The organism is Aeromonas sp. R2-4, assembly GCF_040908365.1.
In the GTDB taxonomy this organism is placed as follows: Bacteria; Pseudomonadota; Gammaproteobacteria; order Enterobacterales; family Aeromonadaceae; genus Aeromonas; species Aeromonas veronii.
The window spans coordinates 1-54,074 of record NZ_JBFODO010000032.1; the positions used below are offsets into that span (position 1 = coordinate 1).

A 54,074-nucleotide genomic window follows, 5' to 3' on the forward strand; every position below is an offset into this window, starting at 1 on the left:
ATTGGCCGGGCTGCTTGCTATGTGAGGTGCTGACGAGCGGAGGCTGCGAGCGGGTGTGAGTTAGCGGGGCTCGCGCAGCAGATTGGTGAGGGCGCTCGACAGCTCGGGATAGCTGAAGTGAAAACCGGCCTGTTGCAGCCGTGCTGGTATCACCTTTTGTCCGGTCAGCAGCAGATCGGCCGCTTCACCCATCACCAGTTGCAGCAGGGGGGCTGGCACGAAAAAGAGGTGCGGGCGGTGCAGCGTGGTGGCAAGGGTCTGGCTGAACTCCCGGTTGCTGACCGGATGGGGCGCAGTGCCGTTGAAGATGCCGCTGCACTCTTCGTGATCCAGCAAGAACAGCATGGCGCGCACCAGATCCTGCACATGGATCCAGCTCATCATCTGGCTGCCTGACCCCATGGGGCCGCCGAGTCCGAGTCGGTAGGGAGGGAGCATTTTGGGCAGGGCGCCGCCATCCATGCCAAGCACCAGCCCGATCCGCACGATACAGACCCGGGTTTGGCGGCTCTGGGCTTCCTGCGCCAGGGTCTCCCACTGCTGGCAGAGCTGGTGGGTAAACTCGTCGTTGGGAGAGCGGCACTGCTCGTCGAGGGTTTCGGTGCCCTGTCTGCCATACCAGCCGATGGCGGAGGCGTTGATCAGCACCTTGGGCGGCGTGCTGGATAGCTTGATGAGATCTACCAGCTGCTCGGTCAGTAGCCAGCGGCTATCGCAGAGCAGCTGTTTGCGCGACTCGCTCCAGCGTCCGGCGGCGATAGGTTCACCGGCCAGATTGATCACCGCATCCACGTCATTGAGGTCATCAAGCCGGTCGAGGTTATCCAATACCTTGATATCGTGGCCGAGCAGGGAGTAAGCGCGGCTCCCCTGCCTGCTCAATACCACGACCTCGTGATTGACCTTGAGATGGGCAACCAGCTTGCGGCCGATAAAGCCGGTCCCTCCGGTAATAAGAATCTTCATCGCTGCACGCTCCTGCTGCCGTTTGCTCTACTCTAATGGCGTCGTCCTCCTGCAACAAGTGGACGAGTTTGGCATGTTTTATTCACTCGACTGGTTTTAACTCTATCCTCTTCTTACGACATATTGTTGAACAATAGTTTGAATTGATTGATTTTTGTTGGGTGGAGATTTGTTGATCAATCGCTATTATGGCGACCCTTTTCGCCTGTCCACCGAGGCTGTCACCCATCATCCGAGCATCAAAGAGGCCGCCATGCCATTTCGTCGTTTGAAACTTCGCCAGCTTTACTCGAGGATTCTGTTGGCGCTGCTGATGGGGGGCGGGATCCTGCTGCTGGGGGTTGTTGCCGTTATCTGGCAGACGGTGACGGAGATAGAGCGTGATGCCGATTCACGGTTGCAGCATGCCCGTATGATGTTTGATCGCTCCATCGGCCATGCCCGGCAGGCGGCCATCAATGTGGAGGGGATGCTTGGTCACTCCTGCAAGGAGGCGGCACAACTGCTGCGCGAACAGGTGGCCACTGTGCCCGATGTCCGTTCCGCCAATCTGGCTGTCGGCAGCCACATCTACTGCACCTCGCTCTATGGTGACTACGATGGCCCCTTCAATCCTGACAGTTATGTGGATGGCAGGCTGCAACTGTTGCCAGGCAATGAGGTCACACCGGATCGCCCCTTGATCGTGCTGCGTCATGAAACGGACAAGGGGAGTGTGCTGATCGGTGTAGATGGCTACTACCTGCGCAATACCCTGGAGATCTCCAGCAAGAACTCCCCGATGGCTCTGGTGGTGGGGCAGAGGGCTCTGTTTGGAGCAGGTCAGGTCGGGGCGGCGCCCTCTCCGACAGAAGAGGGTTATATTGCCCTCGCTTCGGCCGATTTCCCCTATCAGGTCGTCACCCGGGTCACGGTGCATGACTACTGGAGTCACGCATGGCGCTACTCCAGATATACCTTGTTCCTCTCTCCGCTGCTGGCGCTGCTGATTGGATTCGGCACCTTCAGGCTGATGGGGCGTAGCAGCTCACCAGCGGAGGAGCTCAAGCGGGCGTTGATCGAAGAGGAGTTTATCCCCTACCTGCAGCCGGTGGTCTCCGGTGAGGATGAGCAGTGGCGTGGCTGTGAGGTGCTGATGCGCTGGCAGCATCCCAAGCAGGGGATGATCTCGCCGGATCGCTTTATTCCGCTGGCGGAAGATAGCGGGCTGATCGTGCCTATGACCAGCCTGTTGATGGCGCAGGTGCGCGACCACTTCTCCCCTTATGCCCGCAAGTTGCCGGCCAAGTTCCATTTTTGCTTCAATATCAGCGCCAAACACTTTCAAGATCTCGACCTGTTGACTGACTGCAAGGCGTTTCTCGACGCGTTTAAGGACAATCCCGTTGATTTGGGGCTGGAGCTGACCGAGCGGGAGCTGCTGGTGGCCGATGAGACAACCGCTCAGATGTTTGCCGAATTGCGCAAACTGGGCGTGTTGATCTCTATCGATGATTTTGGCACCGGTCACTCCAGTCTCACCTATCTGCAACAGTTTCAGGTCGATGCACTCAAGATTGACCGGAGCTTTGTGGAGATGATCGGCACGGATGCACTCTCCAGCCATATCGTTGAAAACGTGATTGATCTGGCGAAGCGACTTGAATTGATCCTGATCGCGGAGGGGGTCGAGAAGCAGTCGCAGGCGGACTACCTGCGGGCTCGCCACGTTGACTATCTGCAAGGTTATCGTTACAGCCGCCCCATCCCGATGAAGCAGTTTTGCAAGACCCTGTTTGGCTGAACGGTTGAATGGAGAGCATAAAAAAACCAGCGATCGCCGCTGGTTTTTTGTTGGTACCGTTTGTCTGACGATCAGAGCATGCGCTGGAGGGCGCGAGCCAGCCGCTTGACCCCCTCCTCAATGGTCGCTTCATCGACGCAGGAGAAGCTCAGGCGCAGGGTGTTCTGAATTTCGGGTCGCACATAGAAGGGGGCGCCCGGCACGAAGGCCACCTTCTCCTTGATCGCCTCGTCAAACAGCGCCATGGCACTGATGTGGGCTGGCAGAGTCAGCCAGAGGAACATGCCCCCTTCCGGTCGGGTGTAGCTGACGCCGGGCGGGCAGTGACGAGTCAGGGCGGCTTCCATGGCGGCGCGCTGACGGCCATAGACCTCCTTGATCTTCTCCAGATGGGTATCGAGGGAGTTATCCATCAGGAAGCGGTGCAGCACCTGCTGGCTGAAGGCGTTGCTGTGCAGGTCGGTCGCCTGTTTGGCGATGGTCACCTTCTTGCGCAGCCAGTCCGGCATCACCATCCAGCCCAGACGGAAGGCAGGCACCACGGTTTTCGAGAAAGAGCCGAGCAGCACGGTATTGTTTGGCGCCAGCTTGGCAATCGGGGGCAGATGCTCCCCTTCGAAACGCAGCTCGCCGTAGGGGTCGTCTTCCACCATCAGGAGCTCGTGGCGCACCAGCCGCTCCGCCAGCGCCTCGCGGTTGGCTCGGTTGTAGGAGACGCCGCTCGGGTTCTGGAAGTTGGGCACGCCGTAGAGCAGCTTGGCATTGGATCCGCTTGCCAACAGCGCATCCAGCGCCGCCAGATCCAGCCCGGCTTCGCCGAGAGTAATTGGCTTGAAGGTGGGCTGGTAGACAGAGAAAGCCTGAATGGCGCCAAGGTAACCCGGCTCTTCAATGATGAGATCCTGCCCCTCGTCGATCAGCACCTTGCCCAGCAGATCCAGCGCCTGCTGGGAGCCGCTGGTGATCAGGATGTTGTCCGGATTGACCTGCATGCCGTGGCGGACCAGATAGCGGTCGGCAATATATTGGCGCAGCGGGGCATACCCTTCGGTCGCCGCATATTGCAGGGCGGCAGCCCCTTGCTCGCGCAGTACATCCTGACAGGCCTGATCGATCGCCTTGACCGGGAACAGGTGGGGATTGGGCAGGCCACCGGCGAAGGAGATGATCTCCGGATTGGCGGCAACTTTGAGGATTTCACGGATAAAGGAAGGCTCGACCTTCTCGAAGCGCTGGGCAAAAAACGGCTGCATAGGCAATTCTCTCGGCATGTGGGCGGTCGCTCCATTCGACCGCCAGGTTATCCGTTTGTATCAGATTTCAGAAATGAGGCAATGATTGTCACAAAAATCGCTAAAAAAGGGCTGGATTGGCTCTACTGCGGATTATATTGGGCGGTTAGTCGGAGTAGTGATGCCAGTGAGGGGGCAGGGGAGCTGCTGGCTGGAATATTTGTTGCTCGAAACACTTGCGCCTTGGGCCCATCTTGGGATAATTCGCTCCCCTGTTTTTGCGGTGCGATGAAATAGCGGGCCGCAAGCGATCCCCCGGCGGGATCGGACACCAGATGTATTACCCGGATTGATGAAATAACGAGACCATTATGCCTGTGACCCAAGATGTATTTAACGAAGACGGCAAGTTCATGCGCAAGATCCGCAGCTTTGTCCGTCGCGAAGGCCGCCTGACCAAAGGGCAGGAGAAGGCCCTGGAAGAGCTCTGGCCGGTCATGGGCATCGATTTCGAGCCAAAGCAACTCGATCTGGTCGCACTGTTTGGCCGTGAAGCACCTGTGGTGCTGGAGATCGGCTTTGGCATGGGCGCCTCTCTGGTCGAGATGGCCAAGAATGCCCCCGAGAAGAACTTCATCGGCATCGAAGTACACTCCCCGGGCGTGGGCGCCTGTCTGGGTACCGCTCAGGAAGCGGGGGTCACCAATCTGAAGGTGATTTGCCACGATGCGGTCGAGGTGCTGGAGCACATGATCCCGAACGGTTCACTCTCCTGCCTGCAGCTTTTCTTCCCGGATCCCTGGCACAAGAGCCGTCACCACAAGCGCCGCATCGTGCAGCCGGCCTTTGCTCAGGACATTCGCCAGAAGCTGGCCATCGGTGGCGTGTTCCACATGGCCACCGACTGGGAAAACTATGCCGAGCACATGCTGGAAGTGATGAGCGCCGCCGAGGGTTACGAGAACACCTCAGCCACCGGCAACTGGGTGCCGCGCCCTGACTGGCGTCCGCTGACCAAATTCGAACAACGTGGCCATCGTCTGGGGCACGGGGTTTGGGATCTGATTTTCAAGCGTGTCAGCTAAGCTGGCACGTCAACACACCTAGCGTATCAACTAACTTGAGGAGCTATCATGGCCAATCGTAGCCGCCGCCTGCGCAAGAAACTGCGCGTCGATGAATTCCAGGAAATGGGTTTCGACATCAGTTTCAACTTCCCGGTCGGCACTGCCGAAGAGACCATCGATGCCGTAGTCGATGCGATGATCGATGAAGTGATCGAGCCCCGCAAACTGGCTTTCGCCGGTTCCGGCCACCTGGCCTGGGAAGGGATGATCTGCACCCAGCAGCTGGGCAAGTGCAGCGAAGAAGACCGTGCCGCCGTCAAATCCTGGCTGGAAGGCAAGGGGATGGAAGCTGTCGTGGTCACCGAACTGTTCGACCTCTGGTACGGCGAACCCGCCTGATACCAGACTCGCTGTGGCAGGCGAGCCGGTGTCGACTGCCTGCCGCAGTCAGATAGACAAATCCCGCCACTGGCGGGATTTTTGTCAGTGGGGATGGGATCTCCACCGCTGTTTTAGTCATGGAATCGCTTATTGCTTATGGTGTTGTCATCCGAATTACTGGCCAGCATTCTGGAAGAGGTGCGCCCGCTGCTGGGGCACGGCAAGGTGGCCGACTATATTCCTGCGCTGGCGCAGGTGCCGGCCGACCGGCTTGGTATCGCAGTCTGTACCGTCGAGGGGGAGCTGTTCACCGCCGGTGACGCTTTTGAACCCTTCTCCATCCAGAGTATCTCCAAGGCCCTGAGCCTGACCCTGGCACTCACTCTCTATCAGGAGGAGGAGATCTGGGCCCGGGTTGGCAAGGAGCCCTCCGGCCAGCCCTTCAACTCGCTGGTTCAGCTCGAGTTCGAGCAGGGGATCCCCCGCAACCCCTTTATCAATGCCGGGGCGCTGGTGGTGAGCGATCTGCTGGAGACCCGCCTCACTGCGCCGCGTCAACGTACCCTTGAGCTTGTGCGCCGCCTTTCCGGCAATCCGGCCATCATGGCGGATCAGGTGGTCGCCCGCTCCGAATATCAGCACTCTGCCCGCAACGCCGCCATCGCCTATCTGATGAAGGCCTATGGCAACTTCGAAAACGAAGTGGACAAGGTGCTGCAAAGCTACTTCAATGCCTGTGCCATCCGCATGAGCTGCGTCGATCTGGCGCGGGCATTCATCTATCTGGCCAACCGTGGTGTGCCACTGGGCGAGAGCGTGCCGCTGCTGCCTGCTCGCACTACCAAACAGGTCAACGCCCTGCTCGCCACCTGCGGCCTCTATGACGAGGCGGGCGATTTTGCCTATCGGGTCGGCATGCCGGGCAAATCGGGTGTCGGCGGCGGTATCATTGCCCTGATCCCGGGCGAGCTCTGCGTCTGTGTCTGGTCGCCCGAGCTCAACAAAGCTGGCAACTCGCTGGCGGGCACGGCGGCGCTGGAGCTGCTGGCCGAGCGGCTGGGTCGCTCCATTTTTTAACCTTGTTCACTATGAATCGAGAAATCACCATGAAACGACATCTTCGCTTCCTGCAGGCCGTGCTGGCGACCTTACTGCTCTGGTGTGCCCTGCCCGCCGTGGCAGGGGAGTTGCCACCGCTCTCGCTGGCCGATGCCAAGGCCAAACAGGCTGTCATCCTGGATACCCGCGCCAGCTACTTCTATCAGGGGTGGCCGATGGAAGGGGAGAAGCAGGGCGGCCATGTGGCGGGCGCCGAGAACCTCTCTGCCGAGTGGAAATACAGCGATGAAGAGTGGCCAAAGGCGCTCGAGATCAAGGGGCTGAAGGCCGATCGTCCGGTTGCCCTCTACGGCGCGTCCCGCGAAGTGGCCGAGGTGGCACGTCTGCTGCGCAAGCAGGGGATCAAGCAGCTGTTCGAGCTGCAAGGGTGGCAAGCCGCACCGCGCGAGTCGCTGGCACGCTGGCAGCAGCTGGTCTATCCGCGCTGGTTGGCGGATCTGCAAGAGGGCAAGTCGGTTGCCGCGGCGCCCAAGGGTGACTGGAAGCTGTTTGAAGTGGATTGGGGTTCACCCAAGGCCTACCTCATCAGCCACATCCCGGGGGCCGGTTATATCGATACCAACAGCCTCGAAGAGGAGCCGCTGTGGAACAAGGTCTCTGACGAAGCGCTCAAGAAGCTGTTGCTGGATAATGGCATCCGTCACGACACCACCGTTATCCTCTATGGTCGCAACACCATGGCGGCTGCCCGTGCCGCGCACCTGATGATGTATGCGGGGGTGGAAGATGTGCGCCTGCTGGACGGTGGTCTGGATGCCTGGTTTATCCAGCACCTGCGCACCGAAACCGGTCTGCCCAACAAATATGAGCCGGTGAAGGAGTTTGGCGTGGCCATTCCCGCTCACCCCGAGTACTACACCACGCTAAGTCAGGCGAAAGAGCTGCTCAAGCAGCCCGATAGCGCGCTGGTCAGTGTGCGTACCTGGGACGAGTTTGTCGGCAACACCTCAGGTTACAGCTACATCAAGCCGAAGGGCGATATCCCGGGGGCCAAATGGGGTCATGGTGGCGTCGATGCCAACAGCATGAGCGACTTCCACAACCCGGACGGCACCATGAAGCCGGCCCGAGAGATCCTCGCCATGTGGGACCAGTGGAACATCGAGCCAACCCAGCAGGCTGCGTTCTACTGCGGTACCGGCTGGCGCGCCTCCGAGGCCTTTTTCTACGCCTGGCTGATGGACTGGAAACAGATCAGCGTCTACGACGGCGGTTGGTACGAGTGGAGCATGGATCCCAAGAACCCGACCGTGACCGGTGAGCGTCAGCCAGCCAAGTCATGATTGCGCGCTGGCGCTGAAAAGAAGAGGCCGGACAGAGATGTCCGGCCTTTTTCATTGCGCTCGCCACCCGGCCAGATAGCGAGGCTAAGTCGCTGATTATTGACGGCGATCCCGCTTTGCTCATCGCGTCATCCCGTGCCGTGCGATTGAACTAGGCTTCAAGAAACATCCTCGTGGTGAGGATGATCGCAGAAGAGGCCGCAATGAAAAAACTGATGATGATCCTGGTGTGCGCCCTGGGGCTGGTGGCATGCAGCTCCCAATACATCATGAGCACCAAGGATGGCAAGATGATCACCACAGAGAGCAAGCCCAAGCTGGACGAGAGTACCGGCATGTATCGCTATTACGATCATGAAGGGCGCGAGGTGATGATCAAGAAAGATGACGTGACCCAAATCATGGAGCGCTAAGCGCTCTCTTGCCGCAAGGGCCGCTATCTGCGGCTCTTCTCATTTTTACCGAAAATTCGCGCTTTTTTCTCGGATTTTCCAAGCACATTTGCAGCAAATTCAGCCGTGATACAGCTTCCGTTATGGTTTAACCCTTATCATCACACTCCATTTTTTATTGGAGGTGTTATGTCCTTGATGTCTATCTGGAATTCCCGTTTTTCTGCACGCAGCTTGCTGGGTGGAGTCTTGCTGGTGGTGGCGTCAGCCAGCCATGCCGGTGACGATCAGTTCACGCTGGGGCGGACTATTTTACTGGGAGCCGGTGATCATGGTGCGACAATTCCTTTGGTGATTTGCCGTCAGACCAAATATATCAAGGTGAAGGCGGAGCGTGATTTGACCCTGGATCGGGTGGTGGTGACCTATGGTGGTGATCGTACCAAGACCATTCGTTTCGATCGGGAAATGAGCAGTGATAAAGAGACCGAGTGGAAATCACTGGGCTCGCGCCGTTGTGTGAAAAAAATCGAAGTGTACGGTAATTCAGAGCGCAGCAAAGCGGGCGTAAAAGTATTCGGCCGCAAATAATCGATGCATTTTGTCTGCACGAACAGATGAGCTAAAAATAATGGCGAGCCGTGGCTCGCCATTATTTTTTATGGTCGGCTTTGCTATTTTTTCGGCCGAAATGGCTTGATGACAGTTTCATCGCACTCAAGATACGGCCCTTCCATCAAATCGATACAGTAGGGGATGGCGGGGAAGACTGCATCCAGACACTCGCGGATCGATTTGGGCTTGCCCGGCAGATTGACGATCAGGGTGTCGTCGCGCAGTCCGGCTGTCTGGCGCGACAGAATGGCGGTCGGCACAAACTTGAGGGATTCGGCCCGCATCAGCTCGCCAAAGCCCGGCATCATGCGATCACATACCGCCTCGGTCGCTTCCGGCGTGACATCCCGCTTGGCCGGGCCGGTGCCGCCTGTGGTGACGATGAGACAACACTGCTCTTCATCCGCCAGCCGGATCAGGGTCGCTTCAATCTGATCCTGTTCATCGGGGATCACCTGATAGACAGGTTCCCACTCCGAGGTCAGATAGGCGTTCAGGGTGTCGATGATGGCCTTGCCGGAGAGGTCTTCATAGATACCCGCGCTGGCGCGATCGCTGACGGTGACGATACCGATTTTTGCCTTGCTCATGGTCTGCTCTTGAATGTCCGATAAAAGTGGCAATTAAAATAACATAATCAGTGAGATATGTTAAACCGTCAGGAGATGACGCGGGTCGGTGAGGGAAGAACAAAGTGTCGAATGAAGCAAAATAAGGCCCCCCGGATTTTTATTTGCAATAAAAAACAGAAAATCACAACCTAAAATGTATAAGTGTTTTATCTCGCCTGACTTAAAAACAATCGCTTGTTTCCAAACACAATTAAAATAGATAGACACCCTCGTAGTGACCATTGTCCGGTTTAGTCGCCAGTGGATGGATTGAACCCTTTTTAGCCGCGTCGTATATACAGATTTATATGGCTGGGACGTGATGGTGTGGTACCGCAGTGTGTTGCCAGCAATAGTCGCCAAGGAGGGCATATGGAGTTGCCTGATTTTGACACCCTGAAGGAGTTGGCCGCGAGTGAGCCCTCCCGGCTGGATGCGATTCTGGAGCAGCAGATCGACCAGTTGATGGCCCGAGCGAGCCCCGATCAGCGGCGCCGTCTGCGCGGGTTGCAGTTCAAGATTGATGGTCAGCGCCGTCTGGCGAAAAACAATCTTGATAGCTGTATCCGGATTACCAACATGATGCGGGAATCTTTTTATTTGATGCGCAGCGAAATGAGCCAGTTCAGGGAAGAGGGGGACCCTCCGCCTGAAAGCGATGGCAGTGGTAAAATAATCCATCTGGCGGACTATCGACGTCGTAAATAATCTGCAATAACCCCCTTGGTTGATATTTCAGCCAAATCGGTGAGGCCATAATAAAGGGGATTCCTGGCGACCTGATTGTTATGGTTTTTAATGTTAGTCGTAATGTATTTGTGATGTAACCTCTTTTCTCTTTCTTGTAATAACTAATTAGTCAGGTTGTGATAGGGGTGGATGAATAACAGTAAAAGTTAGGCTAATATGGCCGAAATTTTTATTGCTACGACTCGAAGGGATTATGAGAAGTATCACACCAAGACGGGTGTTGTCGCGGGAGCAACAGACAGAGATCACCCGCATTATCGTCAAGGTGGGTCAGATGTTGGCCCAGTTCGGGGCGGAGAGCCGGATCATCGAGCAGACCACGGTGCGGTTGGGGATGGCGCTGGGGCTGGAGAGTGTCGAGATGGCCATCTCTTCCAGTGCCATCGTGCTCACCAGCCTCTATCAGGGGGGTTGCGTCACTACTACCCGGCGGGTGCGCGAACATGGCATCAATATGCAGGTGGTGTGCGAGATCCAGCGGATCTGCATCATGGCGGAAAAAGAGCTGATCGGTGCCCGTGAAGTGCGCCAGCGGCTCGAGGCCATCGTCCCCTTTCACTATCACCCCTGGCTGGTGGTCCCCATGGTGGGGCTCTCCTGTGGTGCCTTTAGCCTGCTGTTCGGCGGTGACTGGCCCATCTTCCTGGTGACCTGTTTCTCGTCTGCCGTGGCGATGCGGGGGCGCCAGCTGATGGCCCGCCATCACCATAGCCCGCTCATCAACTTTGCCGCCACCGGCTTTATTGCCACCTTGCTCTCCTCCAGCGCCACCTTTTTTAACTGGGGTGACCAGCCCTATCTCGCCATGGCGGCTAGCGTGCTGCTGCTGGTGCCGGGCTTTCCGCTGATCAATGCGGTCTCCGACATGGTGAAGGGCTACTTCAACATGGGGCTGGCCCGCTGGGGGACCGCGACCCTGCTGACCATCAGCGCCGCCATAGGTATCATTTTGGCCATGTCGGTCACCGGTATCTGGGGGTGGAAAGTATGATGGACTTACTCTGGCTACTGGCCAAGGATGCCTTCTGGTCCTCCATTCCGGCGGTGGGGTTTGCCATGCTGTTCAACGTGCCACCACGGATGCTGAAGTATTGCGCCATGGGCGGCGCGCTGGCCCACAGCCTGCGTACCTTGCTGATCCACTATGGTATGCCCATCGAGTGGGCGACGCTGGCGGCGGCGACCACGGTCGGCTTTGTCTGCGTCTACTGGTCTCGCCGTCTGCTGGCGCCGCGTCCGGTGTTCAGCGTTGCTTCCATCATTCCGATGATCCCGGGCAGTTATGCCTTCAAGACCATGATTGCGGTGGTGGAGCTCAACATCAACGGCGTGACCATGGAGTTGATCCAGAGTGCGGTGGAGAACGGCCTCAAGGCGCTCTTTATCGTCGGTGCCCTCAGTTTCGGTTTGGCGATCCCCTCTCTGGTCGTGTACCGTAACCGCCCCATAATCTGACAGACGGTGAGAGGCCCCATGAAGATTTCCATGATTGCCGCCATGGCCCACGACAGGGTGATCGGCAAGGACAACCAGATGCCCTGGCATCTGCCTGCCGATCTGGCTCACTTCAAGCGTGTCACCCTCGGTAAACCGGTATTGATGGGGCGCAAGACCTTCGAATCCATCGGTCGACCGCTGCCCGGACGGCGCAATCTGGTGATCAGCCGCAATCCCGGTTATCAGGCCGAGGGCATTGAGGTGGTGGGCTCCGTCGAGGCGGCGCTGGCTCTGTTGGCAGGCAGCTTGGTGGAGGAGTTGATGGTGATCGGTGGTGGTCATCTCTATGCCGAGATGTTGCCGAGTGCGGATTGCCTCTATCTGACGCAAATCGATCTGGCGGCGGAGGGAGATACCCGTTTCCCTGCTTTTGATGATGGCCAGTGGCAACGGATTGAGTGCGAGAGCCACCCTGCCGATGAGAAGAACCCGCACCCCTATAGCTTCGAGACCTGGCAGCGCCGCTGACGGACAAATGCTAATGGGCAAATAACAACAAGGGCATCTTCGGATGCCCTTGTTGTTCTGTTGGGTTTTCAAGACGGGATTAGATGCCTGAGCCGTCGTTCTCGCCATTTTCCTCGTGCAAACCGCACTCGCGCTTGAGGCCGAAGAAGCGGGTCTGCTCCTCGCTCATGCCCGGCTCCCACTTGGCGGTGGTGTGGATATCGCCCACCGAGAGATAACCCTGCTCCCACAGCGGGTGGTAGGGGAGGTCGAACTCCTTGAAGTAGTAGAAGACATCCTTGTTGCTCCAGTCGATCACCGGCAGGAACTTGAAGCGGCCGCGCTGGATGCCCAACACCGGCAGCTTGCCACGGCTGCCGGACTGCTCCCGGCGCAGGCCGGAGAACCAGGTCTGGGCCCCCAGCTCACGCAGGGCGCGGTCCATCGGCTCCACCTTGTTGAGCTGGTTGTAGCGGGTGATCCCCTCCACCCCCTGCTCCCACAGGAGACCGAAGCGAGCCTCCTGCCAGGCAGGGCTGAGCTCGGCCCGGTAGATCTTCAAGTTGAGCGCGAGGTGCTCGGTCAGCTCGTCGATGAAACGGTAGGTCTCGGGGAAGAGATAACCGGTATCGGTCAGCACTACCGGCACGTCGGCCCGCTCGCGGCTTACCAGATGGAGCATCAGTGCCGCCTGAATGCCGAAGCTGGATGAGAGCACATGCTCCCCCGGCAGATTGGCCAGGGCCCAGCGCACCCGCTCGGGGGCACTCATGGTATCCAGCTCCCGGTTGAGGGGCACCAGTGCCTCGACTTGCTCCTCACGGCCGAGGGCCAGCAATACCTGCAGGTCAAGGCGGCCATCTTCAGTGACATTAAGCGGCAGATTAAGCGGCATAGAAGTCCCTCGCAGAATCGATAACGGGGGCAATTACCCCAACCCGGATCACGAAGTCGCCGAAGCACTCACCCTGATTGCGCTCGGTGGCCCAGCGGCCGATCAGCGCGTCCAGTTCGGCCAGGATCTGCGGCTCGGTGATGTTCTCCTGATAGAGGCGCGGAATGCGGGTCCCCTCCAGATTGCCCCCCAGATGGAGGTTGTAGCGGCCGGGCGCCTTGCCCACCAGACCTACTTCCGCCAGCATGGCGCGGCCGCAGCCGTTGGGGCAACCGGTGACCCGGAAGATGATGGCGTCATCCGCCAGCCCATGTTTGGTGAGCAAGCCCTCGATGTCGGTGACAAACGCTGGCAGCATGCGCTCGGCCTCGGCCATCGCCAGCGGGCAGGTGGGCAGGGCCACACAAGCCATGGACTGCTTGCGCTGCTCGCTCACGCCATCATCCAGCAAGCCGTATTGGCGCGCCAGCCCTTCGATTCGGGCTTTCTCGCTGGCAGGCACCCCTGCGATGATCAGGTTCTGGTTGGCGGTCAGGCGAAAATCCCCCTGATGCACCTTGGCGATCTCCAGCATGCCGGTTTTGAGCGGCTTGCCCGGGAAGTCAAGCAGGCGGCCATTCTCGATAAACAGGGTGAGGTGGTGCTTGCCGTCGATCCCCTCGACCCAACCGAAGCGATCGCCACGGCTGGTGAACTCATAGGGACGAACCGGCCCGAACTGGATGCCGGCGCGGCTCTCCACCTCGGCCTTGAAGGCTTCGACGCCGACGCGCTCGAGGGTGTACTTGGTCTTGGCGTTCTTGCGGTTTACCCGGTTACCCCAGTCGCGCTGGGTGCTGACCACGGCGGCCGCCACCTCCAGCACGTGAGAGAGCGGAATAAAGCCAAAATCGCTCGCCTTGCGCGGATAGGTGCTGGTATCGCCGTGGGTCATGGCGAGGCCCCCGCCCACCAGCACGTTGAAGCCAACCAGTTTGCCACCTTCGGCAATGGCCACGAAGTTGAGATCGTTGGCGTGGATGTCCACGTCGTTGTGAGGCGGGATCACCACAGTGGTCTTGAATTTGCGCGGTAGGTAGTTGGAGCCCAGGATCGGCTCCTCGTCCTGCCCCAGTTTTTCACCGTCCAGCCAGATCTCCACGTAGGCGCGGGTCTTGGGCAGCAGGTGTTCGGAGATCTTCTTGGCCCACTCGTAGGCCTCTTGATGCAGCTCGGACTCCACCGGGTTGCTGGTGCAGAGCACGTTGCGGTTTACATCGCCAGCGGTGGCGATGGAATCGATGCCGGTGCTGTTGAGGGTCTGGTGCATCAGCTTGATGTCGCGCTTCAATACCCCGTGGAACTGGAAGGTCTGACGGGTGGTCAGGCGGATGCTGCCGTAGAGGCTGTGCTCTTCGGCGAACTTGTCGATGATCTGCCACTGGGCCGGGGTGATGATCCCACCCGGCAGGCGGGCACGCAGCATGACGTTGTGCAGCGGCTCCAGCTTCTGGGCAGCGCGCTCCGGGCGGATGTCGCGGTCATCCTGCTGGTACATGCCGTGAAAGCGGATCAGCTGGAAGTTGTCGCCGTTAAAGCCGCCGGTGAGCGGGTCCTGCAGATCCTGCTCAATGGTGCCGCGCAGGAAGTTGCTTTCGCGCTTGAGGCGCTCGTTGTCGGCCAGCGGCCCTTCGACTGGACCGGCTTTTTGTTGCAAGACAGGTTGTTTGCTCATCAATAGACATCCCTTTGATAACGTTTGGCACGACGCAATTCGCTCAAATACTCTTCTGCTTCCTCACGGCTCTTGTGGCCATGTTCGGCAATCACATCCAGCAGGGCCTCCTGCACATCCTTGGCCATCTTGTTGGCGTCGCCACACACATAGAAGTGAGCGCCTGCTTCCAGCCACTGGTAGAGCTCAAGCCCTGCCTCGCGCAGGCGGTCCTGCACATAAATCTTGTTGGCCTGATCCCGGCTGAAGGCCAAGGAGATCTTCGACAGCAGCCCCGATTTCACATAACGCTGCCACTCCACCTGATAGAGGAAATCCTGGGTAAAGTGGGGGTTGCCGAAGAAGAGCCAGTTCTTGCCTTCTGCGCCCTGAGCTTCCCGCTCCTGCATAAAGGCACGAAACGGGGCGATGCCGGTGCCCGGACCCACCATGATGACGGGGGTATCTGGGTTGGCAGGCAGGCGGAAGTTGTCGTTGTGCTCGACGAATACCCGCACCTCGCCATCCTCAATCAGCCGATCCGCCAGATAGGAGGAGGCGGCGCCAAAGCGCACTGTGCCGTCTGCCTGTGGATAGCGCACCACGCCGACGGTCAGGTGTACCTCCTCTTCCACTTCGCTCTGGGCGGAGGCGATGGAGTAGAGGCGCGGGGTGAGGGGACGTAGCAACCCGATCAGCTGCTCGGCCGTGAGGGCGGTCGGGAAGCGTTTCAGCACATCCACCACCTGAGCGGAGGCCACCAGTGCATTGACCTGGGCCTTGTCGCCAGCCAGATCTTTCAGCGCCGCATTATTCGATATGTCAGCGAGCCCTATGATAAAGCCGCCGTGCAGCCGGGTCAGTTCGAAGTGACTGGACAGGGCGGTGCGCAAGGTGCCGTGAGCCGTGGCTGCATCGCCGGAGAGGCCGGTCAGGGCCAGCACTTCATTAACCAGTTCTGCATCGTTGTCGAACCAGACTCCGAGGGCATCACCCGGTTGATAGGTGAGGCCGGAGTCGGCCAGATTGATCTCGATATGGCGGATATCCTTGGTGGAATCCCGGCCAGTGATCTTCTGATTGACCGACAGGCGGGCAGGGAAGGGGTTCTCCTTGCTGTACTGGCTGTGACCAACTGCCTGCTGCACCGCGCTGGCCACGCTGCTGCTGGTCGCTCCGGTGGAGAGCGTCGCGGCAATGGCATTGATGGCCTGCTCGCCCCAGCTCCTGGCGGCATCCTGATAATCCACATCGAGGCTGGCGAGTTCGTGAATGCGCTCGGCCCCCGCTTTGGTGAGGAAGTCGTCAAAATCTTTGCCGGTCTGGCAGAAAAATTCGTAGGAGCTGTCACCCAGCCCCAGCACGGCGAACTTGAGGCCCTCGAGTTTGCCGACTTTGCCTTTCTTCAGCTGGTCGTAGAGGTCGACGGCGCTCTCCGGCGGTTCACCCTCCCCGTAAGTGCTCACTACCACCAGCAGGAGGCTCTCTTTCTTGAGCTGCTTGGGTTTGTAGTCTGCCATCGACGCGAGGGTAACGGGTAGGCCACGGGCCTCGGCCTGCGCCTTGATGGTGCTGGCGACACCTTTGGCATTGCCGGTCTGCGAGCCGTAGAGAATGGTCAGGCTGCCGCTGGGCGCAGCCACGGCGGCGCTGGCAGCAACGTTCTGGTGACCGCTCTGGGAGAGGCCGTAGAGATAACCGCTCACCCAGGCCAGTTGTTGGGTATTGAGGGTCGAGATTACCTGACCCAGCTGACGTTGCTGCTCGTCAGAGAGGGGGGAGAGGTTGAATGGGGAATCCTTCAATTGCATCACACGCGTCTTCCATGGTCTGATTTTTGGCCAGATTAAAGGGCGTGTTGGATAACAACAAAGAATAAAAATATCTTCTTTATTCCATTATTGAATTTATAAAGTGATTTAGCGGTAAAGAAGATAGAAAAACGCCCCGCTGTTGCGGGGCGTTTTCAAGCTATCGCGCTCGGGATGGATCCCGGCGGGCATGAACCTTACTTCTGCGGACGCAGTGCCGGGAACAGAATGACGTCACGGATGGTGTGGCTGTTGGTGAACAGCATTACCAGACGGTCGATACCGATACCCTGACCGGCAGTCGGCGGCAGGCCGTGTTCCAGCGCGGTGACGAAGTCGGCGTCGTAGAACATGGCTTCGTCGTCGCCTGCTTCTTTCTGATCAACCTGATCCTGGAAGCGCTTGGCCTGGTCTTCTGCATCGTTCAGCTCGGAGAAGCCGTTGGCCAGCTCGCGGCCACCGATGAAGAATTCGAAGCGGTCGGTTACGTCCGGGTTCACGTCGTTGCGGCGGGCCAGCGGAGAAACGGCGGCCGGGTACTCGGTGATGAAGGTCGGTTGCAGCAGCATGTGCTCCACGGTCTCTTCGAAGATCGCGGTGATCACGTGGCCCAGCTCCCAGCCCTTCATCAGCTCGATGTGCAGACGCTTGGCAACGGCCTTGGCGCTCTCGAGGGTAGCCAGATCGTCCAGAGTTACATCCGGGTTGAACTTCAGGATGGACTCGACCATGGTGAGGCGCTGGAACGGCTGACCGAAATCGATGGTCAGGCCCTCTTCGCCCTCTTTGGCGTAACGGATCTTGGTGTCACCCAGAATGTCCTGCGCCAGGGTGCGCAGCAGCTCTTCGGTCAGGTCCATCAGATCGATGTAGTCGGCGTAGGCCATGTAGAACTCGATCATGGTGAACTCGGGGTTGTGACGCACCGAGATGCCTTCGTTACGGAAGTTGCGGTTGATCTCGTAGACACGCTCGAAACCACCGACCACCAGACGCTTCAGATAGAGCTCCGGAGCGATACGCAGGTACATGTCGATGTCCAGCGCATTGTGGTGAGTGACGAACGGACGCGCGGAGGCACCACCCGGGATGACTTGCATCATCGGGGTTTCCACTTCCATGAAGCGCTTTTCGTTGAAGAACTTGCGGATACCGGCAACCACCTGGGTGCGGATCATGAAGGTCTTGCGGGACTCTTCGTTGGCGATCAGATCCAGGTAGCGCTGGCGGCAGCGAGCTTCCTGGTCGGTCAGGCCTTTGTGCTTCTCGGGCAGCGGACGCAGCGCCTTGGTCAGCAGGCGGATATCGGAAACGTGAACGGAGAGCTCACCGGTCTGGGTCTTGAACAGGGTACCTTCGACACCCACGATGTCGCCCAGATCCCACTTCTTGAACTGCTCGTTGTAGAAACCTTCCGGCAGGTCGTCACGGGTGACGTAGACCTGGATCTTGCCGGCCATGTCCTGCAGGGTGGCGAAAGAAGCCTTGCCCATGATCCGGCGGGTCATGATGCGACCGGCAATCTTCACCCGTTTACCCAGGCTCGTCAGCTCCTCGGCGCTTTTGTCGTCGAACTCTGCGTGCAGATCGCCAGAGAGGCTGTCGCGACGGAAGTCGTTGGGGAAAGGATTACCCTGGGCGCGCAGGGCGGCCAGCTTGGAACGACGCTCGGTCATCTCGTTGTTGAGTTCGAGAGTTTGGTCGACTTCCGGAGTGATGGTTTGTTCAGACATGGTGATTCCTGCTTGTTTACAGACCTGATTTCAGGCTGGCTTCGATAAACTTGTCCAAGTCACCGTCGAGCACCGATTGGGTATTACGGGTTTCGACGCCGGTGCGCAGATCCTTGATACGGGAGTCATCCAGCACATAGGAACGGATCTGGCTGCCCCAACCGATATCAGACTTGGTCTCTTCCAGGGCTTGTTTCTCAGCGTTCTGCTTCTGAATTTCCAGCTCGTAGAGCTTGGCTTTCAACTGCTTCATACACTGGTCTTTGTTTTTGTGCTGGGAACGGTCGTTCTGGCACTGTACCACGACACCGGTCGGAACGTGGGTAATACGCACCGCGGATTCGGTTCGGTTAACGTGCTGACCACCGGCACCGGAGGCACGGTAGACGTCGATCCGCAGATCCGCCGGGTTGATCTCGATATCGATATCGTCATCGATCTCGGGGTAGACGAACACAGAACAGAAGGAGGTGTGACGGCGGCCACCGGAATCGAACGGGGACTTGCGAACCAGACGGTGTACGCCGGTTTCGGTACGCAGCCAGCCGAATGCATATTCGCCGGTGAACTTGATGGTGGCGGATTTGATACCAGCCACGTCGCCTTCGGAGCATTCAATCAGCTCGGGCTTGTAGCCGTGGGCATCGCCCCAGCGCAGGTACATGCGCAGCACCATGTTGGCCCAATCCTGCGCTTCGGTACCACCGGAGCCGGATTGAATATCGATATAGCAGTCGGAGCCGTCGTGCTGGCCGGAGAACATGCGGCGGAACTCGAGGTCCACCAGCTTGGCTTCCAGTTGTTCGGATTCGGCGATGGCTTCGTTGAAGGTCTCTTCGTCTTCCCCTTCCACGGCCAGGCTCACCAGCATCTCGACGTCATCCACGCCCTGGGTCAGGGTGTCGATGGTGCCGACCACGTTTTCCAGCGCGACGCGCTCTTTGCCCAGCGCCTGTGCGCGCTCGGGTTCATTCCATACGTCCGGCTGTTCCAGCTCGGCGTTGACCTCTTCTAGACGCTCTTTCTTGGCGTCATAGTCAAAGGTACCCCCTAAGAAGCTCGGTCCGCTCAGACAGCTCCTTAAGTTTATTTAATACGGGATTAACTTCGAACATCGTGAAAACTCTCAGGGTCGATGTGATTTAAAAACGGGATATTCTAGCCAATTGTGGAAGGAATAAACAGGGTTGCCTTGGCTTGTGCGGCTCATGCCGTCAATTTCTGGTGCACTTTTCTCCACCTCGGTAGAAAATATCGCCCGCCGACCCATTTTCAGGTTCAGTTTTGGCCATTCGGGTCGCTAATGACTACGTGTAGTGTTGTGCAATTTAGGGAAAAACCCGCTCCTCACCTCAATAAGAAGAACACATGATGAAAAACCTGTCACTCAAGCAGAAGATACTGTTGTCAGTGGTGATCGCCCTTTCGTTGGTGATTTTGTTGCTCTCCTGGCAGAGCTATAGCAGCCAGAAATCCCTGTTGCTGCAAGGCAGCCAGGAGCAGTTGCAACGGCTGGGCTCCCAGCAGGCCGAGCGTGTCAGCGACTGGCTCGCAGCCCGTCGCGACGTGATCCAGGCGCTCGGCAACAAGGCCGGTGCCGAACCCCTCAATGCCTTGCAACAGGCACAAGTTTCCGGCCGTTTCCAGCTCACCTATTTCGGTGAGAGCAGTGGCAAGATGAATGACTCCGATCCCTCCATCAACCGCGATGGCTACGACCCGCGCTCCCGTGGCTGGTATCAGGAGGCGATGAGCAAAGGTGGCCTGATTGTCACCAAACCCTATCTCGACGTGGCTTACAACATCATGGTGGTGACCCTGGCCCAGCCTGTTTCTGGCGGGGTAGTCGGTGGTGACCTCTCCATCGCTTCGCTGGTGGAAGACGTGACCAAGATGCAGCTGCCTGCCGACGGTTTCGCCATCATGATGCACAAGGATGGCACCATCATCGCCTACAAGGATGCCGCCAAGGCGATGAAACCGGCCAGCGAGATCGACAACGATCTGACCAATGCGCTGATCGAGCAGAGCAAGTCGAGCAAGGATTTGGTACCAGCTTATTTTGACAGCGAAGGTCGCGACAAGCTGCTGTGGGCGGCTGATATCCCCGACACGGATTGGGAACTGGTGCTGGTGCTGGACAAGGCCGCGCTGGAAGCGCCGCTCTCCTCCCTGCTGATGACCCAGCTGGGGATGGCGCTGCTGGTGCTGGTGGGTAGCATCCTCGCTATCTCCTGGCTGGTCAGCATGCTGCTGGGCCCGCTCACCAAGGTCTCCCAGGCGCTGGCCCGCATTGCCGATGGTAACGGTGATCTGACCCAGCGCATCAAGATCGACGCCAACGACGAAGTGGGACAACTGGCCAACAGCTTCAACCGTTTCGTCGGCAGCCAGCATCAGCTGATCGGCAATATCCGTCAGCTGGCCAACGAGTTGAACGCCGATGCCGAGCGCAGTCTGGTGACCAACCAGGCCGCGGTGGACGAGCTGCAGCGTCAGCAGCAGGAGGTGACCATGGTCGCCACGGCGGTCACCGAGATGGCGAGCGCTACCATGGAGATCGCCGGCAACGCCGAGAACACCGCCGCCGCTGCCCAGCAATCTGCCCAGAGCAGTGAGCAGGGCAAGATGCTGGTCAACAAGACCCGCCAGTCCATCAATGGTCTGGCTGAAGAGGTGGGGCAGGCGACCGAGGTGATCGGCGAGCTGAGCCGTCACGCGCAGGCCATTACCAGCATTCTCTCCACCATTCAGGGGATTGCCGAGCAGACCAACCTGCTGGCGTTGAACGCGGCCATTGAAGCGGCCCGTGCTGGTGAGCAGGGTCGTGGTTTTGCGGTGGTGGCTGACGAGGTGCGTGTGCTGTCTCGCCGTACTCAGGACTCCACCCAGCAGATCCAGTCCACCATCGAGACCCTGCAACAGACCACCGCCCGCGCGGTGAGCCTGATGCAGACCAGTCAGGGGCTGGCGGACAATAGTGTGCAGGATGCCGATCAGGCGGTGCGCGCGCTGGAAGAGATCACCAGCGCCATCTCCCTCATCTCCGACATGGCGGGTCAGATCGCCACTGCCGCCGAGGAGCAGACTCAGGTGACCGGCGAGATCACCCAAAACACCACCGCTATCAAGGATGTGAGTGACGAGATCACCGCCGCCGCCATGCGCGATCTGGATCAGGCCCACAGCCTCAAAGGGCGTGCTGCTGACCTGAACCAGCAGGTGTCGACCTTTATCCTGTAAGGTGCAACTCACTGCCTGTTCCGGCTGAGATAAACAAGCCCCGCCCTCTGTCGAGTGCGGGGCTTTTTGTTGTTCGGAGGAGTGCGGGATGTGGGGACTTCGGGTTTTCTGAGTTGCTCGCGGGTCATCCTGGTGCCGGGTACGTGCCCCTGCGTCAGCTGGCGAGTCGATAACAAACAAAGAGCCCACCGAAAGGTGGGCTCTGATCATATACGTCTGACGGAAAGGGAATTACAGGAATGGCATCGCCATAAACAGCTTGATCACCATGGCGTTGATGATGTCGATAAAGAAGGCGCCCACCATGGGCACCACCAGAAACGCCAGGTGGGAGGGACCGAAGCGCTGGGTGATGGCCTGCATGTTGGCGATGGCTGTCGGGGTGGCCCCCAGGCCAAAGCCGCAGTGACCTGCCGCCAGCACGGCCGCATCGTAATTTTTGCCCATGACCCGGAAGGTGACGAAGATGGCGTAGAGCGCCATCGCCACGGTCTGGGCGGCCAGTAGGATGAAAATGGGCAGCGCCAGGCTGGCCAGATCCCACAGTTTCAGGCTCATCAGCGCCATGGCGAGGAACAGCGACAGGCTGACGTTGCCCAGCAGGGAGACCTCGCGATCGCTCACCTCATGCCAATTCAACAGGGTCAGGACGTTGCGCAGCAGCACGCCGACAAACAGCACGCAGACGAAGATCGGCAGCTCGAAGGCGCCCCCTTTGAGCGAGGCGGAGAGCAGCTCGCCGCCCTTGAGGCTGATGGCGATCAGCGCCAGCGTCTCGATGACGCTGAAAGTGGTGAGGGGGCGCTCCATGTCGGGCATTTCGAAGCCCTGGGGGGCCTCATCCTGATTGTGCTCCTCACCGGGTACCTGCACTTTCTTCACCAGATAGCGAGCCACCGGGCCGCCAATCAGGCCGCCCAGCACCAGACCGAATGTGGCACAGGCGATGGCGAGCTCAGCGGCGGATTGCACGCCGTACTTCTCGGAGAAGGTGGCACTCCAGGCCGCTCCGGTGCCGTGGCCGCCGGAGAGAGTGATGGAGCCGGCCAGCAGCCCCATGTGGGGATCCAGACCGAGCAGGGTAGCCAGACCGACACCCAGACTGTTTTGCACCAGCAGCAGGCCGGTGACCACCATCAGGAAGGTAACCACCGCCTTGCCGCCGCGTTTCAGGCTGGCGAGATCGGCGGAGAGACCGATGGAGGCGAAGAAGGCCAGCATCAGCGGGGTTTGCAGACTGGTATCAAATTGCAGCTCCATTTGCAGGGTGGAGCGCAGCAGTAGCAGTACCAGCGCGACCACCAGGCCGCCGGCTACCGGTTTGGGGATGTTGAAGGTACGCAGCAGCCCGACTCGGGTAACCAACACCCGGCCAAGCAGCAATACCAGAGTGGCAGCGACCAGCGTTGCGTAGGAATCAAGTTGTAACATTCAGTACTCCCATGTTGATTGGCTGTGTCTTTCATAGCAAAAGACTTACAGATTCAGCCGGGATGAAAACAGTGTGGCTTATGTGCCAGCAAAGAAGGGGAAACATCTCCCCGCCCCAGGAAAGATGGGGCTTGTGCGGGCCTGAAATGCTCAGGCATCCAGATGAGATTTTAGTAAAATCCGGCGGATTGTAGCAAAAAGCATCGTTTAATTCCATCTTTGTCGTATTAATGCTCGTTTTAGTGGTTTATTGTGATATTTAACACTATGTAGGTAGAGGGCAGAAAAGCCGAAAAGGGTGCATGGAACGGCTGTCATTTGGGGCGTCAGTCTCTATAATTCGCCGGTTTCCGCTGCACGCAGAGGCGCTGGCGGGCGTTGACATTGTGGTTCACCCCGACATGGTTCATGTTTTGGCGGTGTTCACTTCATCAAGAGGAGAGGGTGTGAAGAAGTCTATCTACATTGCCTACACAGGCGGCACCATTGGGATGCAGCGTTCCGATCACGGCTACGTGCCGATGGCGGGCTTTATGGAAGACTGTCTGGCGCGGATGCCCGAGTTCCACCGCCCCGAGATGCCGGATTACCATATCCACGAGTATGCGCCCCTCATCGACTCCTCCGACATGACCCCGGCGGATTGGCAGCGCATCGCCGAAGACATTCGTGACAACTACGAGAAATACGATGGTTTCGTGATCCTGCATGGCACCGACACCATGTCGTTCACCGCCTCGGCGCTCTCTTTCATGCTGGAAGATCTGCACAAGCCGGTCATCATCACCGGCTCCCAGATCCCGCTGGCCGAGCTGCGCTCCGACGGTCAGCAGAACCTGCTCAACGCCCTCTACATCGCGGCCAACTACCCGATCCACGAGGTGACGCTGTTCTTCAACAATCAGCTCTATCGCGGCAACCGCAGCAAGAAGGTGCACGCCGATGGCTTCCACGCCTTCGATTCGCCCAACTATCCGCCGCTGCTAAATGCCGGGATCGCCATCTCGCTGGAAGCGGGTGAGCTGGGTGTGCCGTCCGAGCGGCCGCTGGTGCTGCACGACATCACCCCCCAGCCCATCGGCGTGGTAACCCTCTATCCGGGGATCTCCAGTGAGGTGATCGCCAATATCCTGCAACAGCCGGTGAAGGCGCTGATCCTGCTGTCATTCGGGGTCGGCAATGCGCCGCAAAACCCGGCCATGCTGGCGCTGCTCTCCGAGGCTTCGGCCCGCGGCGTCATCATCGTCAACCTGAGCCAGTGCCTGCACGGCAAGGTCAATATGGGGGGCTATGCCACCGGCAATGCCCTGTCGCGGGCCGGGGTGATCTCGGGCTTTGACATGACCGCCGAAGCGGCGCTCACCAAGCTGCACTTCCTGCTGAGTCAGGACTTGCCATCCCACCGCATTCGCGAGTTGATGCAGCAGTCCCTGCGTGGGGAGCTGACTCCCTGATAACCCTCGCGGTAGGGTGCAATAAGCGCAGCGCATTGCACCGGTGACGAGGGGTGATAAGTTAGGAAAAAAGGGGGGAGCCATCATGGCTCCCCTCTCTAGTTGCGGCCGCAGCTGGTGGCCTGCCGGGTCAAGTTCAGTGGTTGAGGTCGACCCGCACTATCTCTTCCTCATCGCGATACTGACGCTTGAGCTCGCTCTTGCTCTTCATCACAATCTCGCCGTCACGACCTATGTTCATGTGCTCGGGATTGTCGAGGTGCATCGCCTGCCAGGCCATCACGGCTTGCAGGGAGGTGGCCTTCTGCTCGTCGGTCAGGGGCTTGCCATCGGGCCACTTGCCCAGCTCGACTGCGGTCTTGAGCCGCTCGTACACCTCTGCGGGCATCTGCCTGATAGCTTGTAAAAACTCACCCTGTTGAAACGACATCCGGCATTCTCCTTGAACTATTGAGCCATAAACTTCGGGGTCAGCCCGGCAGAGATCCTGGCGGGCTGTGCAGGTAGACCCTATCGGGGTCTATGCAGGTAGATCCTGGCGGACTACGCCAGCCATCTGCTCCATCACCCGCACTACCTGACAACTGTACCCGAATTCGTTGTCATACCATACGTAGAGCACACAATGATCCCCCTCGGCGATGGTCGCCTGGGAGTCGACGATGCCCGCATAACGGGAACCCACCATGTCGGAGGAGACCAGCTCGGTGCTGGCACTGAAGTCGATCTGGCGATGGAGGGCCGAGCTTAACGCCATCTGCTGCAGATAGGCGTTGAGGCTCTCCCGATCGGTGGCCTGCTCCAGTGACAGATTGATAATCGCCAGCGAGACGTTGGGGGTCGGCACCCGGATGGCGTTGCCGGTCAGCTTGCCCTTGAGTTCGGGCAGCGCCTTGGCCACTGCCTTGGCGGCGCCGGTGCTGGTCATCACCATATTGAGGGCCGCGCTGCGACCGCGGCGCTCGCCTTTGTGATAGTTGTCGATGAGGTTCTGATCGTTGGTGTAGGAGTGGACCGTCTCCACGTGGCCGTGGCGGATGCCGAACCGCTCCTGCATCACCTTGAGTACCGGAGTGATGGCATTGGTGGTGCAGGAGGCGGCGGAGATGATCCTGTCATCGGGACCTATCACCTCATGGTTGACCCCGAACACCACGTTCTTCATCTCCCCTTTGCCGGGAGCGGTCAGCAGCACCTTGCCGGCACCGCGCGCTTTCAGGTGCTCGGAGAGATCCGCTTCATCGCGCCAGACGCCGGTGTTGTCGACGATCAGCGCATCGTGAATGCCGTAGGCTGTGTAGTCGATGTCGGCCGGGCTATTGGCGTAGATCACCTGAATGAAGGTGCCGTTGGCAATGATGGCGCTGCGCTCCACATCCACCTCGATGGAGCCATTGAAGGGGCCGTGCACCGAGTCGCGGCGCAGCAGGCTGGCGCGTTTTTCCAGATCTCCGTCGCGACCACCGCGTACCACGATGGCGCGCAGACGCAGCGGATTGGCAGCGCCGGTGCGCTCGATCAGCAGGCGGGCCAGCAGGCGGCCGATGCGGCCAAAGCCGTAGAGCACCACGTCGGTCGGCTGCGGCATCTGGCTGCGGCCAAGGGCCGGTGCCAGTCGCGCTTGCAGATAGTCCTCGATCCCCGCTTCATCCTGATGATCCTGCCAGTAGCCGACTGCCAGCTTGCCAAGGTCAACCTCGGCGGCGGTGGGTTTGAGGGCAACGATGGCCTGAAGCAGGGGGAAGCTTTGCTGGATGGGGAGGGGGGCGCCCTGGTGGCGGCGGACGACCCGGTGGGCCTTGAGGATATCGATGGTGGAGGCGTTTTGCAGCGGGCGGCCGTAGAGGGTGATCTCGACCCCTTGTTGTCGGTAGAGGCGACCAATCAAGGGCTGCATGGCTTCGGCGAGCTCCTGGCTCTCCTGCCACGCTTGCAAGTAGTGCTCGTGGGTCATTGACCAGATCCTTTATTTCACGTTGTTGGTGTAAATAGAAAATTCGTCGAATGCAGATCAGTGTAGGGGTGTATATTTCGTTATATTATTCTGCAATCGCGGCCTTATATGGCGCGCGCATTGTAATGGATATGTAACCGGTTTGCTAGCCGGAGGTGGCCCGTAAAGGCGCCAGTTGTTACCAACCCGCGTTACCAACAAGATGTGAACCATGGCCAATTTCCCCCTGCGACAGACCTTCATCATGCTTTCAGTCGGCCTTGCCGTGGCTGGCTGCAATGACGATCGGATCCACAATATCTGCAGCAACCATGCCGAGCTCTGTCAGGATCTGGTGGACGATGGCTGGTGCCGCTACGAGCGTACCGATGTGATCCGCAGTCGCTTCTATCTCAAGGAAGAGGGGACGGATCGGCGCAAGTACGAGCTGATGCGCAACCTTGAGCGCTATCTTAAGTGTGCCGAGCGCTCCACCAGCATTGAATACAAGAATGCCCGCGAGCAGAAGAGTCCACGGGTCGAGGGCATGCTGGCGGCCGGGGATCAGTTGGCCCAGCTCGATGCCGCGACCCGCAATTCGCAAGATCCCTACCTGCTGCTCTGGCACTGGACCAACAACACCAACGAGCTGGCTCGTCAGCAGTTTATGGCGCTGGAAGGCACCAAGGCGCTGGATGAACCCGAGCTGCAACTGGCGCTCGGCGGTATCTACGCCAAGAGCGACCCCGAAAAGGCCATTGCCACCCTGCAGCACGGGCTCTCCCTCTATCAGGAGGGGGACAAGGTCAACAGCCGCATGTTCACCTCCCTCAGCACCCTCTATATGGGCCAGAAACAGTATGGGCTGGCCTATCTGTGGGGCAAGGTGAGCGAATCGTTTCAGGATAGCCCCGAGGTCTCAGCCAAGCGTTTTGGCATCTACCACACCCTGAGCAAGACAGAGCAGGATGGTTACGATGTGCGGGCTGCCGAAATTGTCGAGCAGCTCCAGCACGGCAACTACCGGCCCTGAGGCAGTGATGACGATGCTCTCCCCGGCCAGCTGCTGGCCCAATCCGTTCGATCTCTCTTTCGTTCATGGCGAGGTACGTACCGATGGCCGTACGCTGGAGCGCCTCACGGTGCGTGCCGTGGTGCCTCGTGGCGACGAGCTGCTGCTCGTTCACTCCCGGGTCAACGGCGATCTGATGTTCCCCGGGGGCGGCATTGAAGCGGGGGAGAGCCACCATGTGGCGCTCGCTCGCGAGCTGCTGGAGGAGTGCGGTGCCGAGCTGCGGGAAGTGGGGGGCCTGCTTGGCGAGACCCGTGAATATCGCGCCGCCCGCGAGCCGGGGTTCGATGCCTACTGCATCCGCTCGCTCTACTATTTATGCCGGATTGGCGATCAGCTGGTGGCCCCGCAGCCGCAGCCCTACGAGATCCGCCTTGGCTTCGTGCCCGGCTGGTTTGCCCTCGACGAGGCGCTGCAGACCAACAAAACCCAGCTGGCGGGGCCCTGTCCCCAGTGGACGGCGCGAGAGACCCGGGTGCTGGCCCAGTTGCAACGCTGGCATCAGCAGGGGATCTTCGACCACGGCGACTGAAGTAGATCAAGCCGCAACGGTCAGTGATACCAACAAAAAGAGCGCCAATAGGCGCTCTTTTTCATTGTGAGGGTGGCGGTTACTTGGCCACTCTGTCGTGCGAGATCATTTGACCTCTTCGCCCTTGGCTTGCAGATCAGCATGGTAGGAGGAGCGAACGAAAGGACCACAGGCGGCGTGAGTAAAGCCCAGCTCCATGGCGACATCTTTCAGCTCGTCAAACTCTGCGGGCGGCACGTAGCGCTTGACCGGCAGGTGGTGGCGGCTCGGCTGCAGATACTGACCCAGGGTCAGCATGTTGACGCCGTGGGCGCGCAGATCCTTGAGCACCTCGACGATCTCTTCGTTGGTCTCGCCAAGGCCCATCATCAGACCGGACTTGGTCGGTACGTGGGGGTGCATCTCCTTGATGCGGCGCAGCAGCTCCAGCGACCACTTGTAGTCGGCACCCGGGCGGGCGACGCGATACATGCGCGGCGCGGTTTCTAGGTTGTGGTTGAAGACATCCGGCGGGGTCTCGCGGAACACCTCCAGTGCCTGCTCCATCCGGCCGCGGAAGTCCGGGGTCAGGATCTCGATGCGGGTCTGCGGGCTGTGCTCGCGGATCTCGCGGATGCAGTCGGCGAAGTGCTGGGCACCGCCGTCGCGCAGATCGTCGCGGTCCACCGAGGTGATCACCACATACTTGAGGTTCATCTCCTTGATGGTCAGCGCCAGCTTCTTCGGCTCTTCCGGATCGAGTGCCAGCGGGCGGCCGTGGGCCACGTCGCAGAAGGGGCAACGACGGGTGCAGATGGCGCCCATGATCATGAAGGTGGCGGTGCCGTGGTTGAAGCACTCCGCCAGATTGGGGCAGGAGGCCTCTTCACACACCGAGTGCAGCTTGTTTTTGCGCAAGGTGCTCTTGATGTGTTCGATCTTCTGGCTGGAGGGGGGCAGCTTGATCCGCATCCAGTCCGGCTTGCGAAGGAGTTCTTCGTTGGGATCCGGCATGAATTTCACCGGGATCAGGGCCATCTTGTCGCCATCGCGCAGCTTGACGCCCGGCTCCATACGAACGGGTTTGCTCATGATTCACTCTCGGTGTTTGTTATTGTTTGATAGCCAATCAGGCGGGCCAGTTCGGCCACCAGAATGGATTGCGCCTCGGCCACGCTCTGCGGGCCGCCCAGGGCGCTGGTCTGGGTCATGGCCATGCCCGCATAGCCGCACGGATTGATGTGCAGGAAGGGGGTCATGTCCATGTTGATGTTGAGGGCCAGCCCGTGGAACGAGCACCCCTTACGGATGCGCAGACCCAGCGAGGCCAGTTTTGCCTCCATGCCAAGGTCATTTTTCACATAGACCCCGGGGGCATCGGCCTTGGCATAAGCCTGGATATCGCTTTTGGCGAGGGTATTGATGATGGCTGTCTCCAGCGCGGTCACCAGCTCGCGAACCGAGAATTTGCAGCGGCGGACATCCACCAGTACGTAGAGCACCAGCTGGCCCGGGCCGTGATAGGTCACCTGACCGCCGCGGTCGCTCTGCACCACCGGGATATTGCCCGGATTGAGCAGGTGTTCGGCCTTGCCGGCCTGACCCTGGGTGTAGACGGGATCGTGCTCGACCACCCAGAACTCGTCCGGGGTGTCGCTGGTGCGGTTGTCGGTGAAGGCTTTCATGGCGTCCCATACCGGTTGGTAGGGGCGGCGACCCAGCTGCCTGACAATCAGGCTGGACTGGGCGGGGATCTGGGATGACATGGCGTCCTCGCGGCGTGCTGCGGCCAAAAACAGTCGCCCCGCAGAACGGGGCGAGAGAGAAATTACAGTACGTATTTCACCAGCTCGATCTTGCCAAGGGCGTGGTACATCGCTTCGATGTGCTCTTTGCTCTGGGCAGTCACGGTCACGCGGACCGAGTGGTAGTTGCCCTTGGAGCTGGGCTGGACGGTCGGGCTGTAGGTGCCGGGGGCGTGCTGCTGCAGCACTTCAACCACCATTTCCGGCAGTGCCGGGTCGGCAACGCCGAGTACCTTGAACGGGAATTTGCAGGGAAACTCCAGCAGTTCATCAAACTTGGTATTCATTTACTCACCTTTTGCGTCATCACCGGGATGACTTCATCTTGGATGGCTAGTGGCCGATGGCCCGTGGAGGCCGCCATTTCAAGTCTATATGGGCACGGCTCATAACTATATGGGCGCTGCCCGGACCGGGATCAAGGCCAGGATCGGTCAGACAAGGATGGAAGTGCTGCTTTTTACCACAAATCAGGGTAAGGCGGAACCTGCAGTTTACAGGGTTATTCACTGCCTTTGCCGGTCACAGACAGCAGCGGCGCCTGTTGGCGCCGCTGTTTGGTGAGGATTGTGCGTTGGATTACTTGAACCAGCTGGTGACCAGCAGTACCAGATAGTCCCACAGACGGCTCATCAAGCCACCTTCCTGCACCTCTTCCAGGGCAACCAGCGGCACCTGCTTGATCTCTTTGTCGCCCTGTTTCAGGAACACGGTACCGACGCGCTGCCCCTTGGCCAGCGGCGCTTTGAGTTCGCTGTCGAGCTGGAAGTCAGCCTTCAGGTTGTTGCCCTGACCGCGGGTGACCAGCACGGAGACATCCTTGTCGACGCCCAGTTTCACTTCCGGTTTGTCGCCCATCCAGATCTTCTGGGTGACCAGCTCGGTGCCTGCCTTGTACGGGGTCAGGCTCTGGAAGAAGCGGAAGCCATAGGTGAGCAGTTTTTTGCTCTCGGCTGCGCGGGAGGCTTCGCTGCTGGCGCCCAGTACCACGGCGATCAGGCGCATGCCTTCGTTGTTGGTGGCAGAGGAGACCAGGTTATAGCCGACCTGGCTGACGTGGCCGGTCTTGATGCCATCCACCTGCAGGGATTGATCCCACAGCAGGCGGTTGCGGTTGTGCTGGGTGATGCCGTTGAACACGAAGGATTTCTGGGAGTAGATCTTGTACTCCTCCGGCAGGTCGCGGATCAGCGCCTGACCCAGACGGGCCATGTCGTGAGCGGTACTGTAGTGACCTTCCGCATCCAGACCGTGCGGGTTCATGAAGTGACTGTCGTTCATGCCGAGCTTGGCGGCCCAGCTGTTCATCAAGCTGGCGAAGGAGTCGGTGCTGCCTGCCAGGAACTCGGCCATGGCGACGCAGGCGTCGTTGCCGGACTGGATGATGATGCCCTTGTTGAGATCATCAACGGAGACCTGCTTGCCCACCTCGATAAACATCTTGGAGGAGTCGGAGTAGTTCTTGGACCAGGCGTTCTGGCTGATGGTCACCATGTCGGTGCGCTTGATGTTCCCCTTCAGCAGCTCCTGGCCGATGATGTAGGAGGTCATCATCTTGGTCAGACTGGCGGGCGGCAGACGCTCTTCGGCATTCTGCTCGGCCAGCACCTGACCGGAGTAGTAGTCGATCAGAATATGGGCCTTGGCGGAGATCTCCGGCGCGGCGGGTACCACCATGGGCATGGCATTCGGGGTCGGTGTCGGCACCGGCGTATTGGCCTGGGCGGTTACGCTGATCAGTGAGGCCAGAAGAACTGAACGGGCAAATTTGGACATCTTGAAATTCCTGCGAGCCAGATGGGGATAAAATGCGGGCCTAACTATACCAGATGCGCCCGCAGGTTATAGCCCGAGATGGCGATCAGAACTGGTTTTTTATCCATCACTCCCTGTCATCACGCCATAAAACGACGTGATGACAGTGAGTAAGCGGTTAGTCACATCCGCGGCAAAAGGGGGCGATCAGGGCACGATAAAGGCCTGTTCCAGCCCGCCCTGACGTACTTTTTCCAGCACACTTGCCTGCTGGTCGGCGGCGACCGGGCCAATCAGCACCCGGAAAATGGCGCCATGAGCATCGATCCGGTAAGGCACGCCGTAACGCTGGGTCATCACCTTGCCCATCGCCTCGGCCCGATCCTGGGAGCCGCTGGCCAGTACCTGGATCATCTTGCCATCCCCACTGCTGGCGGGCGCTGCGGCCTTGGCAGGCGCTGGCTTGACAGGTGCCGCTTTGGCGGGGGTGGCGGCGGGTGCCTTGACAGGAGCTGGTTCGGCGGCGGGAGTGGCCATCGCCAGCGCGGTCGGTTCACCCAGGAAGCCATCTTGCGACAGTGTGTTGGAGGCCGCAGCTGGGGTGGTCGGGGTCATTTCGATGGGCTTCATTGGCTCCATGATCACCATCTGATCCGGGGTGTCGCTGATCAGTTCCAGCCGTACTCGGGCCTCACCGCTATCGACCATCTCCAGCTGCTTGGCCGCTGCGTAGGAGAGGTCGATCAGGCGCGGGCTATTGAACGGGCCGCGATCGTTGACCCGCACTATGGTCTCCAGCCCGTTGTCCAGATTGGTGACCCGCACATAGCTCGGGATGGGCAGGTTGCGGTGAGCGGCACTGAACAGCTTGCTGTCCAGCACATCGCCGTTGGCGGTCTTCTGGCCGTCCAGATCCGGCGACAACCAGCTGGCGGTGCCCTCTTCGCTGTAGTGTTTGATGTCGCGCCACACCTCGTGCTTCTGCTTGCCGATCCAGTAGTCCCGGTTGCCGCTGGCACTCAGGGGCTCGGGGCGCGGAATGGCGCCGGTGGCTTGCGGGATCTCGATAACGGGTGGCTTGCTGACCGGTGCTTGCGGCTCGACGGGGGCGCTCTGTTCCGGCTGGCTGCTACAGGCGGCCAGCAACAAGCTCAGGCTGAGCGGGAGGAGTTTGTGACGAAGATGCATACGCTTCCTGAATGGCTTGGCTAAGTTGATACACCGCCATCGCATAGAGTGGGCTGCGATTGTAACGGGTGATCACATAAAAGTTATGCCGTGCGACCCAGTATTCCGGTCCATCGGCTTGGGCAAGCGCCAGCAACTTGACCGGCGTCTGTGGGGCCAGCGGCGTGGCGAGCTCAATCCCTGCCGCCGCCAGTTCTGACCACTGTTGTGTTAACTCGGGCTCAGGCCTGAGTAGAGGTTCGACTGCCATCAACCCGATCTGGGCCGGTTCCACCACGGATTCGCCCCAGCGCCACTGGTGGCTGGCAAAATAGTTGGCCACGCTGCCGATGGCATCGACCGGGTTGGCAAACAGATCCCGCTTGCCATCCCCGTCAAAATCGACGGCGTAGTGGCGGTAGCTGGAGGGCATGAACTGCCCCATCCCCATGGCGCCAGCATAGGAGCCCTTGAGGGTATCGAGTTGCCACCCTTCCTCTTTGGCCAGCACCACCAGCTGGGCAAACTCCTTGGCAAAGAAGTCTGCCCGTTCCGGGTAGTGAAATCCCAGGGTGTAGAGGCTATCGAGCACCGGATGGCGGCCCATCTGGCGGCCGTAGAAGGTCTCGACCCCAATGATGGCGACGATGAGCGAGGCGGGCACTCGATAGGCCTGCTCCGCACGGGCCAGCGTCTCGGCATGTTGCTGCCAGAACTGCTGGCCGTCACGGATCCGGTCCGGGGTAACGAACAGCGGCCGGTAGCGATGCCAGGGTTTGGCCTCCCACGGCTTGCTGATGGTGTCTAGTACCTCCTGCCGCAACTGGGCGCGGGCCACTGCCGCCTGCAACTCCGCCAGCGGCACCTGCTGCTGTTCGGCAAGCAGGGCCAACCGATCCGGCGCCACGGCGGCGGTTGCCATCGTGGTGGCGAGAGAGAGCAGCAATCCGACCCGTTTCATCAGGCCAGCAGCCTTCTATGAGTCTGGATGGACATCAGTATGCCAAAGCCGGCCATCAGGGTCACCATGGAGGTGCCGCCATAGCTCACCAGCGGCAGGGGAACCCCCACCACCGGCAGGATGCCGCTCACCATGCCCATGTTGACGAACACATAGACGAAGAAGGTGAGAGTGATGGCGCCGCCCAGCAGTCGCTCGAAGCTGTTCTGGGCCTGCATCGAGATAAACAGACAGCGGCTGATGACGTAGAGGTAGAGCACCAGCAGCAGGGCAACCCCTACCAGACCAAACTCCTCGCTAAATACCGCGAAGATGAAGTCGGTGTGGCGCTCGGGCAAGAACTCCAGCTGGGACTGGGTCCCTTGCAGCCACCCCTTGCCGAAGACGCCACCGGAGCCGATGGCAATCTTGGACTGGATGATGTGGTAGCCGCGGCCGAGCGGGTCTTTCTCCGGGTCGAGCAGCATCAGCACCCGCTGGCGCTGGTAGTCGTGCATCAGGAAGAACCAGAGCACCGGCATAAAGGCCAGCATCAGCAGGACCGCCAAGCCGATCAGCCACCAGCTGAGCCCCGCCAGGAAGATGACGAAGAAGCCGGAGGCGGCCACCAGAATGGAGGTGCCAAGGTCAGGCTGGGCGGCGATCAGCAGGGTGGGCAGCAGCACCATGATGAGGGCGATCACCACATGGCTGAACTTGGGTGGCAGCGAGTGGCGACTGAGCCAGGCGGCCACCATGATCGGCATGGAGAGCTTCATCACCTCGGAGGGCTGGAACTTCATAAAGCCCAGATCGAGCCAGCGCTGGGCCCCCTTGCCGATGTGGCCGAATACGTCCACCGCAATCAGCATCAGCACCACCACGGCGAACAGCGGCACCGACCAGCGGGCGTAGAGGGAGGGGGGCAGCTGGGCAAGGCCGATCATCAGGGCAAAGGCGAGACCGCCGCGCACCAGCTGGCGCACGATGGAGTCCATATCCTGACCGGAGGCGGAGTAGAGCACCACCATGGAGAGGGTCATCACGGCCAGCAGACCGAGCAGCAGAGGCAAGTCGATATGCAGCTTGTACCAGATGCTCTGCTGGCGGGCAGAATTACTCATTGGGAGCGACCTCACTCGGTTGGGACGGCTTTTCCGGTGCCGGTGGCAGTTGCGGATCAGGGGGCAGCAGATAGGCATCCAGCATTTGGCGTGCAATGGGCGATGCAGCTCGACCACCACCACCTCCGATGGAGTTTTCCAGTACCAGAGCTACCACCGCTTTGGGCGCCTCGAAGGGGGCATAAGCAACGAACAAAGCGTTATCGCGATGTTCCGCCTTGACCGTCTTGATGTTGTAAACCTGATTTTCCTTCAAACCGACTACCTGGGCTGTGCCCGATTTGCCGCCTGAGGAGTAAGGCGCCTTGGCAAACGAGTGACGGCCACTGCCTTCACTGCCATGGTTGACTCGCCACATCCCATCCTGCGCCACTTTCCAGAAGCTGTCGTTCTTGAGCTTGAGGGCGATATTGGGGTTGATGGGGGCATCGACCACCCCCGCCTGGGAGGCTGTGCTCTTGAGCAGGTGCGGGGTGACGTCGTGACCATTCTGGGTCAGGATGCTGATCGCTTTGGCCAGTTGGAGCGGGGTGGCGCTCCAGTAGCCCTGACCGATACCGACAGAGATGGTGTCACCCTGATACCAGGGCTGGCGCCAGCGGGCCATCTTCCAGTCACGGGACGGCATGACCCCCTTGGTCTCTTCATAGAGATCGACCCCGGTGTACTGACCGAAGCCAAACTTGGTCATGTAGCTGTGGATCTTGTCGATGCCGACTCGATAGGCGAGATCGTAGAAGTAGGTATCTGCCGAGACCTCGATGGCGCGATAGACGTCGAGCCAGCCATGACCCCAGCGGCGCCAGTCGCGAAATTTCTTGGTGGTACCGGGAATGGAGAAGCTCGGGCCGCCGAAATAGCGGTAGCCCGGGGTGATGGCCCCCTCGTTGAGACCCATGATGGACATCATGGGCTTGACGGTGGAGGCAGGGGCATAAATGCCCTGAGTGGTGCGATTCACCAGTGGCCGCGCCGGATCGTTGAGCAGCGCCGAGTAGTTGGCGCTGGAGATACCGGTCACGAACAGGTTGGGGTCGTAGCTGGGGCTCGACTCCAGGGCCAGGATGGCGCCGGTTTTCGGGTCCATCATCACGATGGCTCCGCGCTGGCCAGCCAGCAGTTGCTGGGCCTTGAGCTGCATCCGGACGTCGATATTGAGGTAGATATCCTTGCCGGGAATAGGCGGCTGGAACTTGAGGGTGCGGACAATCCGGCCGCGGTTGTTCACCTCGACCTCCTGATAGCCCGCCACGCCGTGCAGCTCATCCTCGTAATACTTCTCCACCCCCTGCTTGCCGATATCCTTGGTGGCCGCATAGTTGGCGAGTTTTTCTTCCTTCTCGAGGCGCTCCACGTCACGGGTATTGATCTTGGCCACATAGCCCAAAGCATGGGTGAGGGTGTCACCAAACGGGTAGTAGCGTTTGAGGTAGGCCTCGATGCTGGCGCCCGGGTAGTTGTGCTGGTTGACCGAGAAGAGGGCCACTTGATATTCGGTCAGCTTCTCGTAGAGGGGGACCGGCTTGAAGCGGCGCTGGCGCTTCACTTCGGCGAGGAACTTCTCCTTGGTGCCTTCCGGCAGACCCAGCAGGGTGATCAGCTGGTCGGCGGTTTTTTCGAGATCCTTGGTCTCTTCCGGCACGATTTCCAGACTGTAGACCGGGCGGTTTTCCGCCAGCAGCACACCGTTGGTGTCATAGATGAGGCCCCGTGGCGGCGCCACCGGCACCACGCGGATTCGGTTGGAGTTGGAACGAGTCTGGTAGGTGTCGTAGGACTCGACCTGCAGATAATAGAGATTGCCCAGCAGCACCAGCATCAGCACGACGATACCGATGTAGGCTACCAGGGTGCGCCGGAAGAACAGATTGCCCTCGGCACTGTGATCGCGCATTTCGATGCGTTGTTTCAGCATGCCTTTACCTCAAGACCCTTGGGGGCAATAAGAGCAGGAACTGCATTGTTCACTCTCTGTGATAGGGGTGAATATGAGCGGTGAGACTCCAGAGACGCATGGCTCACTCTCTATGATACGGATGATTGGTGGTGATGCTCCAGGCCCGATAGAGGCTCTCTGCCACCAGCACCCGCACCAGCGGATGGGGCAGGGTGAGCGGTGACAGTGACCAGCTCTGTTCGGCGGCAGCTTTGCACTCGGGGGACAAGCCTTCCGGCCCGCCTACCAGCAGCGCGACATCGCGGCCATCGAGTTTCCACGCCTCCAGCTGGGTCGCCAACTGCTCCGTGGTCCAGGGCTTGCCCGGAATGTCGAGGGTGACGATGCGAGAGCGCCCCGCAGCCGCCAGCATGGCTTCCCCTTCCTTCTGCAGGATGCGGGGAATGTCGGCATTTTTGCCCCGTTTGCCTGCGCCGATCTCGACGAGTTCAAACGGCATGTCTTTGGGGAAGCGGCGACGATACTCTTCGAAGCCATGCTCTACCCAGGCGGGCATCTTGGTGCCCACCGCAATCAACTGGATCTTCATGGTCGTTACACTTGTGCTCTTATTGCGTATTCATTTGAGCGGCACCGCTCCACAGCTTTTCCAGTTGGTAGAAGTCACGATGTTCATCCTGCATCACATGCACGATCACCGAGCCCATATCTACCAGCACCCATTCACCGCTCAGTTGCCCTTCCACGCTCAGCAGATCCAGACCCGCGTGGCGGGCTTCGCTGGCCAGATGGTGGGCAATGGCGCTGACGTGACGACTGGAGTTGCCGGAACAGATGATCATGGTGTCAGTAATGCTGGATTTGCCGCGTACATCAAGGGTGATGATGTCGCGGCCTTTCATGTCATCGATCTTGTCGATGATAAAGGCATGCAATTCTTGGCCTTGCAATGAGTCTCTCCTGTATTCCGGCGCGCAGCGTTTGCGTCAGGGCGGCAGATTATATCATGGTCACTCCCGTTTCCCATCGGGTGGGGCAGGATTACGACAGGGGCTAGCGGCGGTTGGCGCGGTAGAGCCCCTGTTGATCAATATAGTGCGCAACCGACTCGGGCAAGAGGTAGCGGGTGTCTTGCCCCTCATCCAGCAAGGCTCGCAGTCGGGTGGCTGACAGTTCGATGGGCTGGTTGTCCGCCAGCCAGATATGACCGGCCAGACGCTGATGCAGCGCGTTGGCATCTGTGGTGCGATGGCGCGCCAGCAACTGTGCCACCCCGGCCGGATAATCCGGTTGCCAGCCCGGCCGCACGCTTACCACCAGATGGGCATGGTCGAGCAGCTCCTGCCAGCGGTGCCAGCTTGGCAGGCTCAGCAGGGAATCCATCCCCATCAGAAAACAGAGCGGCGTATCGGGCAGTTCATGACGCAGCTCGATAAGGGTATCGATGGTGTAAGAGGGCTTGTCCCGTCTCAGCTCCCGCTCATCCACCACAAAGTGGTGGTTCTCTGCCGCCGCCAGTTTGACCATGGCGAGGCGCTGTTCGCTCGAGCAGAACGGATTGGCGCGGTGGGGCGGGATATGGTTCGGGATCAGCCGCATCTCGGCCAGCCCGAGGGCATCGCGCGCCTCGATGGCCGGGCGAAGATGGCCGATATGGATGGGGTCGAAGGTGCCGCCAAGCAAACCGACAGGCGCCTTCAGCACGGGCTGCTCTCCATCACCAGCGGCAGCGGGGTGCCATCACGAAAGCCGAGGGCAATGGTCTGCAACATCAGCCAGGCCTGCTCGGTATCGAAGCGGCGCTGGGCATCGTCCAGCTGGGCCATCAGTTGCCACAGTTGCTGCAACTTGGCAAACGGCAGTCGGGTCAGCGCTTGCTGAATGAGCTGCTGGCGGCTCTGCCAGATGCGCAGGCGGCTGAAGTGCTCACCCAGCGGCTGGCCGTTGCGCATCGCCAACGACAGCTCGGTCAGCTGCTCCAGCTCGCGGCAGAGGGTCCAAGCCAGCATCCCCGGCTCGGTGCCTTCGGCCCGCAGGGCGGCCAGAATGCGCTGGGCCCGGTTCACCTTGCCCTCCAGCAGGGTATCGACCAGCTGGAACGGGGTGAAGTGGGCGTGGCGGATAATGGTCTCTTGCAGATAGGTGACGCTGATGGGCTGAGGCGGCGAGAGCAGGGTCAGCTTCTCGATCTCCTGGCTGGCGGCCAGCAGGTTGCCCTCGTAGGAGTGGCACATGAAGTTGATGGCATCCGGCAGCGCCTTGAGGCCGAAACGCGCAAAACGGGCGCTCATCCAGCGCGGGAAAAACTTGGGCTCCGGATGGTTGACCGGCACATAGGTGCCAATCTGGTAGAGCTTGTCGAACCAGGCTGCCTTCATCTGGGTCTGGTTGAGGCGACCGCCACTCAGCACCAGCAGCAGGTCGGGATGAAGCTGCTTGCCAATTTCGCTGATGCGGGCAGCGAGATCCTTGTCCACCTTGGCGGGCAGCTCCAGCTCGATGATCTGGCGGGCGGAGAAGAGGCTCATGGCCTGACAGGCATCGTAGACCTGATTCCAGTCCAGCCCTTGCTCCACCACGAAGGTGTGGCGCTCATCGAAACCCTGCTTGCGGGCGTTCTGACGGATGGCATCGATGGCCTCCAGTCGCAACAGGGGCTCGTCGCCAAAAACGAGATAGCAGGGCCGAAGCCCTGCTTTGAGGTGGTCACCAAATTGTTCCGGGTAAATCCGCATCAGAAGCTGACCTGACTCAACTGCCGGATCACCTGATTGGCCGCCTGCTCCTGCATCTCGCGGTTGAGCTGCTCCTGCTCACGGGAGGAGGCGAGCGCTGCATCCGGCTTGTTGAGGAAGCTGCGGTTGAAGTTGATGGGGAAGACTTGAGTCGGTTTGCCCGGTACCGAGATGGTGAACTGGGTACCAAAGCCCAGCACATATTCGGTGTCCGTCCCCAGCGCGTTGACCGAGGCGACCTGACTGGTGCTGCCTACGCCGCCCAGAGTGAGCACCGGAATGCCCTCCTTGTCGGCCAGGGTCACGCCAGAGGCCTTCAGACGGGTGGTAACCATCCGGTAGAAGTCGCTCTTGTTGTCGCCCACGACCTTCATGGTCATCAGCTCGCTCGGAATGCCGTTGCCGCGCATGTGAAAGCCGCAGCCTTGCAGCAGCAGACCAGCCAGCACGATGGCCATCCAGCGGGTGAAGATGGTGCCCATAGAAAATCCTCTTTGCATTAAGGGAAAGCGGCGGGCGCAGGGCCCGCCGTTATCATCCGTTTGCTGTCACAGATTGGCAATGATCAGTTGGTAACCAATCAGTTGGCAGCCAATTAGTTAGCGACAATATTGAGCAGCTTGCCAGGTACATAGATCACCTTGCGCACGGTCAGACCGTCGGTGAACTTCTGCACGGAGGCATCGGCCATTGCCAGCTTCTCGACGTCGGCCTGGCTGATCTCGGCCGGCACGGTCAGCTTGCCGCGCATCTTGCCGTTGATCTGTACCACCACCAGCTTCTCGGTCTCGACCATGGCCGCTTCATCGGCCACCGGCCAGGCTGCGTGGTCGATGTCGTCGCCCTTGCCCAGCATCTTCCACAGCTCGAAGCCGATGTGCGGAGTGATGGGGTAGAGCATGACTACCACGGCTTCCAGCGCTTCCTGCATCAGGGCGCGGTCCTGCTCGTCGTTGCCCAGCTTGGAGAGATTGTTCATCAGCTCCATGATGGCGGCGATGGCGGTGTTGAAGGTCTGACGGCGACCCACGTCATCGCTTACCTTGGCGATGGTCTTGTGCAGTTCACGGCGTACCGCTTTCTGCTCGTTGGTGAGAGCAGCCAAATCCAGCGCGGCAACGGCGCCACCGGAGACGTGCTCGAAGGTGACGCGCCACAGGCGACGCAGGAAGCGCTGGGCTCCCTCTACGCCGGAGTCGGACCACTCCAGGGTCATCTCGGCCGGAGAGGCGAACATCATGAACAGACGGACGGTATCGGCGCCGTAACGCTCGACCATCAGCTGCGGGTCGATGCCGTTGTTCTTGGACTTGGACATCTTGGTCATGCCGGAGTGCATTACCTCACGACCTTCGTTGTCGATGGCCTTGGTGATGCGACCCTTCTCGTCACGCTCTACCTTGACGTCAGTCGGGCTGACCCAGACGTTGCCGCCCTTCTCGTCTTTGTAGTAGAAGGCGTCGGCCAGCACCATGCCCTGGCAGAGCAGACGCTTGAACGGTTCGTCGCTGTTCACGAGCCCTGCGTCACGCAGCAGCTTGTGGAAGAAGCGGGCGTAGAGCAGGTGCATACAGGCGTGCTCGATACCGCCGATGTACTGATCCACCGGCAGCCAGTGGTTGGCAGCCGCCGGATCCAGCATGCCCTTGTCGTAGTCCGGGGAGCAGTAGCGGGCGTAGTACCAGGAGGACTCCATAAAGGTGTCGAAGGTATCGGTCTCGCGGAACGCTTCCTGACCGTTGTAAGTGGTCTTGGCCCACTCGGCGTCGGCCTTGATCGGGCTCTGGATACCATCCATCACCACATCTTCCGGCAGCAGCACCGGCAGTTGATCTTCCGGCGTCGGCACTACGGAGCCGTCAGCCAGAGTCAGCATCGGGATGGGGGCACCCCAGTAGCGCTGACGGGAGACACCCCAGTCGCGCAGACGGTAGTTGATGGTGCGTTTGCCCTTGCCGAGACCTTCCAGCTTGCTGGCGATGGCATCGAAGGCGCCCTGGAAGTCGAGACCGTCGAACTCGCCAGAGTTGAACAGCACGCCTTTCTCGGTATAAGCGGCGTCGCTCACGTCGACGTCGCCATCAACCGGCTTGATCACCGCCTTGATGTCGAGGCCATATTTGGTGGCGAACTCGAAGTCACGCTGATCGTGGGCCGGAACCGCCATCACTGCGCCGGTGCCGTAGTTCATCAGCACGAAGTTGGCGACCCAGACCGGTACCTTGCGGCCATCCAGCGGGTGAATGGCGTAGAGGCCGGTGGCCATGCCTTTCTTCTCCATGGTTGCCAGTTCTGCTTCGGCTACCTTGGTGTTCTTGCACTCTTCGATGAAGGCGGCCAGCTCCGGATTGTTCTGGGCTGCTTGCAGCGCCAGCGGGTGACCGGCAGCGATACCGACATAGGTGACGCCCATGAAGGTGTCCGGACGGGTGGTGTAGACCTCCAGCTGCTCAGCCTGACCCTCGATAGCGAAGCTGATGTTGACCCCTTCGGAGCGGCCAATCCAGTTGCGCTGCATGGTCTTGACCATTTCCGGCCAGCCTTCCAGATTGTCGATGTCGCTGAGCAGCTCTTCTGCGTAGTCGGTGATCTTGATGAACCACTGGGGGATCTCTTTCTGCTCCACCGGGGTGTCACAGCGCCAGCAGCAGTTGTCGACAACCTGCTCGTTGGCCAGCACTGTCATGTCGTTCGGGCACCAGTTGACGGAGGAGGTCTTTTTGTAGACCAGACCCTTCTCGTAGAGCTTGGTGAAGAACCACTGCTCCCAGCGGTAGTAATCCGGTTTGCAGGTGGCGACTTCACGATCCCAGTCATAACCCAGACCCAGCATCTTCAGCTGGTTCTTCATGTATTCGATGTTTTCGTAGGTCCAAGGCGCCGGTGCGGTATTGTTTTTGATCGCGGCGTTCTCGGCCGGCAGACCGAATGCATCCCAACCGATGGGTTGCAGCACGTTCTTGCCATTGAGGCGTTGATAACGGGAGATCACATCACCTATGGTGTAGTTACGAACGTGCCCCATGTGTAGTCGACCAGACGGATAGGGGAACATGGACAGGCAGTAGAACTTCTCCTTGTCTACCTTCTCCACGGCCTTGAAGGTTTTCTTGGCATCCCAGTGCTTTTGCACTGCTGGTTCGATTGATTGGGGAACGTATTGCTCTTGCATTGGTGACATCCGGATCTGTGAAATGAATAGATAAATCAGCTGGGAAATCGCAATAGAATACCCATATCCTGCGGCGGCAACAACCGCCAGCGTCCCTTGGGCCTTAAGCCGGGCCAGATCAGGGTTTAGTAGAGGAGTTAGAGCCATGGACAAACGTCAAAAAGGGTACGAAGCCTTCATTGCCGAGCTGCAAAAACAGTGGCAAGAGACTGAAGAGTTCCAGGGGGAGCGCCTCAACCGGATGATTGCCAAGGTGCAGGCCTATCTGGAGGCTGCCAGCGACCTGACCCAAGACGAACTGGCGCTCATCGCCGAGTACGTGAAGCGGGATCTGGGCAACTATGACGAGGGGCGCCATGACGATAGTGCGCAGGTGGAAGAGTCTGCCTTTATGCTGGCCCTCAAAGACACCGCCTGGTCCTGGCTGGCGGATGTGACCGACCGCGCCCAGGTGGAGTGGCGGGAGCTGGCCGACGAGCTGGAGCACAAGGGCGTCTATGAGGCGGGTGACTGGGTAGGGCTCGGGGTCATGGTGTGCGACCAGTGTGGCTGGCGCCATACCGTGCTGCACCCACAACAGCTCGATACCTGCCCCGAGTGCGGTTGCGCCGAGTATCATCGCGAGCCGCTCTCGCCCTGAGTCATGCCATCAAGGCGGACGAGATAACGAGCAAAAAGGCGCCATCAGGCGCCTTTTTCTTACTTGCAGGTTTCGTCGGGGCGTTTACTTGCCCGCGACGGAGAGGCCGCCAAAACGGATCTGCGGGGCGTAGAAGCCCTTGCCGTCGTTGTGGTGCAGGGTATCCCCGACCGCTTCCAGCTCGCCCAGCAGGCGGTAGAAGTTGCCTGCTACCGTGATGCCGCGCACCGGCTGCAGGCGAACTCCATCGCGACAGAGGACCCCTGACGCGCCAAACGAGAAGTCGCCGCTCACCGCATCGGCACCGGAGTGCAGGCCGTCCAGCTTGACCAGCTCCAGATAGTCGCCGCTCTGCACCTCCGCTTCACAGTGAGGGCCCGCGCCAAACACCAGGTGGCGAGCGGTCACATCGAGGGCGCTGCGGGCACCGCGAGCGGCCGAGCCGTTGCTGGCGACGCCAAAGTGGCGGGCGGTGGCGCTGTTGTGGAGCAGGGTTTTCAGCTCCCCTTCGCCAATCAGCAGCAGATCCGAGCTGGCCGCCCCCTCGCCATCAAACGCCTTGATGTTCATGCCGCCAGGCATATAGATCCGGCTCTCCAGAGTAAGCCAGCGTGACGCCACGCTCTGGCCGACCTTGCTGCGCCAGGGGTTGATCCCCTGCTGGGCCCACTTGCCCGATAGCACGCCCTGAAAGCAGCCAAACAGGCTGGCGAAGCAGTTGGTGCTGAAGATGACGCTGTAGCGACCGCTCGGCACCGCTTCACCGGGCAGCAGACCATCGGCGATGGCGTAGATTTGCTCGATCAGGGCCTGACTATCCAGCTCGTCGAAGCGACGGCCATACTGCCCCTGCGAGTGCATCGACTGGCGGCCATCCCGTTCCACCAGCGCCGAGGTGTAGCAGCCGACGCTGAACTCGCCGTGCTGGCAGAGGGTGCCCTGACTGTTGGCGAGCCAGAGCTGGCTCTCACCTTCGAAGAAGCTGTTGTAGGGAGCGCCGCTCACATCGGGCATGGCCAGCATGTCTGATTCGAGGCGCAGGGCCAGAGCGATCTTCTCCTCAACCGGCGTGGTATCGGGCTGGTTGATCTCGGCGCAATCTGTGGTGATCCGGCTATTGGCCACCGAGATGCGCTGGTCCGGATCCACCTTGGCAAAGCGGCTGGTATCGAGCGCATCCTGCAGCATGGCATCCAGCGCCAGCTCATCGAGGGATTCCGAGTAGGCGATGCCGACCCGACCCTCTTTTATCAGGCGAATACCGAGTTGCTGGCTGCTGGTGACCTTGTATTCCCCCAGCTCGCCCTTGTCTGCCTTGAGGGAGAAGGCCTTCTCCTGATTGGCGATGATGTCTGCCTCGGCGTTGAGGTCGGCCACCTTGTCGAGCAGGCGGGTGAGCAGTTGGTTCATGTCGAGCTGGCTCATCAGGCGTTCCCTCCCACCAGAATATTGTCCACTTTGAGGGCCGGCTGGCCCACCGAGGTGGGGACCGAGCCAGAGACCGAGCCGCACATGCCGGCGGCCAGTGCCAGATTGCGGCCCACCATGGAGATCTCTTTCAGCACCTGCGGGCCGGTACCGATCAGAGTGGCCGACTTGAGCGGCTTGGTGATTTTGCCGTGCTCGATGAGGTAGGCCTCTTGCACATTGAAGTTGAATTCACCGGTGCCGGGCTGTACCGAGCCGCCCCCCATCTTCTTGGCGTAGATGCCGTGCTCTACCGTGGCCAGCATATCGTCGAGGCTGTGGTTGCCCGGTTCGATATAGGTGTTGCGCATGCGCGAGGTGGGGGCGTACTTGTAGGATTCGCGCCGACCCGATCCGGTGCGGGCATAACCGGTCTTGAGAGCGCCCATTCTGTCCACCAGAAAGCCGGTCAGAACGCCGTCCTTGATGAGCTGGGTATGCTGGGTCGCCATCCCCTCGTCATCGACGTTGATGGAGCCCCAGGCGTTGCTCTGTAAGCCTTCATCCACCGCATTGACCACCGGATTGGCGATAAGCTGGCCCATCTTGTCGTGGAATACCGAGGCCTTCTTGGCTACCGAGGTGGTCTCCAGCAGGTGGCCGCACGCTTCGTGGAAGATGACGCCGCCAAAGCCGTTCTCCATGATGACCGGCAGGGTGCCGCTCGGGCAGGGCGCCGCGCCCAGTTTCACCAGTGCCTGACGGGTGGCGGTGAGGGCCAGCTCGCGCGGATCGATGCGATCGGCATGCTCCCACCCCATCAGGGCGCCGGGGGCCTCGTAACCGACGCTCTGCTCGCTTCCTTCCATGGCGATGGTCTGGGCCATGATGCGGTTGTAGTGGCGGCGATCGGCGACTTGCAACCCTTCGCTGTTGAAGATCTCCACCTCCTGCTCCCAGCCCAGCACGTTGCCGGAGAACTGGCTCACCTTTTCGCTCTCGGCGCGGGCCGCCGCATCCATGGCGTGCAGATAGGCGATCTTCTGCTCCAGCAGCTTGTCGGCCGACAGCGGCAGCGCCACCGGGTTGCGATCGCTCAGGCGGGTGAAATCGAAGGCGGTGGCGGTCACCACTGGGTCGCGGCGGTCTTTGGCCGCCAGCAGGGTGACGATGCGCAGCAGCTCGTCGCGGCTGGCCAGATTGGTGTAGCCGTAGAGCACCTTGTGGCCGTAACAGAGGCGCACACCGATGCCGAAATCGAGGCCACCGCTGATGTTCTCTATCTGGCTGGAGAGCAGGCTGAGCTGGCTGCGGCGCTTGCGCTCCACAAACAGCTCGGCAAAATCGGCACCCAGCGCCAGCGCGTGATCGAGCACGTCACGGGCGATGGCGGGGGCCAACAGGGAGAATGGGGTCATAGAATATCCTTTTCTGGTCTGTCCGTTTGCTTCCGACATCCGGATCTGATTGTTATGGGATGTCGAGTCCATTGTTGCAGACCAGCACAAAAAAGTCGCTATAGCGTCATGCGATGATACCGATTGAGAAAATCGGTGCGATAACTGCGCCCGGCGGCCAGGGCCAGGCGCTCAGGATCGTTTTGCCAAAACGTGGGAAAGATCAGAGCAGGGCGTGGATTTCGCTCAGGATCTGCTCGACCCACTGCTCGATGCGCGGATCGGTCTGGTCATATTGGTTGGCATCATCGAGGGCCAGCCCGACGAAGTGACGGCCATCGTCGATCAGTGCCTTGGAGGCATCGAATTCGTACCCTTCGTTGGGCCAGTAGCCCACCAGCTTGACCCCTTTTGGCACCAGCTGATCGTGCAGCATGCCGAGGGCGTCCTGGAACCATTCGCCATAACCGAGCTGATCGCCGAGGCCAAACAGGGCGACGATGCGTCCCTCCAGATGGAGATCGGCGATATCTTCCCAGCGGGACTCCCAGTCCTCCTGCAGTTCGCCAAAATCCCAGGTGGAGATGCCGAGGATCAGGATCTCGTAATCCTCCATCCGGCGCAGGGAGACATCCTTGATATTGTGAATATCCACCAGCTCGGGGCCGATGAGGGCGCGGATCTTCTCGGCAGCCATCTCGGTGTAGCAGGTGGTGGAACCGTAAAACAGACCAATCTTCATCGCTCTTCTCTCTGTTGGCGCTTTCTCGCTTGCTTTTGGCGCGTTCTCGCATGCTCGTGTGGGCTGCGCCATGTTGGCAACACGATGGGTAACGTAAGGGGAGGGCGCCAGTCTAGCAGATTGCCATTCGACCTTCACCGCCCGGCAAGGGGCGTGGCAAACGAGCCTTATCTTTCCAATGAAAGTGCCTTGTCTTTCCAAGGAGTTGGCGCGTTACAATGGGCCATCGATCCCCTGACTGCAGCGCACCATGAGCAAGCCTGACCCACATCCCCTGATTGAACCCTTCCTCGACGCCCTCTGGCTGGAGCGGGGATTGTCTGACAACACGGTCAGCTCCTATCGCAGCGATCTGGAGAAGTTCTCCCTCTGGCTCGACGAGCAGGGGAGCTCGCTGCTGCTGGCGGGGATGGACGAGATCCAGCACTACCTCGCCTGGCGGGTGGGTCACCAGTTTGCGGCCAGCAGCACTGCCCGCTTTCTGTCGGCCCTGCGCCGCTTTTACCAGTATCTCAACCGCGAGAAGCTGCGCAGCGACGATCCGACCGTGCTGCTGGAGGGGCCCAAGCTGCCGAAAAAACTCCCCTCAGATTTAAGCGAAACGGAAGTGGAAGCTCTGCTGAGTGCGCCGCTGGTGGATGACCCGCTGGAGCTGCGGGACAAGGCGATGCTGGAGCTGCTCTACGCTACCGGCTTGCGGGTTTCCGAGCTGGTGGGGCTCACTGCTGAGCATGTCAGTTTGCGTCAGGGCTTGGTGCGCGTAGTGGGCAAGGGCAACAAGGAGCGGTTGGTGCCGATGGGCGAGGAGGCGATGTACTGGCTGGAGCGTTACTACCGGGAGGCCCGCACCCTGCTGCTGGGTGGCACCAGCTCGGATGTGGTGTTTCCCTCCAAGCAGGCCCGTATGATGACCCGCCAGACCTTCTGGCATCGCATCAAGCTCTATGCCCTGCGGGCCGGGATTAACGGCGAGCTATCCCCCCATACCTTACGCCACGCCTTTGCCACCCATCTGCTCAACCACGGCGCCGACCTGCGGGTTGTGCAGATGCTGCTGGGTCACGCGGATCTCTCCACCACCCAGATCTACACCCATGTGGCCAACGAACGGCTCAAGGCGCTGCACGGGGAGCACCACCCCAGAGCTTGAGTGGCTGGCCTCCCAAAAACAAAAAACCGCCAGCAGGCGGTTTTTTTATCTCTACACGACAGGAGATGGCGCTTATTTCCCTTGCTGGGATTTCAGCAGATCACGGATCTCGGTCAGCAGCTCCTGATCCTTGGTCGGGCCTGCCGGGGCGGCGGCTTCCTCTTCCTGCTTCTTCTTCAGGGTGTTGATGGCCTTCAGTCCCATGAAGATGGCGAAGGAGATGATCAGAAAGTCGATGATGGTCTGGATGAACTTGCCATAGGCGATGACCACGGCGGGTGTTGCACCTTCTGCGGCCTTCAGGGTGACCGCCAGGTCGCTGAAGTCCACGCCGCCCAGGATCAGGCCGATGGGCGGCATGATCACGTCACCGACAAAAGAGGAGACAATTTTGCCGAAGGCGGCACCAATGATGATACCGACCGCCATGTCGATGACGTTGCCGCGGGCGGCAAAGGCTTTGAACTCTTGAATCAGACTCATTATTTCCTCCGAAATTAAACAAGATAGCGCGTTGATTACCCTTGCCAAAGGGCGAACTCTTGTCAGGAAAAACAGAGGCTAAGCCGCGTTGTTCCTGTCGTCCTGACTAGCTTGCGGGCGTTATGAGTCCTTGGCAATCGGGGGGAGCCATTTTTTTGGTACAAAGTGATATTAATTTTTTGGTAAGTAGCTGGTTGAATGATGAGCTGTGCTGCTGTAGTTTGCTGGGTCGATTCATTCATACCACGTGAGTAAACAAGTGAAGTATTTACTACTGGGAATGATGCTTTTGTGCACATTTGCTGCCAGAGCGGGGATGGATACCCAAGCCTTGAAACAGACCATCACGGCCCGGCTGGGGGTTCCCGTCTATCTGGTTGAACCGACCCCGATTGCGGGGTTGTATATGCTGGGCACCTCACAGGGGGTGCTCTACAGCGATGCCAAAGGGGATTATGTGGTGCAGGGGGTCATGCTGGATATGACTCGCGACATGAAGAACCTGACCATCTCGGGTATGCGCGAGCAGCGCCGACTTGGGCTGGCGCAGGTGGCTCATGCCCCCATCGTGCTCAAGGCCCGTGATGAGCGTCACCGGGTTGCACTGTTTCTCGGCGAGCAGGATGCCAAACGTCGTCAGCTCTCCGGCACCTTGCAACACCTGCAGGCATCCGGGGTGAGCGTGGCTCTCTATCCGGTGATTGATCACGCCGAACGGGCCGCCGACTGGTGCAGCGATCCCCTGCTGCAAAATGATCCGTTAAAAGCCTATTTGCCTCAAACGGCATGTAGTGAGACCCTTATCCAAAATATTGGCCTGAGCCAATGGTTGGGGGTCAAGGTACTGCCGGCCTGGGTCTCCTCCGACGGGGATCTGGTGCGCGGGTATCAGAGCCCCGAACAGCTGCTCAAGATACTGGATCATATTGATGTCCCTGCAAATCCGTCGTCGTCCGCGAGTTGATGATTCCCATCTGCCTGCCACCCTGCATCCCCTGCTTCGCCAAATCTTCGCCAGCCGTGGCGTAGAGGATCCCGCTCTGCTGGAGCGCAGCGCCAGCCAGTTGCTGCCGCCCCAGCGCCTCTATGGGATGGAGCAGGCGGTGCCGCTGCTGGCGGAGGCTCTGACTGCCCAGAAACGGATCCTTATCGTCGGCGACTTCGACTGCGATGGTGCCACCAGTTCGGCGCTGTGTGTGCTGGCCCTGCGCGCCATGGGCGGTCGCCACATCGATTTTCTGGTGCCCAACCGCTTCGAGTTTGGCTACGGCCTTACCCCCGAAATTGTCGAGCTGGCGGTGGCCCGTGGCGCCGAGTTCCTCATCACGGTGGATAACGGCATCTCCAGCATCGCCGGGGTGGCGGCGGCCAAGGCGGCTGGCATGCAGGTACTGGTTACCGATCACCATTTGCCGGGTCAGGAGCTGCCTGACGCCGATGCCATCGTCAACCCGAACCAGCACGGCTGCGATTTCCCCTCCAAGTCGCTGGCCGGGGTGGGGGTGGCCTTCTACCTGATGGCGGCCCTCAACACCCATCTGCGTCAGCTTGGCTGGTACGAACGGCAAGGGTTGCGCGCCCCCAATGTGGCGGATTACCTCGATCTGGTGGCTCTTGGTACGGTCGCCGATGTGGTGGCGCTCGATGGCAACAACCGCATTCTGGTCCATCAGGGCTTGCAGCGGATCCGGGCTGGGCGCTGTCGCCCCGGCATTCAGGCGCTGGTGGATGTGTCGGGCCGCGATGGTCGCCGCCTCACCGCCGCCGACCTCGGTTTTGCACTGGGGCCACGCCTCAATGCGGTAGGGCGCCTCGATGATATGTCCCTTGGGGTCGCCTGTCTGCTCTGCGATGATCTCAATCTGGCGCGCCAGCTTGCGGCCGAGATGGACAGCCTCAATCAGGAGCGCAAGGAGATTGAGCAGGGGATGCAACAGGAGGCCCTTGCCACCCTGGAGCAGATCCGGTTTCGCGATGGCGAGGTGCCGTCGGGCATAGTGCTGCACCGCAACGAGTGGCATCAGGGGGTGGTGGGGCTGGTGGCCTCCAAGGTGAAGGAGAAGTACTACCGCCCGGTCATTGCCTTTGCCGAGAGCAGCGAGACCGAGCTCAAGGGCTCCGGCCGCTCCATCCCCGGCGTGCACCTGCGCGATGCGCTGGAACTGCTCGATACCCGCCACCCGGGCCTGATGGGCAAGTTTGGTGGCCATGCCATGGCGGCGGGGTTGACCCTGCCCAAGGCCAACATCGAGGCGTTCGGTCGGGCCTTTGAGGCGGTCATCAGCGAGCTGGTGACGCCGGAGCTCTTGACCGGGGTGCTGCTCACCGATGGCGAGTTGTTGCCGGATGAGCTCAACCTCGAGCTGGCGGAGCTGATTCGCGCCTCCGGCCCCTGGGGTCAGGCCTTCCCCGAGCCACTGTTTGACGGCGAATTCGTGCTGGTGCAGCAGCGGCTGGTGGGGGAGAAGCACCTCAAGATGATGCTGACAACCGATTCCGGTCACGCGGTGGATGCCATCGCCTTTGGCGTCGATCTCAAGCGCTGGCCCGATGCCTCGGTCAAGCGGGTGCGGCTTGTCTACCGGCTTGACGTCAACGAGTGGCGCGGCAACCGCAGTGTGCAACTGCTGGTGGAGCATCTGGAGGCAGCCGGTCTCTGAGCCGGTAGCATAGTTGCTCTATCGCCGCTTTATCACAGATAGCGCTGACAACGGCCACCCTCGGGTGGCCGTTTTTGTTGGTAGATCTCTGGAAAAGGGCGTTGACCTGTCTATAGCTTTACAGTTTAAGCTCGTCTCTATCGGGTCACCTGAGGGCCCGCACTCTGAGTGATTGCCATGAAAATATCCGAACTGGCCCGCCGCTGCGGCCTCGCCCGCTCCACCCTGCTCTATTACGAGAAGCTGGGGGTGATTGCCGGTACCCGGGCCGCCAACGGCTATCGCCACTATGACGAGGGGGATCTGCAGCGACTGCAAATGGTGCAGGCCCTGCAGGCAGGTGGTCTCAGCCTCAAGCAGTGCCTCGCCTGTCTGGCTGGCGAGATAGATCAAGCGTCATTGCAGGCCCGGGTCAGGGAGCTCGATGAGGAGCTGGCGCGGATGCAGCGCGCCCGGGATCTGTTGGCGGATCTTGCAGGGCTGCGCCCGCGCTCCGGTGAGGAATTCAAGGCCTGGCAGCTGCAACTGCAGCGCGAGGCACCGGAGGCCTACTTCGCGTGGGTGATGAAACAGGGTTTTAGCGAGAAAGATCGCTACCACTTGCAATGGTTGAGCAAAGACATGAATGAACATGAGCGTTACATCAAGGACTTTATCCAGCTGCTGGATGGCATGAGTTACTGGGGGCCGGGGGATCGCGCCTTCACCCAGCAGCAGTTTGCCGCCTTGCCCATCCGGCCGCGCCGGATCCTCGACATGGGCTGCGGGCGCGGTGCCTCGACCATGGCGCTGGCTCAGGTGACCGATACCGCCATTGTGGCCATCGATCTGGAAGAGGATGCATTGGCCGCCGTGGCGCACTCCGCCCGTGCAGCGGGCTTTGAGCATGTCTCCACCCTCTGTGCCAACATGGCGGCACTGCCGGACGATTTGGCACCGGCCGACCTCATCTGGGCAGAGGGGAGCGCTTACGTGATGGGGGTTGCCAATGCACTGAAGGCGTGGCGTCCGCTGCTTTCAAGCCCGCAGGCTTGCATCGTGCTCAGTGATGCGGTCTGGCTGACCGATAACCCGCCCGAGGAGGCATTGGCATTCTGGCAGCAGGATTATCCCGCCATGCAGACGCTGGCGGGCCTGCTTGAGACGGTACAAGCGGCAGGCTACCGCTGCCTGTCACACACACCCTTGCCGATGAGCGCCTGGAACAACTATCTGGACCCTATCGAGGTCAATCTGGTGCGCTATCGAGACGAGCTGGGGGAGAGTGCCGCCTGGCAGGACTTGAGCCGGGAAGTGGCCATCCACCGCCAATATCTTGGCAGTTACGGCTATGTGATCTGCTGCCTGCAGGCGATGTGAAGAGGATGGCTATTGCCATTGAGGGTGAGCCAGTGATCGGACGGGGGAGCAGATGCTCCCCCATTTGTTTTAGTTTTTAAATGCCAAGTTCAGTGATAATTGAGTGTTTAGTGCTGATTTGCATGATTAGGTGAATATCAAAATCCAATAAAGCGATGGCTTGTGATATATTTATCCCCGCATTCCTGTCATCCCTGAAGGAGCTCGATCCTTGCCTCTTGCCAGTCGCTTACCCCCAAGCCGCATACAGTACGGTGCAATGGCCTTTGCCATCGCCTGCATTCTGTGGCTCGCTGCTTTTGCCGCAGCTGGGCTGAGCGCCGTTTCGCAGGGGCCATCTGCCGGGGCGATGGCGGGGATGGCACTGCAAGACCCGCTCAACCAACGTCTGGTCGACACGGTCGGTTTGCTGCCGGGCAACCAGTGGCGCCACGAGGTCGAGCAGGGGCGGCGGTTGGCGAAGGAGCGGGACGGCCATCTCTACCAGATGCTGCTGGCCTGGTTCCAGCACGACATCCTCGGCCTGTATGGAGATGGTATTCACCTGACAGTTGCCCACAAAAGGGAGTGGTCATACGGCTTCAAACCGGATAACAAAACGGTACCCCTACCGTGTTATCTGGAGTCACCGTATGACCACCAACGAGAAAGTAGCACGTCGCAAACTCAGCCTGCTAGAGCTCGCCAAAGAGCTCAATAACGTCAGTAAAGCCTGCAAGCTCATTGGCTACAGCCGCCAGCAGTTCTACGAAATTCGCCGTAATTACCAGACCTATGGCGCCGAGGGCTTGCTCGACAAATTGCCGGGCTGTAAAGGGGCTCATCCCAATCGGGTTGCGCCCGAGATTGAACAGGCCATCCTCGATTACTCCCTCACCAGACCAACTCAAGGCCCGCTGCGGGTCGCGCAAGAACTGGCTCTGCAAGGCATCAATGTCAGTGCGGGCGGTGTGCGTGGCGTGTGGCAACGGCACGACTTGCTCTCTAAACACGACCGCTTGCTGCGCCTTGAGAAAACTCACCGTGAGCAGACCATTGAGCTCAATGACGAGCAAATTCGCCTGTTAGAACGATTCAGTCCCGAGTTCCGAGAACGCCAGATTGAGGTTCATTACACCGGAGAACTGGTGGCGGTCGACACCTTCTTCGTCGGCGCGCTCAAGGGGGTTGGCAAGGTGTATCTACAAACCGTGCTGGACTGCTACAGTCGCCACGCCTGGGGACGGCTCTACACCAGCAAGCTGCCGGTGACCTCGGTTCATGTGCTCAATGAAACGGTGCTGCCGTTTTTCGAGGCCCACGAGGCGCGGGTCTATACCATCCTGTCGGACAACGGGCGCGAGTTCTGTGGGCGCCCAGACCACCATCCCTACGAGCTGTTCCTGCAACTGGAGGGGATTGAGCACCGAACCACCAAGGTGCGCAGGCCGCAGAGCAACGGCTTTATCGAGCGGCTGCATCGAACCTTGCTGGATGAACACTTCCGCATCAAGGGGAGGACGACCTGGTATGAGTCGGTAGAGCAGATGCAGACAGACCTGGATAGCTATCTGGTGCACTACAACACCCAGCGGCCACATCAGGGCAGGATGATGGAGGGTCAAACCCCCTACAGCATGTTCAAGAAGGGTCTGAAATTGATACCGAAGGAAGTGCGCTCTAAAGTAGCGTAAACAAGACACCGGTTTGAGGCCGGTGTCAGGTGATAACTAGATCTGTACA

Annotated in this window: 51 protein-coding genes; 22 read left to right on the plus strand and 29 right to left on the minus strand. The window is 59.8% G+C overall.

The window, feature by feature from the left end:
• Window positions 1–60 precede the first annotated feature (60 nt).
• Entirely contained in the window at window positions 61–966 is a 906-nt protein-coding gene (locus tag AB5Z05_RS13595) for a TIGR01777 family oxidoreductase (RefSeq protein WP_139429343.1), read from the minus strand.
• Between the two features lie 253 nt (window positions 967–1,219).
• On the opposite strand from AB5Z05_RS13595, the gene AB5Z05_RS13600 reads away from it, so the two are divergent.
• Entirely contained in the window at window positions 1,220–2,749 is a 1,530-nt protein-coding gene (locus tag AB5Z05_RS13600) for an EAL domain-containing protein (RefSeq protein ID WP_368151892.1), read from the plus strand.
• 71 nt (window positions 2,750–2,820) lie between these two features.
• On the opposite strand, the gene AB5Z05_RS13605 is transcribed toward AB5Z05_RS13600, so the two are convergent.
• Window positions 2,821–4,002, minus strand: coding sequence for a PLP-dependent aminotransferase family protein (locus AB5Z05_RS13605; protein WP_368151894.1), 1,182 nt, complete (start codon window positions 4,000–4,002; stop codon window positions 2,821–2,823).
• 350 nt (window positions 4,003–4,352) lie between these two features.
• Between AB5Z05_RS13605 and trmB the strand changes: the two genes are divergently transcribed.
• The 6 genes from trmB to AB5Z05_RS13635 all read left to right on the plus strand — a co-directional run bounded on the left by trmB (window position 4,353) and on the right by AB5Z05_RS13635 (window position 8,814).
• Window positions 4,353–5,066, plus strand: coding sequence for a tRNA (guanosine(46)-N7)-methyltransferase TrmB (gene trmB, locus AB5Z05_RS13610; RefSeq protein ID WP_005335228.1), 714 nt, complete (start codon window positions 4,353–4,355; stop codon window positions 5,064–5,066).
• Window positions 5,067–5,114: 48 nt separating this feature from the next.
• Window positions 5,115–5,447, plus strand: coding sequence for a YggL family protein (locus tag AB5Z05_RS13615; protein ID WP_033112740.1), 333 nt, complete (start codon window positions 5,115–5,117; stop codon window positions 5,445–5,447).
• Window positions 5,448–5,585: 138 nt separating this feature from the next.
• On the plus strand, window positions 5,586–6,506 hold the full coding sequence (gene glsB, locus AB5Z05_RS13620; RefSeq protein ID WP_368151895.1) for a glutaminase B: 921 nt from the start codon (window positions 5,586–5,588) through the stop codon (window positions 6,504–6,506).
• Between the two features lie 29 nt (window positions 6,507–6,535).
• Window positions 6,536–7,831 (plus strand): sulfurtransferase, encoded by a 1,296-nt coding sequence (locus AB5Z05_RS13625; protein WP_368151897.1) that lies wholly within the window; start codon window positions 6,536–6,538, stop codon window positions 7,829–7,831.
• A 203-nt stretch (window positions 7,832–8,034) separates the two neighbouring features.
• Entirely contained in the window at window positions 8,035–8,244 is a 210-nt protein-coding gene (locus tag AB5Z05_RS13630; protein ID WP_005335219.1) for a YgdI/YgdR family lipoprotein, read from the plus strand.
• 168 nt (window positions 8,245–8,412) lie between these two features.
• Complete coding sequence (locus AB5Z05_RS13635) at window positions 8,413–8,814, plus strand: DUF2541 family protein (RefSeq protein WP_005348146.1); 402 nt, start codon at window positions 8,413–8,415, stop codon at window positions 8,812–8,814.
• Window positions 8,815–8,897: 83 nt separating this feature from the next.
• Here AB5Z05_RS13635 and mog read toward each other — a convergent pair whose 3' ends face one another.
• Window positions 8,898–9,428, minus strand: coding sequence for a molybdopterin adenylyltransferase (mog, locus tag AB5Z05_RS13640; protein WP_005354170.1), 531 nt, complete (start codon window positions 9,426–9,428; stop codon window positions 8,898–8,900).
• A gap of 393 nt (window positions 9,429–9,821) precedes the next feature.
• Here mog and AB5Z05_RS13645 point away from each other — a divergent pair, with 393 nt between their 5' ends.
• The 4 genes from AB5Z05_RS13645 to folA all read left to right on the plus strand — a co-directional run bounded on the left by AB5Z05_RS13645 (window position 9,822) and on the right by folA (window position 12,164).
• The gene (locus AB5Z05_RS13645) at window positions 9,822–10,157 is read left to right on the plus strand and encodes a DUF3135 domain-containing protein (RefSeq protein ID WP_224969569.1); all 336 of its coding nucleotides are present in this window, start codon (window positions 9,822–9,824) and stop codon (window positions 10,155–10,157) included.
• A gap of 235 nt (window positions 10,158–10,392) precedes the next feature.
• Window positions 10,393–11,190 carry a threonine/serine exporter family protein gene (locus AB5Z05_RS13650; protein WP_252656265.1) on the plus strand — a complete coding sequence of 266 codons (798 nt, stop codon included), beginning with the start codon at window positions 10,393–10,395 and terminating at the stop codon, window positions 11,188–11,190.
• On the plus strand, window positions 11,187–11,654 hold the full coding sequence (locus AB5Z05_RS13655) for a threonine/serine exporter family protein (protein WP_026035076.1): 468 nt from the start codon (window positions 11,187–11,189) through the stop codon (window positions 11,652–11,654). The genes AB5Z05_RS13650 and AB5Z05_RS13655 overlap by 4 nt, the downstream gene beginning before the upstream one ends.
• Window positions 11,655–11,672: 18 nt before the next feature.
• The gene (gene folA / locus AB5Z05_RS13660) at window positions 11,673–12,164 is read left to right on the plus strand and encodes a type 3 dihydrofolate reductase (protein ID WP_368151899.1); all 492 of its coding nucleotides are present in this window, start codon (window positions 11,673–11,675) and stop codon (window positions 12,162–12,164) included.
• 79 nt (window positions 12,165–12,243) lie between these two features.
• Here folA and AB5Z05_RS13665 read toward each other — a convergent pair whose 3' ends face one another.
• The 5 genes from AB5Z05_RS13665 to prfB all read right to left on the minus strand — a co-directional run bounded on the left by AB5Z05_RS13665 (window position 12,244) and on the right by prfB (window position 19,390).
• Complete coding sequence (locus AB5Z05_RS13665) at window positions 12,244–13,038, minus strand: phosphoadenylyl-sulfate reductase (RefSeq protein ID WP_368151901.1); 795 nt, start codon at window positions 13,036–13,038, stop codon at window positions 12,244–12,246.
• Window positions 13,028–14,752, minus strand: coding sequence for an assimilatory sulfite reductase (NADPH) hemoprotein subunit (gene cysI, locus AB5Z05_RS13670; protein ID WP_368151903.1), 1,725 nt, complete (start codon window positions 14,750–14,752; stop codon window positions 13,028–13,030). The genes AB5Z05_RS13665 and cysI overlap by 11 nt, the downstream gene beginning before the upstream one ends.
• Window positions 14,752–16,542: an assimilatory sulfite reductase (NADPH) flavoprotein subunit gene (locus AB5Z05_RS13675; RefSeq protein WP_368151932.1), complete on the minus strand. Its 1,791-nt coding sequence runs from the start codon at window positions 16,540–16,542 to the stop codon at window positions 14,752–14,754. The genes cysI and AB5Z05_RS13675 overlap by 1 nt, the downstream gene beginning before the upstream one ends.
• Window positions 16,543–16,739: 197 nt before the next feature.
• Window positions 16,740–18,275, minus strand: a complete 1,536-nt coding sequence (gene lysS / locus AB5Z05_RS13680) for a lysine--tRNA ligase (RefSeq protein WP_005335201.1) — start codon at window positions 18,273–18,275, stop codon at window positions 16,740–16,742.
• Window positions 18,276–18,291: 16 nt separating this feature from the next.
• Window positions 18,292–19,390 (minus strand): peptide chain release factor 2 gene (gene prfB, locus AB5Z05_RS13685; protein ID WP_100645262.1). Its coding sequence is split into 2 segments (ribosomal slippage): window positions 18,292–19,314 and window positions 19,316–19,390, totalling 1,098 coding nucleotides; the frame shifts between segments, so codons are not numbered across the junction.
• A 256-nt stretch (window positions 19,391–19,646) separates the two neighbouring features.
• Here prfB and AB5Z05_RS13690 point away from each other — a divergent pair.
• Window positions 19,647–21,518 (plus strand): methyl-accepting chemotaxis protein, encoded by a 1,872-nt coding sequence (locus AB5Z05_RS13690; protein WP_368151934.1) that lies wholly within the window; start codon window positions 19,647–19,649, stop codon window positions 21,516–21,518.
• Window positions 21,519–21,749: 231 nt separating this feature from the next.
• On the opposite strand, the gene gltS is transcribed toward AB5Z05_RS13690, so the two are convergent.
• Window positions 21,750–22,949 (minus strand): sodium/glutamate symporter, encoded by a 1,200-nt coding sequence (gene gltS / locus AB5Z05_RS13695; RefSeq protein ID WP_005348115.1) that lies wholly within the window; start codon window positions 22,947–22,949, stop codon window positions 21,750–21,752.
• Between the two features lie 446 nt (window positions 22,950–23,395).
• On the opposite strand from gltS, the gene ansA reads away from it, so the two are divergent.
• Entirely contained in the window at window positions 23,396–24,403 is a 1,008-nt protein-coding gene (ansA, locus tag AB5Z05_RS13700) for an asparaginase (protein ID WP_005335195.1), read from the plus strand.
• A gap of 136 nt (window positions 24,404–24,539) precedes the next feature.
• Here ansA and AB5Z05_RS13705 read toward each other — a convergent pair whose 3' ends face one another.
• Window positions 24,540–24,833 carry a YeaC family protein gene (locus AB5Z05_RS13705; RefSeq protein ID WP_011707127.1) on the minus strand — a complete coding sequence of 98 codons (294 nt, stop codon included), beginning with the start codon at window positions 24,831–24,833 and terminating at the stop codon, window positions 24,540–24,542.
• Window positions 24,834–24,923: 90 nt separating this feature from the next.
• Entirely contained in the window at window positions 24,924–26,357 is a 1,434-nt protein-coding gene (locus AB5Z05_RS13710) for a glyceraldehyde-3-phosphate dehydrogenase (protein ID WP_368151906.1), read from the minus strand.
• 211 nt (window positions 26,358–26,568) lie between these two features.
• Between AB5Z05_RS13710 and AB5Z05_RS13715 the strand changes: the two genes are divergently transcribed.
• Window positions 26,569–27,369, plus strand: a complete 801-nt coding sequence (locus tag AB5Z05_RS13715) for a DUF2989 domain-containing protein (RefSeq protein WP_368151908.1) — start codon at window positions 26,569–26,571, stop codon at window positions 27,367–27,369.
• Between the two features lie 7 nt (window positions 27,370–27,376).
• Window positions 27,377–27,940, plus strand: a complete 564-nt coding sequence (locus AB5Z05_RS13720; RefSeq protein ID WP_368151910.1) for an NUDIX domain-containing protein — start codon at window positions 27,377–27,379, stop codon at window positions 27,938–27,940.
• Between the two features lie 105 nt (window positions 27,941–28,045).
• On the opposite strand, the gene lipA is transcribed toward AB5Z05_RS13720, so the two are convergent.
• From lipA to leuS, 14 genes are all read right to left on the minus strand, one after another.
• Window positions 28,046–29,011, minus strand: a complete 966-nt coding sequence (gene lipA / locus AB5Z05_RS13725) for a lipoyl synthase (RefSeq protein WP_005335190.1) — start codon at window positions 29,009–29,011, stop codon at window positions 28,046–28,048.
• Window positions 29,008–29,685, minus strand: coding sequence for a lipoyl(octanoyl) transferase LipB (lipB, locus tag AB5Z05_RS13730; RefSeq protein ID WP_040066806.1), 678 nt, complete (start codon window positions 29,683–29,685; stop codon window positions 29,008–29,010). Before lipB ends, lipA begins: the two co-directional genes overlap by 4 nt.
• Window positions 29,686–29,747: 62 nt before the next feature.
• Window positions 29,748–30,011, minus strand: coding sequence for a DUF493 family protein YbeD (gene ybeD / locus AB5Z05_RS13735; protein WP_005335178.1), 264 nt, complete (start codon window positions 30,009–30,011; stop codon window positions 29,748–29,750).
• A 292-nt stretch (window positions 30,012–30,303) separates the two neighbouring features.
• Window positions 30,304–31,500 (minus strand): D-alanyl-D-alanine carboxypeptidase family protein, encoded by a 1,197-nt coding sequence (locus AB5Z05_RS13740; RefSeq protein ID WP_005335176.1) that lies wholly within the window; start codon window positions 31,498–31,500, stop codon window positions 30,304–30,306.
• Between the two features lie 186 nt (window positions 31,501–31,686).
• The gene (locus tag AB5Z05_RS13745) at window positions 31,687–32,667 is read right to left on the minus strand and encodes a septal ring lytic transglycosylase RlpA family protein (protein ID WP_368151912.1); all 981 of its coding nucleotides are present in this window, start codon (window positions 32,665–32,667) and stop codon (window positions 31,687–31,689) included.
• Window positions 32,609–33,607: a lytic murein transglycosylase B gene (gene mltB / locus AB5Z05_RS13750; RefSeq protein WP_368151914.1), complete on the minus strand. Its 999-nt coding sequence runs from the start codon at window positions 33,605–33,607 to the stop codon at window positions 32,609–32,611. Before mltB ends, AB5Z05_RS13745 begins: the two co-directional genes overlap by 59 nt.
• Window positions 33,607–34,710 (minus strand): rod shape-determining protein RodA, encoded by a 1,104-nt coding sequence (rodA, locus tag AB5Z05_RS13755; protein WP_005335170.1) that lies wholly within the window; start codon window positions 34,708–34,710, stop codon window positions 33,607–33,609. The genes mltB and rodA overlap by 1 nt, the downstream gene beginning before the upstream one ends.
• Window positions 34,703–36,625, minus strand: a complete 1,923-nt coding sequence (mrdA, locus tag AB5Z05_RS13760; protein WP_103250745.1) for a penicillin-binding protein 2 — start codon at window positions 36,623–36,625, stop codon at window positions 34,703–34,705. The genes rodA and mrdA overlap by 8 nt, the downstream gene beginning before the upstream one ends.
• Before the next feature lie 103 nt (window positions 36,626–36,728).
• Window positions 36,729–37,196 carry a 23S rRNA (pseudouridine(1915)-N(3))-methyltransferase RlmH gene (gene rlmH, locus AB5Z05_RS13765; RefSeq protein WP_005335166.1) on the minus strand — a complete coding sequence of 156 codons (468 nt, stop codon included), beginning with the start codon at window positions 37,194–37,196 and terminating at the stop codon, window positions 36,729–36,731.
• Between the two features lie 19 nt (window positions 37,197–37,215).
• The gene (gene rsfS / locus AB5Z05_RS13770) at window positions 37,216–37,557 is read right to left on the minus strand and encodes a ribosome silencing factor (RefSeq protein WP_005335165.1); all 342 of its coding nucleotides are present in this window, start codon (window positions 37,555–37,557) and stop codon (window positions 37,216–37,218) included.
• 103 nt (window positions 37,558–37,660) lie between these two features.
• Window positions 37,661–38,311 carry a nicotinate-nucleotide adenylyltransferase gene (nadD, locus tag AB5Z05_RS13775; RefSeq protein ID WP_368151916.1) on the minus strand — a complete coding sequence of 217 codons (651 nt, stop codon included), beginning with the start codon at window positions 38,309–38,311 and terminating at the stop codon, window positions 37,661–37,663.
• Complete coding sequence (holA, locus tag AB5Z05_RS13780; protein WP_368151918.1) at window positions 38,305–39,342, minus strand: DNA polymerase III subunit delta; 1,038 nt, start codon at window positions 39,340–39,342, stop codon at window positions 38,305–38,307. The genes nadD and holA overlap by 7 nt, the downstream gene beginning before the upstream one ends.
• Entirely contained in the window at window positions 39,342–39,824 is a 483-nt protein-coding gene (gene lptE, locus AB5Z05_RS13785; RefSeq protein ID WP_005335160.1) for an LPS assembly lipoprotein LptE, read from the minus strand. The genes holA and lptE overlap by 1 nt, the downstream gene beginning before the upstream one ends.
• Window positions 39,825–39,937: 113 nt before the next feature.
• Window positions 39,938–42,514, minus strand: coding sequence for a leucine--tRNA ligase (gene leuS, locus AB5Z05_RS13790; RefSeq protein ID WP_368151920.1), 2,577 nt, complete (start codon window positions 42,512–42,514; stop codon window positions 39,938–39,940).
• A gap of 145 nt (window positions 42,515–42,659) precedes the next feature.
• Between leuS and AB5Z05_RS13795 the strand changes: the two genes are divergently transcribed.
• Complete coding sequence (locus tag AB5Z05_RS13795; protein WP_005335155.1) at window positions 42,660–43,154, plus strand: zinc ribbon-containing protein; 495 nt, start codon at window positions 42,660–42,662, stop codon at window positions 43,152–43,154.
• An 84-nt stretch (window positions 43,155–43,238) separates the two neighbouring features.
• On the opposite strand, the gene AB5Z05_RS13800 is transcribed toward AB5Z05_RS13795, so the two are convergent.
• The 3 genes from AB5Z05_RS13800 to fldB form a co-directional block, all read right to left on the minus strand.
• Window positions 43,239–44,579, minus strand: coding sequence for a TldD/PmbA family protein (locus AB5Z05_RS13800; protein WP_368151921.1), 1,341 nt, complete (start codon window positions 44,577–44,579; stop codon window positions 43,239–43,241).
• Window positions 44,579–45,979: a TldD/PmbA family protein gene (locus tag AB5Z05_RS13805; protein ID WP_368151923.1), complete on the minus strand. Its 1,401-nt coding sequence runs from the start codon at window positions 45,977–45,979 to the stop codon at window positions 44,579–44,581. The genes AB5Z05_RS13800 and AB5Z05_RS13805 overlap by 1 nt, the downstream gene beginning before the upstream one ends.
• A gap of 202 nt (window positions 45,980–46,181) precedes the next feature.
• Window positions 46,182–46,700: a flavodoxin FldB gene (gene fldB / locus AB5Z05_RS13810; RefSeq protein ID WP_005335151.1), complete on the minus strand. Its 519-nt coding sequence runs from the start codon at window positions 46,698–46,700 to the stop codon at window positions 46,182–46,184.
• A 250-nt stretch (window positions 46,701–46,950) separates the two neighbouring features.
• On the opposite strand from fldB, the gene xerD reads away from it, so the two are divergent.
• Complete coding sequence (gene xerD, locus AB5Z05_RS13815; protein WP_368151925.1) at window positions 46,951–47,850, plus strand: site-specific tyrosine recombinase XerD; 900 nt, start codon at window positions 46,951–46,953, stop codon at window positions 47,848–47,850.
• Between the two features lie 72 nt (window positions 47,851–47,922).
• On the opposite strand, the gene mscL is transcribed toward xerD, so the two are convergent.
• Window positions 47,923–48,333 (minus strand): large-conductance mechanosensitive channel protein MscL, encoded by a 411-nt coding sequence (mscL, locus tag AB5Z05_RS13820; protein ID WP_047438040.1) that lies wholly within the window; start codon window positions 48,331–48,333, stop codon window positions 47,923–47,925.
• Between the two features lie 316 nt (window positions 48,334–48,649).
• Here mscL and AB5Z05_RS13825 point away from each other — a divergent pair, with 316 nt between their 5' ends.
• The 5 genes from AB5Z05_RS13825 (at window position 48,650) to AB5Z05_RS13845 (ending at window position 54,025) form a co-directional block, all read left to right on the plus strand.
• The gene (locus AB5Z05_RS13825; protein WP_005335146.1) at window positions 48,650–49,297 is read left to right on the plus strand and encodes a disulfide isomerase DsbC N-terminal domain-containing protein; all 648 of its coding nucleotides are present in this window, start codon (window positions 48,650–48,652) and stop codon (window positions 49,295–49,297) included.
• The gene (gene recJ / locus AB5Z05_RS13830; RefSeq protein WP_368151926.1) at window positions 49,263–50,993 is read left to right on the plus strand and encodes a single-stranded-DNA-specific exonuclease RecJ; all 1,731 of its coding nucleotides are present in this window, start codon (window positions 49,263–49,265) and stop codon (window positions 50,991–50,993) included. The genes AB5Z05_RS13825 and recJ overlap by 35 nt, the downstream gene beginning before the upstream one ends.
• A 177-nt stretch (window positions 50,994–51,170) precedes the next feature.
• Window positions 51,171–52,352, plus strand: a complete 1,182-nt coding sequence (locus AB5Z05_RS13835; RefSeq protein ID WP_368151928.1) for a MerR family transcriptional regulator — start codon at window positions 51,171–51,173, stop codon at window positions 52,350–52,352.
• A 211-nt stretch (window positions 52,353–52,563) separates the two neighbouring features.
• The gene (locus tag AB5Z05_RS13840; RefSeq protein ID WP_368151930.1) at window positions 52,564–53,052 is read left to right on the plus strand and encodes a hypothetical protein; all 489 of its coding nucleotides are present in this window, start codon (window positions 52,564–52,566) and stop codon (window positions 53,050–53,052) included.
• Window positions 52,985–54,025 carry an IS481-like element ISAs19 family transposase gene (locus tag AB5Z05_RS13845; RefSeq protein WP_279460456.1) on the plus strand — a complete coding sequence of 347 codons (1,041 nt, stop codon included), beginning with the start codon at window positions 52,985–52,987 and terminating at the stop codon, window positions 54,023–54,025. Before AB5Z05_RS13840 ends, AB5Z05_RS13845 begins: the two co-directional genes overlap by 68 nt.
• Window positions 54,026–54,074: the final 49 nt, after the last annotated feature.

Excerpts from the sequence above, each read along its gene's own strand:
- mscL (WP_047438040.1), bottom strand. The coding sequence starts at position 48,333 with ATGAGTCTGATTCAAGAGTTCAAAGCCTTTGCCGCCCGCGGCAACGTC.
- glsB (WP_368151895.1), top strand. The coding sequence starts at position 5,586 with ATGGTGTTGTCATCCGAATTACTGGCCAGCATTCTGGAAGAGGTGCGC.
- AB5Z05_RS13650 (WP_252656265.1), top strand. The coding sequence starts at position 10,393 with ATGAGAAGTATCACACCAAGACGGGTGTTGTCGCGGGAGCAACAGACA.
- cysI (WP_368151903.1), bottom strand. The coding sequence starts at position 14,752 with ATGAGCAAACAACCTGTCTTGCAACAAAAAGCCGGTCCAGTCGAAGGG.
- AB5Z05_RS13690 (WP_368151934.1), top strand. The coding sequence starts at position 19,647 with ATGAAAAACCTGTCACTCAAGCAGAAGATACTGTTGTCAGTGGTGATC.
- mog (WP_005354170.1), bottom strand. The coding sequence starts at position 9,428 with ATGAGCAAGGCAAAAATCGGTATCGTCACCGTCAGCGATCGCGCCAGC.
- AB5Z05_RS13635 (WP_005348146.1), top strand. The coding sequence starts at position 8,413 with ATGTCCTTGATGTCTATCTGGAATTCCCGTTTTTCTGCACGCAGCTTG.
- AB5Z05_RS13715 (WP_368151908.1), top strand. The coding sequence starts at position 26,569 with ATGGCCAATTTCCCCCTGCGACAGACCTTCATCATGCTTTCAGTCGGC.
- AB5Z05_RS13705 (WP_011707127.1), bottom strand. The coding sequence starts at position 24,833 with ATGTCGTTTCAACAGGGTGAGTTTTTACAAGCTATCAGGCAGATGCCC.
- gltS (WP_005348115.1), bottom strand. The coding sequence starts at position 22,949 with ATGTTACAACTTGATTCCTACGCAACGCTGGTCGCTGCCACTCTGGTA.
- rodA (WP_005335170.1), bottom strand. The coding sequence starts at position 34,710 with ATGAGTAATTCTGCCCGCCAGCAGAGCATCTGGTACAAGCTGCATATC.
- AB5Z05_RS13745 (WP_368151912.1), bottom strand. The coding sequence starts at position 32,667 with ATGCATCTTCGTCACAAACTCCTCCCGCTCAGCCTGAGCTTGTTGCTG.
- AB5Z05_RS13605 (WP_368151894.1), bottom strand. The coding sequence starts at position 4,002 with ATGCAGCCGTTTTTTGCCCAGCGCTTCGAGAAGGTCGAGCCTTCCTTT.
- AB5Z05_RS13805 (WP_368151923.1), bottom strand. The coding sequence starts at position 45,979 with ATGACCCCATTCTCCCTGTTGGCCCCCGCCATCGCCCGTGACGTGCTC.
- AB5Z05_RS13825 (WP_005335146.1), top strand. The coding sequence starts at position 48,650 with ATGGATACCCAAGCCTTGAAACAGACCATCACGGCCCGGCTGGGGGTT.
- AB5Z05_RS13740 (WP_005335176.1), bottom strand. The coding sequence starts at position 31,500 with ATGTCCAAATTTGCCCGTTCAGTTCTTCTGGCCTCACTGATCAGCGTA.
- trmB (WP_005335228.1), top strand. The coding sequence starts at position 4,353 with ATGCCTGTGACCCAAGATGTATTTAACGAAGACGGCAAGTTCATGCGC.
- lptE (WP_005335160.1), bottom strand. The coding sequence starts at position 39,824 with ATGGGCACCATCTTCACCCGCTGGATGGCCATCGTGCTGGCTGGTCTG.
- AB5Z05_RS13645 (WP_224969569.1), top strand. The coding sequence starts at position 9,822 with ATGGAGTTGCCTGATTTTGACACCCTGAAGGAGTTGGCCGCGAGTGAG.
- AB5Z05_RS13665 (WP_368151901.1), bottom strand. The coding sequence starts at position 13,038 with ATGCCGCTTAATCTGCCGCTTAATGTCACTGAAGATGGCCGCCTTGAC.
- leuS (WP_368151920.1), bottom strand. The coding sequence starts at position 42,514 with ATGCAAGAGCAATACGTTCCCCAATCAATCGAACCAGCAGTGCAAAAG.
- AB5Z05_RS13835 (WP_368151928.1), top strand. The coding sequence starts at position 51,171 with ATGAAAATATCCGAACTGGCCCGCCGCTGCGGCCTCGCCCGCTCCACC.
- holA (WP_368151918.1), bottom strand. The coding sequence starts at position 39,342 with ATGCGGATTTACCCGGAACAATTTGGTGACCACCTCAAAGCAGGGCTT.
- AB5Z05_RS13595 (WP_139429343.1), bottom strand. The coding sequence starts at position 966 with ATGAAGATTCTTATTACCGGAGGGACCGGCTTTATCGGCCGCAAGCTG.
- ybeD (WP_005335178.1), bottom strand. The coding sequence starts at position 30,011 with ATGAATACCAAGTTTGATGAACTGCTGGAGTTTCCCTGCAAATTCCCG.
- fldB (WP_005335151.1), bottom strand. The coding sequence starts at position 46,700 with ATGAAGATTGGTCTGTTTTACGGTTCCACCACCTGCTACACCGAGATG.
- recJ (WP_368151926.1), top strand. The coding sequence starts at position 49,263 with ATGTCCCTGCAAATCCGTCGTCGTCCGCGAGTTGATGATTCCCATCTG.
- AB5Z05_RS13615 (WP_033112740.1), top strand. The coding sequence starts at position 5,115 with ATGGCCAATCGTAGCCGCCGCCTGCGCAAGAAACTGCGCGTCGATGAA.
- AB5Z05_RS13655 (WP_026035076.1), top strand. The coding sequence starts at position 11,187 with ATGATGGACTTACTCTGGCTACTGGCCAAGGATGCCTTCTGGTCCTCC.
- AB5Z05_RS13630 (WP_005335219.1), top strand. The coding sequence starts at position 8,035 with ATGAAAAAACTGATGATGATCCTGGTGTGCGCCCTGGGGCTGGTGGCA.
- AB5Z05_RS13600 (WP_368151892.1), top strand. The coding sequence starts at position 1,220 with ATGCCATTTCGTCGTTTGAAACTTCGCCAGCTTTACTCGAGGATTCTG.
- AB5Z05_RS13845 (WP_279460456.1), top strand. The coding sequence starts at position 52,985 with ATGACCACCAACGAGAAAGTAGCACGTCGCAAACTCAGCCTGCTAGAG.
- lysS (WP_005335201.1), bottom strand. The coding sequence starts at position 18,275 with ATGTCTGAACAAACCATCACTCCGGAAGTCGACCAAACTCTCGAACTC.
- lipA (WP_005335190.1), bottom strand. The coding sequence starts at position 29,011 with ATGAGCAAACCCGTTCGTATGGAGCCGGGCGTCAAGCTGCGCGATGGC.
- AB5Z05_RS13625 (WP_368151897.1), top strand. The coding sequence starts at position 6,536 with ATGAAACGACATCTTCGCTTCCTGCAGGCCGTGCTGGCGACCTTACTG.
- folA (WP_368151899.1), top strand. The coding sequence starts at position 11,673 with ATGAAGATTTCCATGATTGCCGCCATGGCCCACGACAGGGTGATCGGC.
- AB5Z05_RS13720 (WP_368151910.1), top strand. The coding sequence starts at position 27,377 with ATGACGATGCTCTCCCCGGCCAGCTGCTGGCCCAATCCGTTCGATCTC.
- mrdA (WP_103250745.1), bottom strand. The coding sequence starts at position 36,625 with ATGCTGAAACAACGCATCGAAATGCGCGATCACAGTGCCGAGGGCAAT.
- AB5Z05_RS13795 (WP_005335155.1), top strand. The coding sequence starts at position 42,660 with ATGGACAAACGTCAAAAAGGGTACGAAGCCTTCATTGCCGAGCTGCAA.
- AB5Z05_RS13800 (WP_368151921.1), bottom strand. The coding sequence starts at position 44,579 with ATGAGCCAGCTCGACATGAACCAACTGCTCACCCGCCTGCTCGACAAG.
- lipB (WP_040066806.1), bottom strand. The coding sequence starts at position 29,685 with ATGTCATCCCAGATCCCCGCCCAGTCCAGCCTGATTGTCAGGCAGCTG.
- xerD (WP_368151925.1), top strand. The coding sequence starts at position 46,951 with ATGAGCAAGCCTGACCCACATCCCCTGATTGAACCCTTCCTCGACGCC.
- AB5Z05_RS13710 (WP_368151906.1), bottom strand. The coding sequence starts at position 26,357 with ATGACCCACGAGCACTACTTGCAAGCGTGGCAGGAGAGCCAGGAGCTC.
- AB5Z05_RS13675 (WP_368151932.1), bottom strand. The coding sequence starts at position 16,542 with ATGCAATTGAAGGATTCCCCATTCAACCTCTCCCCCCTCTCTGACGAG.
- mltB (WP_368151914.1), bottom strand. The coding sequence starts at position 33,607 with ATGAAACGGGTCGGATTGCTGCTCTCTCTCGCCACCACGATGGCAACC.
- rlmH (WP_005335166.1), bottom strand. The coding sequence starts at position 37,196 with ATGAAGATCCAGTTGATTGCGGTGGGCACCAAGATGCCCGCCTGGGTA.